The 56350-nt window shown below is 67.7% G+C and carries 64 protein-coding genes and 1 pseudogene; 43 read left to right on the plus strand and 22 right to left on the minus strand.

Translation table 11 applies throughout. The features are described from left to right. Positions 1-553: 553 nt before the first annotated feature. Together ACZ3HL_RS37700 and ACZ3HL_RS37705 are read right to left on the minus strand one after the other, a co-directional pair. On the minus strand, positions 554-784 hold the full coding sequence (locus ACZ3HL_RS37700; protein ID WP_465536264.1) for a DUF397 domain-containing protein: 231 nt from the start codon (positions 782-784) through the stop codon (positions 554-556). 5 nt (positions 785-789) lie between these two features. Then, positions 790-1674: a helix-turn-helix domain-containing protein gene (locus ACZ3HL_RS37705; protein WP_465536266.1), complete on the minus strand. Its 885-nt coding sequence runs from the start codon at positions 1672-1674 to the stop codon at positions 790-792. A 281-nt stretch (positions 1675-1955) separates the two neighbouring features. On the opposite strand from ACZ3HL_RS37705, the gene ACZ3HL_RS37710 reads away from it, so the two are divergent. The 3 genes from ACZ3HL_RS37710 to ACZ3HL_RS37720 are packed head-to-tail and all read left to right on the plus strand — an operon-like array spanning position 1956 to position 3283. Beyond that, positions 1956-2393 (plus strand): hypothetical protein, encoded by a 438-nt coding sequence (locus ACZ3HL_RS37710; protein ID WP_465536268.1) that lies wholly within the window; start codon positions 1956-1958, stop codon positions 2391-2393. Further along, positions 2390-2947: a DUF4254 domain-containing protein gene (locus ACZ3HL_RS37715; RefSeq protein WP_465536270.1), complete on the plus strand. Its 558-nt coding sequence runs from the start codon at positions 2390-2392 to the stop codon at positions 2945-2947. Before ACZ3HL_RS37710 ends, ACZ3HL_RS37715 begins: the two co-directional genes overlap by 4 nt. A 30-nt stretch (positions 2948-2977) precedes the next feature. Continuing rightward, positions 2978-3283 (plus strand): hypothetical protein, encoded by a 306-nt coding sequence (locus tag ACZ3HL_RS37720; RefSeq protein WP_465536272.1) that lies wholly within the window; start codon positions 2978-2980, stop codon positions 3281-3283. 10 nt (positions 3284-3293) lie between these two features. Here the strand turns inward: ACZ3HL_RS37720 and ACZ3HL_RS37725 are convergent, their stop codons facing one another. After that, complete coding sequence (locus tag ACZ3HL_RS37725; RefSeq protein WP_465536274.1) at positions 3294-3497, minus strand: hypothetical protein; 204 nt, start codon at positions 3495-3497, stop codon at positions 3294-3296. A 222-nt stretch (positions 3498-3719) separates the two neighbouring features. Here ACZ3HL_RS37725 and fxlM point away from each other — a divergent pair, with 222 nt between their 5' ends. From fxlM to ACZ3HL_RS37755, 6 genes are all read left to right on the plus strand, one after another. After that, on the plus strand, positions 3720-4967 hold the full coding sequence (gene fxlM / locus ACZ3HL_RS37730; protein WP_465536276.1) for a methyltransferase, FxLD system: 1248 nt from the start codon (positions 3720-3722) through the stop codon (positions 4965-4967). A 43-nt stretch (positions 4968-5010) separates the two neighbouring features. Next, the gene (locus tag ACZ3HL_RS37735; protein ID WP_465536278.1) at positions 5011-5190 is read left to right on the plus strand and encodes an FxLD family lanthipeptide; all 180 of its coding nucleotides are present in this window, start codon (positions 5011-5013) and stop codon (positions 5188-5190) included. A gap of 90 nt (positions 5191-5280) precedes the next feature. Beyond that, complete coding sequence (locus ACZ3HL_RS37740) at positions 5281-8409, plus strand: lantibiotic dehydratase (protein ID WP_465536280.1); 3129 nt, start codon at positions 5281-5283, stop codon at positions 8407-8409. After that, the gene (locus tag ACZ3HL_RS37745; protein WP_465536282.1) at positions 8406-9608 is read left to right on the plus strand and encodes a lanthionine synthetase C family protein; all 1203 of its coding nucleotides are present in this window, start codon (positions 8406-8408) and stop codon (positions 9606-9608) included. Before ACZ3HL_RS37740 ends, ACZ3HL_RS37745 begins: the two co-directional genes overlap by 4 nt. Further along, positions 9590-10570, plus strand: coding sequence for a thiopeptide-type bacteriocin biosynthesis protein (locus ACZ3HL_RS37750; RefSeq protein WP_465536283.1), 981 nt, complete (start codon positions 9590-9592; stop codon positions 10568-10570). Before ACZ3HL_RS37745 ends, ACZ3HL_RS37750 begins: the two co-directional genes overlap by 19 nt. A gap of 146 nt (positions 10571-10716) precedes the next feature. Further along, entirely contained in the window at positions 10717-10953 is a 237-nt protein-coding gene (locus ACZ3HL_RS37755; protein ID WP_465536285.1) for a hypothetical protein, read from the plus strand. Positions 10954-10999: 46 nt separating this feature from the next. Here ACZ3HL_RS37755 and ACZ3HL_RS37760 read toward each other — a convergent pair whose 3' ends face one another. Beyond that, entirely contained in the window at positions 11000-11485 is a 486-nt protein-coding gene (locus ACZ3HL_RS37760) for a hypothetical protein (protein ID WP_465536287.1), read from the minus strand. A gap of 60 nt (positions 11486-11545) precedes the next feature. Next, complete coding sequence (locus ACZ3HL_RS37765; RefSeq protein ID WP_465536289.1) at positions 11546-11977, minus strand: hypothetical protein; 432 nt, start codon at positions 11975-11977, stop codon at positions 11546-11548. A 234-nt stretch (positions 11978-12211) separates the two neighbouring features. On the opposite strand from ACZ3HL_RS37765, the gene ACZ3HL_RS37770 reads away from it, so the two are divergent. Further along, the gene (locus ACZ3HL_RS37770) at positions 12212-12832 is read left to right on the plus strand and encodes a hypothetical protein (RefSeq protein ID WP_465536291.1); all 621 of its coding nucleotides are present in this window, start codon (positions 12212-12214) and stop codon (positions 12830-12832) included. A gap of 18 nt (positions 12833-12850) precedes the next feature. Here ACZ3HL_RS37770 and ACZ3HL_RS37775 read toward each other — a convergent pair whose 3' ends face one another. Then, a complete protein-coding gene (locus tag ACZ3HL_RS37775; protein ID WP_465536293.1) occupies positions 12851-13765 on the minus strand; it encodes a hypothetical protein in 915 nt (304 codons plus the stop codon). A 229-nt stretch (positions 13766-13994) separates the two neighbouring features. Here ACZ3HL_RS37775 and ACZ3HL_RS37780 point away from each other — a divergent pair, with 229 nt between their 5' ends. Together ACZ3HL_RS37780 and ACZ3HL_RS37785 are read left to right on the plus strand one after the other, a co-directional pair. Then, positions 13995-14684, plus strand: a complete 690-nt coding sequence (locus ACZ3HL_RS37780) for a hypothetical protein (protein ID WP_465536295.1) — start codon at positions 13995-13997, stop codon at positions 14682-14684. Between the two features lie 210 nt (positions 14685-14894). Next, a complete protein-coding gene (locus ACZ3HL_RS37785) occupies positions 14895-15032 on the plus strand; it encodes a hypothetical protein (protein ID WP_465536296.1) in 138 nt (45 codons plus the stop codon). Between the two features lie 137 nt (positions 15033-15169). Here the strand turns inward: ACZ3HL_RS37785 and ACZ3HL_RS37790 are convergent, their stop codons facing one another. Beyond that, on the minus strand, positions 15170-16045 hold the full coding sequence (locus ACZ3HL_RS37790; protein ID WP_465536298.1) for an AbiV family abortive infection protein: 876 nt from the start codon (positions 16043-16045) through the stop codon (positions 15170-15172). Positions 16046-16201: 156 nt separating this feature from the next. Here ACZ3HL_RS37790 and ACZ3HL_RS37795 point away from each other — a divergent pair, with 156 nt between their 5' ends. Further along, complete coding sequence (locus ACZ3HL_RS37795) at positions 16202-16567, plus strand: SLOG family protein (RefSeq protein ID WP_465536300.1); 366 nt, start codon at positions 16202-16204, stop codon at positions 16565-16567. A 31-nt stretch (positions 16568-16598) separates the two neighbouring features. Here ACZ3HL_RS37795 and ACZ3HL_RS37800 read toward each other — a convergent pair whose 3' ends face one another. Further along, positions 16599-17768, minus strand: coding sequence for a tyrosine-type recombinase/integrase (locus ACZ3HL_RS37800; RefSeq protein WP_465536302.1), 1170 nt, complete (start codon positions 17766-17768; stop codon positions 16599-16601). Between the two features lie 373 nt (positions 17769-18141). Further along, positions 18142-18357 carry a hypothetical protein gene (locus ACZ3HL_RS37805; RefSeq protein ID WP_465536304.1) on the minus strand — a complete coding sequence of 72 codons (216 nt, stop codon included), beginning with the start codon at positions 18355-18357 and terminating at the stop codon, positions 18142-18144. 604 nt (positions 18358-18961) lie between these two features. Between ACZ3HL_RS37805 and ACZ3HL_RS37810 the strand changes: the two genes are divergently transcribed. From ACZ3HL_RS37810 to ACZ3HL_RS37830, 5 genes are all read left to right on the plus strand, one after another. Continuing rightward, the gene (locus ACZ3HL_RS37810) at positions 18962-19168 is read left to right on the plus strand and encodes a hypothetical protein (protein WP_465536306.1); all 207 of its coding nucleotides are present in this window, start codon (positions 18962-18964) and stop codon (positions 19166-19168) included. Continuing rightward, positions 19165-19566, plus strand: coding sequence for a hypothetical protein (locus tag ACZ3HL_RS37815; RefSeq protein ID WP_465536308.1), 402 nt, complete (start codon positions 19165-19167; stop codon positions 19564-19566). The genes ACZ3HL_RS37810 and ACZ3HL_RS37815 overlap by 4 nt, the downstream gene beginning before the upstream one ends. Positions 19567-19891: 325 nt before the next feature. Beyond that, positions 19892-20059: a hypothetical protein gene (locus tag ACZ3HL_RS37820; RefSeq protein ID WP_465536310.1), complete on the plus strand. Its 168-nt coding sequence runs from the start codon at positions 19892-19894 to the stop codon at positions 20057-20059. A gap of 1 nt (position 20060) precedes the next feature. Continuing rightward, complete coding sequence (locus tag ACZ3HL_RS37825) at positions 20061-20519, plus strand: DUF6247 family protein (protein WP_465536312.1); 459 nt, start codon at positions 20061-20063, stop codon at positions 20517-20519. A gap of 197 nt (positions 20520-20716) precedes the next feature. Then, the gene (locus ACZ3HL_RS37830; protein ID WP_465536313.1) at positions 20717-21106 is read left to right on the plus strand and encodes a hypothetical protein; all 390 of its coding nucleotides are present in this window, start codon (positions 20717-20719) and stop codon (positions 21104-21106) included. A 499-nt stretch (positions 21107-21605) separates the two neighbouring features. Here ACZ3HL_RS37830 and ACZ3HL_RS37835 read toward each other — a convergent pair whose 3' ends face one another. The 6 genes from ACZ3HL_RS37835 to ACZ3HL_RS37860 all read right to left on the minus strand — a co-directional run bounded on the left by ACZ3HL_RS37835 (position 21606) and on the right by ACZ3HL_RS37860 (position 25616). Next, a complete protein-coding gene (locus tag ACZ3HL_RS37835; protein WP_465536315.1) occupies positions 21606-22124 on the minus strand; it encodes an NUDIX domain-containing protein in 519 nt (172 codons plus the stop codon). Between the two features lie 427 nt (positions 22125-22551). Continuing rightward, positions 22552-23079 carry a suppressor of fused domain protein gene (locus ACZ3HL_RS37840; protein ID WP_465536317.1) on the minus strand — a complete coding sequence of 176 codons (528 nt, stop codon included), beginning with the start codon at positions 23077-23079 and terminating at the stop codon, positions 22552-22554. Next, positions 23076-23504 carry an ankyrin repeat domain-containing protein gene (locus tag ACZ3HL_RS37845; RefSeq protein ID WP_465536319.1) on the minus strand — a complete coding sequence of 143 codons (429 nt, stop codon included), beginning with the start codon at positions 23502-23504 and terminating at the stop codon, positions 23076-23078. The genes ACZ3HL_RS37840 and ACZ3HL_RS37845 overlap by 4 nt, the downstream gene beginning before the upstream one ends. Positions 23505-23532: 28 nt before the next feature. Next, a complete protein-coding gene (locus tag ACZ3HL_RS37850; RefSeq protein WP_465536320.1) occupies positions 23533-24840 on the minus strand; it encodes a putative T7SS-secreted protein in 1308 nt (435 codons plus the stop codon). Further along, positions 24837-25157 carry a hypothetical protein gene (locus ACZ3HL_RS37855; protein ID WP_465536322.1) on the minus strand — a complete coding sequence of 107 codons (321 nt, stop codon included), beginning with the start codon at positions 25155-25157 and terminating at the stop codon, positions 24837-24839. Before ACZ3HL_RS37855 ends, ACZ3HL_RS37850 begins: the two co-directional genes overlap by 4 nt. Before the next feature lie 72 nt (positions 25158-25229). Next, entirely contained in the window at positions 25230-25616 is a 387-nt protein-coding gene (locus tag ACZ3HL_RS37860; protein ID WP_465536324.1) for an SseB family protein, read from the minus strand. Positions 25617-26111: 495 nt separating this feature from the next. Here ACZ3HL_RS37860 and ACZ3HL_RS37865 point away from each other — a divergent pair, with 495 nt between their 5' ends. From ACZ3HL_RS37865 to ACZ3HL_RS37875, 3 genes and pseudogenes are all read left to right on the plus strand, one after another. Further along, entirely contained in the window at positions 26112-26444 is a 333-nt protein-coding gene (locus ACZ3HL_RS37865; RefSeq protein ID WP_465536325.1) for a hypothetical protein, read from the plus strand. A gap of 447 nt (positions 26445-26891) precedes the next feature. After that, positions 26892-28187, plus strand: a complete 1296-nt coding sequence (locus ACZ3HL_RS37870) for an IS256 family transposase (protein ID WP_465536327.1) — start codon at positions 26892-26894, stop codon at positions 28185-28187. Then, a pseudogene (locus ACZ3HL_RS37875) lies at positions 28156-28296 on the plus strand (NUDIX hydrolase); the annotation flags it as partial. The gene ACZ3HL_RS37870 and the pseudogene ACZ3HL_RS37875, both read left to right, overlap by 32 nt. Positions 28297-28424: 128 nt before the next feature. Here the strand turns inward: ACZ3HL_RS37875 and ACZ3HL_RS37880 are convergent. Both ACZ3HL_RS37880 and ACZ3HL_RS37885 read right to left on the minus strand, forming a co-directional pair. Beyond that, positions 28425-29303, minus strand: a complete 879-nt coding sequence (locus ACZ3HL_RS37880) for a phosphotransferase (protein ID WP_465536329.1) — start codon at positions 29301-29303, stop codon at positions 28425-28427. Beyond that, complete coding sequence (locus ACZ3HL_RS37885) at positions 29296-30591, minus strand: helix-turn-helix domain-containing protein (RefSeq protein WP_465536330.1); 1296 nt, start codon at positions 30589-30591, stop codon at positions 29296-29298. The genes ACZ3HL_RS37880 and ACZ3HL_RS37885 overlap by 8 nt, the downstream gene beginning before the upstream one ends. A gap of 311 nt (positions 30592-30902) precedes the next feature. Between ACZ3HL_RS37885 and ACZ3HL_RS37890 the strand changes: the two genes are divergently transcribed. The 3 genes from ACZ3HL_RS37890 to ACZ3HL_RS37900 all read left to right on the plus strand — a co-directional run bounded on the left by ACZ3HL_RS37890 (position 30903) and on the right by ACZ3HL_RS37900 (position 33029). Further along, complete coding sequence (locus ACZ3HL_RS37890) at positions 30903-31364, plus strand: hypothetical protein (protein WP_465536332.1); 462 nt, start codon at positions 30903-30905, stop codon at positions 31362-31364. 117 nt (positions 31365-31481) lie between these two features. After that, on the plus strand, positions 31482-31688 hold the full coding sequence (locus ACZ3HL_RS37895; RefSeq protein WP_465536333.1) for a hypothetical protein: 207 nt from the start codon (positions 31482-31484) through the stop codon (positions 31686-31688). Positions 31689-32723: 1035 nt separating this feature from the next. Then, on the plus strand, positions 32724-33029 hold the full coding sequence (locus ACZ3HL_RS37900) for a hypothetical protein (protein WP_465536335.1): 306 nt from the start codon (positions 32724-32726) through the stop codon (positions 33027-33029). 8 nt (positions 33030-33037) lie between these two features. Here ACZ3HL_RS37900 and ACZ3HL_RS37905 read toward each other — a convergent pair whose 3' ends face one another. Genes ACZ3HL_RS37905 through ACZ3HL_RS37920 form a run of 4 tightly spaced genes read right to left on the minus strand, consistent with a single transcriptional unit; the run spans position 33038 to position 36866 of the window. Next, positions 33038-33898, minus strand: a complete 861-nt coding sequence (locus ACZ3HL_RS37905; protein ID WP_465536337.1) for a DNA glycosylase family protein — start codon at positions 33896-33898, stop codon at positions 33038-33040. Beyond that, positions 33895-34479, minus strand: a complete 585-nt coding sequence (locus ACZ3HL_RS37910) for a DUF3558 family protein (protein ID WP_465536338.1) — start codon at positions 34477-34479, stop codon at positions 33895-33897. Before ACZ3HL_RS37910 ends, ACZ3HL_RS37905 begins: the two co-directional genes overlap by 4 nt. A gap of 35 nt (positions 34480-34514) precedes the next feature. Beyond that, positions 34515-35807: a hypothetical protein gene (locus ACZ3HL_RS37915; RefSeq protein ID WP_465536339.1), complete on the minus strand. Its 1293-nt coding sequence runs from the start codon at positions 35805-35807 to the stop codon at positions 34515-34517. Between the two features lie 36 nt (positions 35808-35843). Further along, positions 35844-36866: a hypothetical protein gene (locus tag ACZ3HL_RS37920; protein ID WP_465536341.1), complete on the minus strand. Its 1023-nt coding sequence runs from the start codon at positions 36864-36866 to the stop codon at positions 35844-35846. 904 nt (positions 36867-37770) lie between these two features. Between ACZ3HL_RS37920 and ACZ3HL_RS37925 the strand changes: the two genes are divergently transcribed. Further along, the gene (locus tag ACZ3HL_RS37925; RefSeq protein ID WP_465536343.1) at positions 37771-39015 is read left to right on the plus strand and encodes a helix-turn-helix transcriptional regulator; all 1245 of its coding nucleotides are present in this window, start codon (positions 37771-37773) and stop codon (positions 39013-39015) included. Here ACZ3HL_RS37925 and ACZ3HL_RS37930 read toward each other — a convergent pair whose 3' ends face one another. After that, positions 39016-39657 (minus strand): HAD family hydrolase, encoded by a 642-nt coding sequence (locus tag ACZ3HL_RS37930; RefSeq protein WP_465536345.1) that lies wholly within the window; start codon positions 39655-39657, stop codon positions 39016-39018. It lies immediately after the preceding gene. A gap of 268 nt (positions 39658-39925) precedes the next feature. On the opposite strand from ACZ3HL_RS37930, the gene ACZ3HL_RS37935 reads away from it, so the two are divergent. From ACZ3HL_RS37935 to ACZ3HL_RS38020, 18 genes are all read left to right on the plus strand, one after another. After that, the gene (locus ACZ3HL_RS37935) at positions 39926-41158 is read left to right on the plus strand and encodes a helix-turn-helix transcriptional regulator (RefSeq protein ID WP_465536347.1); all 1233 of its coding nucleotides are present in this window, start codon (positions 39926-39928) and stop codon (positions 41156-41158) included. A gap of 23 nt (positions 41159-41181) precedes the next feature. Next, a complete protein-coding gene (locus ACZ3HL_RS37940; protein WP_465536348.1) occupies positions 41182-42069 on the plus strand; it encodes a phosphotransferase in 888 nt (295 codons plus the stop codon). A 230-nt stretch (positions 42070-42299) separates the two neighbouring features. Further along, a complete protein-coding gene (locus ACZ3HL_RS37945; RefSeq protein ID WP_465536350.1) occupies positions 42300-43217 on the plus strand; it encodes an SAM-dependent methyltransferase in 918 nt (305 codons plus the stop codon). A 123-nt stretch (positions 43218-43340) separates the two neighbouring features. Then, positions 43341-43916: a hypothetical protein gene (locus tag ACZ3HL_RS37950; RefSeq protein WP_465536352.1), complete on the plus strand. Its 576-nt coding sequence runs from the start codon at positions 43341-43343 to the stop codon at positions 43914-43916. A gap of 58 nt (positions 43917-43974) precedes the next feature. Further along, positions 43975-45024 (plus strand): ABC transporter substrate-binding protein, encoded by a 1050-nt coding sequence (locus tag ACZ3HL_RS37955; RefSeq protein ID WP_465536354.1) that lies wholly within the window; start codon positions 43975-43977, stop codon positions 45022-45024. Between the two features lie 147 nt (positions 45025-45171). Next, positions 45172-46014: an SAM-dependent methyltransferase gene (locus ACZ3HL_RS37960; protein WP_465536356.1), complete on the plus strand. Its 843-nt coding sequence runs from the start codon at positions 45172-45174 to the stop codon at positions 46012-46014. Next, positions 45998-46888, plus strand: coding sequence for an SAM-dependent methyltransferase (locus ACZ3HL_RS37965; protein WP_465536357.1), 891 nt, complete (start codon positions 45998-46000; stop codon positions 46886-46888). Before ACZ3HL_RS37960 ends, ACZ3HL_RS37965 begins: the two co-directional genes overlap by 17 nt. Then, positions 46885-47274 carry a hypothetical protein gene (locus ACZ3HL_RS37970; protein ID WP_465536359.1) on the plus strand — a complete coding sequence of 130 codons (390 nt, stop codon included), beginning with the start codon at positions 46885-46887 and terminating at the stop codon, positions 47272-47274. The genes ACZ3HL_RS37965 and ACZ3HL_RS37970 overlap by 4 nt, the downstream gene beginning before the upstream one ends. Before the next feature lie 207 nt (positions 47275-47481). Further along, on the plus strand, positions 47482-48552 hold the full coding sequence (locus ACZ3HL_RS37975) for a S1 family peptidase (protein WP_465536361.1): 1071 nt from the start codon (positions 47482-47484) through the stop codon (positions 48550-48552). A 155-nt stretch (positions 48553-48707) separates the two neighbouring features. Further along, a complete protein-coding gene (locus ACZ3HL_RS37980) occupies positions 48708-49529 on the plus strand; it encodes a trypsin-like serine protease (RefSeq protein WP_465536362.1) in 822 nt (273 codons plus the stop codon). After that, positions 49523-50170: an HAD family hydrolase gene (locus ACZ3HL_RS37985; protein WP_465536364.1), complete on the plus strand. Its 648-nt coding sequence runs from the start codon at positions 49523-49525 to the stop codon at positions 50168-50170. The genes ACZ3HL_RS37980 and ACZ3HL_RS37985 overlap by 7 nt, the downstream gene beginning before the upstream one ends. A gap of 483 nt (positions 50171-50653) precedes the next feature. Next, on the plus strand, positions 50654-51175 hold the full coding sequence (locus ACZ3HL_RS37990) for a hypothetical protein (protein ID WP_465536365.1): 522 nt from the start codon (positions 50654-50656) through the stop codon (positions 51173-51175). Positions 51176-51359: 184 nt separating this feature from the next. Beyond that, complete coding sequence (locus ACZ3HL_RS37995; RefSeq protein WP_465536367.1) at positions 51360-52178, plus strand: trypsin-like serine protease; 819 nt, start codon at positions 51360-51362, stop codon at positions 52176-52178. A gap of 98 nt (positions 52179-52276) precedes the next feature. Then, a complete protein-coding gene (locus ACZ3HL_RS38000; protein ID WP_465536368.1) occupies positions 52277-52849 on the plus strand; it encodes a hypothetical protein in 573 nt (190 codons plus the stop codon). After that, a complete protein-coding gene (locus tag ACZ3HL_RS38005) occupies positions 52846-53925 on the plus strand; it encodes a hypothetical protein (RefSeq protein WP_465536369.1) in 1080 nt (359 codons plus the stop codon). The genes ACZ3HL_RS38000 and ACZ3HL_RS38005 overlap by 4 nt, the downstream gene beginning before the upstream one ends. 251 nt (positions 53926-54176) lie before the next feature. Next, the gene (locus ACZ3HL_RS38010) at positions 54177-54662 is read left to right on the plus strand and encodes a hypothetical protein (RefSeq protein WP_465536370.1); all 486 of its coding nucleotides are present in this window, start codon (positions 54177-54179) and stop codon (positions 54660-54662) included. Positions 54663-54730: 68 nt separating this feature from the next. After that, positions 54731-55045 (plus strand): helix-turn-helix domain-containing protein, encoded by a 315-nt coding sequence (locus tag ACZ3HL_RS38015; RefSeq protein WP_465536372.1) that lies wholly within the window; start codon positions 54731-54733, stop codon positions 55043-55045. A 408-nt stretch (positions 55046-55453) separates the two neighbouring features. Beyond that, positions 55454-55735 carry a hypothetical protein gene (locus tag ACZ3HL_RS38020; RefSeq protein WP_465536374.1) on the plus strand — a complete coding sequence of 94 codons (282 nt, stop codon included), beginning with the start codon at positions 55454-55456 and terminating at the stop codon, positions 55733-55735. The last annotated feature ends 615 nt before the right edge of the window (positions 55736-56350 follow it).

The following is a 56350-nucleotide window of genomic DNA, read 5'->3' on the forward strand; positions in this document are numbered from 1 at the left end:
CCCACCACCTACCCCTACCCCACCCCCCCTTACAATACGCAAAACCCCCACCACCGCACGCCCCCGCGGCCCCCTACTTATGGGGATTGCCCCCCCCCCCCCCCCCCCCCCGGGTACTGGCCACCTACGGGCCGAGGCCGGCGAAGGCGATAGCGGTGGCCCAACTACAACTTCGGCACCGGTGGCGTCATCGCGGCAGGCGAGATCGTCGCGGGCTTGCTCTCGAGCGAAGTGAAGTGCTCGCCCGGCGCTGTCCCGATCGGGCGGGATTGCTACTACGTGATTTTCCATTCCAACATTCAGGCGATCAACAACGCCCTACTCGCCCACCCAATGACCAACTAGCGATCCGACTGCGAGAATGCCGGGACCCTTGCCTTACGCATGGCCTCACCAGCCACGATGTCAGGCGAACCAGCCTTGGCCGGGCTGTGCCGCGGGCGGCGAAGGTGGGGCATGATCGGTGAGGAGCACGGCAGCGCTCGAACGGGGATTGCCCCCGGCCAGTTCAGATGGCCGGGGGCAGTCTTGCAGCTCGTCGGCTGGTGCGCTGTCAGTCCTCGATGTCGAACTCGCCGTTACGGGCGCCGCGCAGAAACGTCTTCCACTCGTGTTCGGTGAAGGCCAGGATCGGGCTGGCGTCGCCGAGTTTGGTGTCGCGCACGCCAATCAGGCCAGGCACGGACCCGACCTCGACGCAGCCGTTTTCTCCGCCCTGGCTAAAGCTGGCCTTGTGCCAGTTGGTCGCGGCGGCGAGGGCGTTAACGGCGTCCTCGTACCTCATGGTGATCACAGTTCCTTTGCTAGCTGGCGGATGAACGCCGGGGAGTCTTCCGGTTTGGTGGCCTGGACCCGCAACCGGGTCAGGGCGTTGCGGTAGCGGGTGATCTCCTCCAGCTCTTCGTAGTAGTAGCCCTTGACGAGGGTCTCCACGTACACGCAGCCGGGGTAGTTCTCCAGTTCCGGGGGCGCGGAAATCAGCGTGAAGGTGCCCTCGGTTCCAGTGTGCGCGCCCGCGTCCAGCGGGACGACCTGCACGTCCACGTTCGGACGCTCGGCGAGTTCGGCGAGGTGGTGCAGCTGGGCGGTGGTGATCTCGCGGCTGCCGACGACGCGGCGCAGCGCGGCTTCGTCGATGACCCGCCACACCTTTGCCGGGTGCTCCCGTTCCAGGACCTCGCGCTGGCGGGCCATGCGCAGGTCGACCAGCTGCCGGATCTCCTGGGTCTGGTTGGCGGGCAGGTCGGGGTAGCCGGCGCGGATGACGCCTTCGGCGTATTCGGGGGTCTGAAACAGGCCCGGCGGGACCAACGCGTCCCAGCCTTCGATCTGCGGAGACGAGGACTCCAGGCCGAGGAACAGGTTGAAGTAGCTGCGCACCGATGGGCCGAAGCCTATCCACCAGTCCTTGCCGCGCTTGGCCCGCTCGCGCAGGTCCTGGAAGAACTCCGCACGCTCGCTCTGGCCGTAGAGCTCCAGCAGCTTGTCCAGCTCCAGCGGTTTCGGCAGCGACCGGCCCGCCTCGATGTGGCCGATGCCCTGAACGCTGCCCTTGGTCGCCCGCGCCGCGTCCTCCCGGCTAATGCGCCGATCCTCGGGCTGGGCTTCGCGCATCCGCCGCATCTCGACGGCGAACCACCACTTGAGCGCGGTCGGGCTCTGCGTTGGCGCCACCGCGGCCTCCTCTCCCAGCTGGGCGTTCGGTGTCAGACAGTGTCCGGTCATAGCCAAGGATCATCCAATCGGAGCACTTACATTTTGAGCATGCTCAGATGTAGCGTGCTCACTATGACCTGGCTCACTGTGAAGCAGGACGTTACTCGGTCGCGGTGGCCTGAGCAGGGACGCCCCACCTCGTCGGACAAGCCCGGAGTCGCCCCGACCGGCGGCGGCCCCGGGCTTGCCCCCGACTGGCCCGGGCCCGCTGCCCCCACCTGCGAAGAAGTGGTCGTGCGATGACCGCGACCCTGTCCGCACCGAGGAAGTCCGTGGCCGAGCTCGTGCACACGGTAACGCGGGTACTCCGTGGCGAGGACCGCTACGGCGCGCTGGTCGCCGAGCTGCAGACCGCACGGCTGGCGCCGGCGGTGTTCGTGCCCGGCATCGAGCACCAGGCCGCTGCCGCGATCATCGCTGCGGGGCTTCCGGGTGTGGCCTACCGACGCCGGACGCTGCAGCGCCGCCTGGACGAGCACCTGTTCCTCAACACCGACGCCCGGACCGGGGTCCGGGTGATGGCCTGCTGGGACGACCAGGCGGCCCGCATTCGGATGCACGTCGCCGAGATCGGCACAGCCCAGCTGTGGGACCGGATCGTCATTCACTTCACCGAGTGGGAGATCAACGGCCGCCCAGTACCCGGCGCGGCCGCCGTGCCGGAGGCGGCGTCGTGACGACCGTGATCATCGATCCGCCGGGCGCTAGGACAGAGACCGTGCCGGTGTCGCTGCCCCGCGCAGCGGCTGTGGTTCGCGCCTTCGGCACCATCCCGCCGGGCGGCTACCGGCATCCGGTCCTGGCTGCCGCCGCGGCGCTGGCAGCCGAACATCGGATGCGCGCTGGAGTTCACCAGATCGTCGGTGATCCCCGGGCCGACGATCCGATGGTCGCCGCGGCCGCGCGGACGGCGCGTTCCCGCGACACCGCCTGTGCGGTGCTGGTCGACCGGATCGACCGCTGGTCCGCCACCGAACTGGCCAAGGGCCGCGCGGGCGTGCTGCACACCGAGTCGCTCGGACAGCTCATCGACCGGATGGTGACGGTTTGGATGCGCGGGCAGCTACTGGCCGACGCCCGCGTCGAGGCAGGCGACCCGCGGGTGCGGGTCGCGTCGGCCCAGCTCGGTGAGCTGGGCCGCGCCTACGACGACCTGGTCACCGATCTGCGGCTGGGACGGCGCCGCCTTCCGGCGCTGCAGATGCCTACCGGGCCGTCTGGAATGGCGTGAACCGCGATGGAGGGGGCGAATATCCGGCCGATGGCGGGGGTGATAGGCGCGGCCGACAGCCCGGCCGGGCGTACCGCCGAGGCGATCAACGATCTGACCCGGCACCTGCCCGAGCCCGGCGCACCGGCGGTCTGCTCGACCTGCCCGGGACGGTTCTGGCCCTGCGACTACTTCCACGACGCGGCTCGTCGCGTGCACACAGCGCGGCTGCGGGTCGGCGACGTCGTCCCGTTGGAGCTGCACTCCCGCTTGTGGCCGCCGCGCGCGAATCCGGCATCGCCCGGGGCGCGTGCGTGGCCGTCCGACGCCCCTGATGAGGAGACCGACCGTGGATGAAGTCCTGAGCTCAGCCCTGCAGAGCACGGTGTTCGGGCGGCTGGATTACCTCGACCGGCTCGCCCACGAGGGCGACGAGCCGGTCGAGGCCGCCCTCGCCGACACCGAGATCACCCGATTGACCGGGGCGTGGCGGAGCCTGCTGGCTGCGCATCAGCCGGACGAACGCGGCCGGTGCCCGCAGTGTTCGGGATGGCGGCGGTCCCGCCGCCATCCTTTGCTCGGTGTGGAGCATCGCCCACCAGCACCTGTTCGCCGCCGACGGCCTTCCCGCCGGCCGCGCTGGCAGGCACGCGGCTGCCACCGGCCGGTCGACCGTCGCGGTGCTGGGGGCTTCCTGACCGGGGGCGCGCCGTGGCCCCCGACGCGGCGTGCCCCTGGTCCACCGAGACACACAGGCCCACAAACTGTCAGACCTCTCTGAAAAGGTAATCTAGTGAACACACTCCGACACGACGACGTCAGCGCCGCCAAGCTTCGCGATGCCTTGGTCGACAAGCTCCTCGCTAACAAGATGATCACCTCGCCGGAGGTGGAGAGGGCTTTCCGCACCGTGCCCCGGCACCTGTTCGTCGCCGAGGGCACACCGTTGGACGTCACCTACAACGTCGATAACTCGGTCGCGATCAAGCGTGACCCGGATGGCGTGATCATCTCCTCTACCAGCGCTGCGTACATCCAGGCCCGGATGATCGAGCAGGCCGGGCTCGGTCCGGGCATGAGTGTGTTGGAGATCGGGTCCGGCGGGTTCAACGCCGCCCTGCTGGCCGAGATCGTCGGCCCGGACGGGCGGGTGGTCAGCGTGGACATCGACTCGGAGGTGACTGACCGCGCCCGCGACCTGCTGGAGCAGACCGGATACGGCAACCGGGTCGACGTGGTGCTCGCCGACGCGGAGAACCCGTTGCCGGGGCTTCACGAGCCGTTCGATGCGATCTTGGTGACGGTCGGGGCGTGGGACCTGGCGCCGGCGTGGTTGGAGCATCTGTCCGAGGGCGGCACGATCGTCGTTCCGTTGCGGATGAACGGAATCACCCGTGTCATCGGCTTCCGCTGCGAGGGCGACCACCTGGTGAGTACCTCGTCCGAGGTGGCCGGATTCGTCCCGATGCAGGGCGAGGGCGCCCGCGACGAACGGGTCTTCCTGCTGCCCGACCGCAACGGTCACCACGTCAAGCTGCGCTTCGAGGGCGAGGTGCCGGCGGAGGTGAACCTGCTGGATGGGGTGCTGGCGACCGAGCGGACCGAAGCCTGGTCCGGCGTCACGATCAAGCACGGCGTGTCCTTCGCCGACCTGCACCTGTGGCTCGCCGTATCCCTGCCCGGCTTCTGCAAGCTGGCCGTAGACGAGGGCACCGACCTGGCCGCCGAACGCAAGGGCTGGTTCCCCTTCGGCGTGGTGCACGGCGACTCGTTCGCCTACCTGGCCGTCCGGCCCATTCCCGAAGGCGGCGGAGCGGAGTTCGGCGCGCGTGCCTACGGAGCACACGGCCACGCCGCCGCCACCGCGATGGTCGACCAGATCCAGGCATGGGACCACCAAGCCCGCGACCGCGAACCCGCCTTCACCTACTGGCCGACCGGCTCCGACCGTCCCGAGTTCGGCGAGGACACGGCCGTGCTGGTCAAGACGCACGGCGTGGCCACGATCTCCTGGCCACCGGCGGCCGACGCCGCTCGGTGACCAGGGAGCCCTGCACAACCCAGAGAAGTGAGGAGAGATCCGAATGTCAGCAGCACTGGCCGTCGAACCCGTCGACGTGGTCGACGATGCGGAGTTCGAGCTGGACATGCGCGTGGTGGAGTCCACCACCAAGCTCGTGATCATGATGTGCGACACGAGCGACGGGTGCGGCAGCACCTGTAGCACCAGCGCGTGCACCACGTTCTCCAACGACCCGCTCTGATCCAACGCTGCCGTCGGCGTCCGAGTCAGCCTTGGGCGCCGACGGCCAGGCGCTGCCCTTGATCGTGACCGGTGAGGAGAGCCAATCGCGATGACCGTGTCCCCGCGCTATGAGCACACCGGCTTTGTCCTGGCCCGCGTCACCACCGATCCCGGCGATCTCGACCCACCGACACAACTGAACCCGGCCGACCCGACCGCGGTGGAACGGGAAGGCCGTGCGTGGCTGGGGAAAGTGTGGGCGCGCCCAGAGGTCCGAGACGCCCTGGCACTGGCCAGCCCCGTCCTCGGCGCTCGCCTCGACCAGATCCTCGCCGACGAGACCGCCTCGCCCACGGCCAAGGAGCTGCGGCGCGCCGTCGTATCCGTGGCGACCTACCTGCTGCGCTGGCAGCGGCGGGCAACACCCTTCGGCTTGTTCGCCGGAGTCACCGCGGCCGGTATCGGACCGGCGGCTGCCGAGGTCGGCACGGGGCATCGGGCCGTGGCACGAGTGGACGGCGAACGGCTGACCACGCTGATCGACCGGCTCGAACGGAACCCCGACCTGCGCCCGAGCCTGACGGTCGTGGTGGACGACGCGCGGTTCGTGCGCGATGGACGCGTGATCGTGCACCGCCGCGCCGAGGTCGGCGCGTCCACTCCCGGGCCGCTGCGGGAGTCCTCGGTGCGGCTCACCCGTCCGGTGCGGTTCGTCTTGGCCGCGGCCGGTTCGCCGATCCGCTTCGACACCCTCGCCGAGCAGATGACCGGCGAGTTCCCGTCCGCGTCCCCCGGCAAGATCGACACACTGCTGGACGGGCTGGTCGACGCCGGTGTGCTGATCACGAGCCTGCGGCCGCCGATGACCAGCGCCGACGCCGTGGCCCACTTGACCCGCGCTCTGCGCGCGGCCGGAGCGGACACCCTCGACGGGGTCGCCGCCGATCTGCGCGAGCTCGACGCGATCAGCGCCGACCTGGCCCGGCACAACCGCACCCGCAATCCGGATGAGGAGAGGGGAATCCGGACGGAGGCCGCCGCCCGGATGACCGGCCTGGTTCCCGGCGCCGGTCCTGCTCTGGCCACCGACGTGCGCATCGACGCGACGATCACCGTCCCGGAGCGAGTTCTCGACGAGGCCGCGCGTGCCGCCACTGTGCTGCTGCGGACCAGCACGCAACCCTTCGGGACGGCCACGTGGCTGGACTATCACGCCCGGTTCCTCGCCCGCTACGGTCCCCGCGCGCTGGTGCCGGTGCGGGACCTGCTCGCTGACTCCGGCCTCGGCTACCCCGCCGGCTACCTCGGTGCGCCCCGCGCCCGGCCCGCGTGGCGGGTGATGACCGACCGCGACGCCGCCCTCCTGGCGTTGATCCAGCAGGCCACCCTGTCCGGAGCACCGGAGATCGAACTGACCGACACCGACGTCGAGGCGCTGACCGTCGGGGAGCACGCCGACGTCGTCCCGCCCAATCGGATCGAACTGGGCGTCGAGGTGCGCGCCGCGTCGACCGCGGCGATCGACCGCGGCGAGTTCCGGCTGCGGGTCACCGCCGCGCCGCCCGCGCACACCAGCATGGCCGGCCGGTTCGCCTACCTTCTGGACGAGGCTAACCACACCCGGCTGGCCGCGACCTACGCCGCCCGACCGGCGGATCAGGACGGGCCCGACGTGGTGGCGGTACAGCTGTCCTTTCCGCCGCGCCGCCCCCACAACGAGAACGTGGTGCGGGTGCCGCCGCTGATCGGCGATGTCGTGTCGCTGTCGGAGCACCCCGATCCGGGGCGCCCCGGCCTGACTGTGGTCGGGGTGGACGGCCTGGCGGTGACCGCCGACGCCGAGCAGATGTACCTGGTGCAGGTCTCCACCGGAAGGCGGGTGATCCCGCGGATTCCGCACGCCCTGGACACCGTCGCGCAGAGCCCGCCGCTGGCCCGGTTCCTCGCCGAGGTCGCCGACGCCCGCAGCGCGGTGTTCCGCGGATTCGATCACGGCGCCGCCCGCGTCCTGCCCTACGTCCCGCGCATCCGCTACCGCCGCACCGTGCTCGCCGCCGCCCGCTGGATCCTCCCCAGCAGCGACCTCGACGTTCGGCCCGGAGCCCACGACGGGCAGGAGGCGTTGCGGGCGTGGCGGCAGCGGTGGCGGGTACCGGCACGAGTGGTCTTGGTCCACGGGGAGCTGCGGTTGCCGCTGGACCTCGACCAGGAGCTCGACCGCGCCCTGCTGCACGCCCGCCTGGACAGAACTGACCGGGTCGAACTGCACGAGGACGGCCCGCACGACGGCCAGGGCTGGATCGGACGGCCGGCGGAGCTGCTGATCCCGATGACCGCGCTCTCCCCGCCCGCACGGCCACTGCCCGCCACTGCGGCGCCCGGAGCCGCCCTGCAGCCCGGTGACTCCGCCGTGGTGCACGCGCAACTAGTGGGCAACCCGGCGCGGTTCGACGAGATCCTCACCGCGCACCTGCCCCGGTTCGTCGCCGCACTTCACGACCCGCGCAACCCGGGCGGCCCGGTCGAGGCGTGGTGGGTGCGGCGGCACCGCGACATGATCCGGCCCGAGACCGATCAGCACCTCGCCGTGTTCCTGCGCCTGACCAGCCCCGAGCAGTACGGACCGGTCGCCGCCCGGCTGGCCGCGTTCGCGGCCGACCTGGACTCCCGCGGGCTTCCCGGCCAGCTCACCCTCGCCCCTGCGCCGCAGCACCACGCCCGCTACGGCGACGGACCCGCACTCACCGCGGCCGAGCAGGTGTTCGCCACCGACACCACGGCCGCCATCGCCCAGCTCGCCGCGGCGCAGGCGGCCGGGATTCCCGCCCAGGCCCTGGCCGCAGCGTCGATGGCACACCTGGCCGCCTCCTTCGCACCCGATTCGCACACCGGGTACCGGGCGCTGCTCGGATGCCTGCCGCAGGAGCACGGGCCGCTGGACCGAGAACTGCGCAGCCATGCTCTCGCGGTGGCCGACCCAGCTGATCAGTACCGCACTGTTCGCGCGCTACCGGGCGGCGACGCGGTCGCCGCCGCGTGGCGTGCCCGCGACACCGCGCTGCGCGCCTACCACGACGCTCTTGCCGAGCAGGAGCGCGAGCCGGGCGTGGTTCTGCGCACGTTGCTGCACGAGCACCACATCCGCGCCGTCGGCGTCGACCCGACGTTCGAGAAGGAGACCGGACGCCTGGCCCGCGCGGTCGCGCTGCGCCTGCTCGCCCTGGCCGGTGCCCGATGACGCCCGACACGACCCCGCACCCGGAGGGCGACGAGGTGACATTGACTCTCGACGAGGTGGCCGGCCAGTCCCTGGCCCGCGGCGCGGTCGGGGACGCGCTGCTGCACGTCGAACTTGCCTGGACCGGCTCCGGCAGCTGGACCACCGCGCAGGACCACATCCGTCGGGTGGTGGCGGGGCCGGTCGACGCCGCCGACCACGCCGGCCTGTACTACGGGGCGCCCGCGGTCGCGTTCCTGCTGCACGCCGCCGCCGACCGCCACCCCCGCTACCGCGCGGCCAGCCAGACAATGGACGAGCACGTGCTGCGCCTGACCCGGCGACGGCTGGCCACCGCCGCCACCCGGATCGACCACGGCCAGGCCGCCGCCTTCGCCGAGTACGACCTGTTCTACGGGCTCACCGGCATCGGCGCGCTGCTGCTGCGCCACCACGCGGACAGCGACGAGCTGGCCGGGATTCTGCAGTACGTCATCACCCTGGTGACCCGGCCGCGCCACGAGGACGGCATCGAGCTGCCGGGCTGGTGGGTGGCGCACGACCCGGACGAGATCCTGCCGACCCCCGGCGGGCACGCGAACTTCGGCATGGCCCACGGCGCGGCCGGGCTGCTGGCCTTCCTCGCCCTGGCCGCCCTGCGCGGTCGTGTAGTCGACGGCCAGCGTGAGGCGATCGCCGTGCTCACCGGCTGGTTCGACCGGTGGCGCCAGGACGGACCGGAGGGGCCGTGGTGGCCGCAGTGGATCACCCGCGAGGAGCTGCGCACAGGCCGACCCGCTCACACCGGCTCTGGTCGGGCCTTCTGGTGTTACGGGACGGTCGGCATCGCCCGCGCTCAGCAACTGGCCGCCCTGTCCACGGGCGATCCGCACCGTCAGGACGCCGCCGAGGACGCCCTGGCCGCGAGCCTGACCGACGCCCAGCTCGACCGGATCACCGAGCCGGGCCTGTGCCACGGCATCGCGGGGGTGTACCAGACCGCCTACCGCGCCTCCCTCAACGCCCGTGGTTCCGCCCTCGCACGACGGCTTCCGGCGTTGGCCGACCGGCTCGCACGGTCGCCCGGTGACGAGGACGGCGACCAGGCGGACGCGAGCGGGCTACTGACCGGACGCGCCGGCGCGGACCTGGCTCTCGAGACCGCGCGGCGCAGCACGCCGCCTCACACGGGATGGGACGCATGCCTGCTGATCACCTGACCACCACTCACCCGACGCCCGCGCCCACCGGTCTCACCGCCGCCGTGCTGGCGGTGCTCGCCGGTGCCGACCCCGACGCCGTCGCTGCTCGCCACGCATTGGGCCCGGCCGACCTCGACGATGCTGTGCGGACCTACCAGACCGCTGGGCTTGCAGCGCTGGAACGAGAGGCCGAGGACGCCTGGTATCAGGTGCGGGTCCAGTTCACCGACTGGTCGGCCGCCGAGACGGTCGGCGTCACGACGCTCGGACCCGCCCTGGACCGGCTCACCACCGAAGGGGCGGTGGCCGGCTGGTGGTTCCTGCGCAAGCACCCTTGCTGGCGGCTACGGCTGCTGCGCGCGGACACCGCGGCCGTCGCCCGCGTGCTCGACGAGCTGACCGGCACCGGCGTCATCGCGCGCTGGTGGCCGACGGTGTACGAGCCGGAGACCGCCGCTTTCGGCGGCCCGGCAGGCATGGACGCCGTCCACGACCTGTTCTGCGCCGACAGCGCCGGCGTGCTCGACTACCTGCGCCAGGACACTCCCGGCCTCGGCCGCCGGGAACTGTCCATCCTGCTGCTGAGCGGGCTCATGCGCGCCGCCGGGCTCGACGGGTTCGAGTGCGGCGACGTGTTCGACCGGGTTGCCCGGCTGCGCCCCGCACCCTCCGACGCCGACACCGCGCGCATCGGCACGTTAGCCGACAACGTGCGCGTCCTCCTATCGATCCCTAACCTGGCCGACAGCCCGCTGTTCGCCCCCGGCGGGCCGGTCGCGCACGCCGCGCCCTGGCTCGCCGCGTTCGGCACCATGGGCCGGCAGCTCGGTCACGACGCCGCGGAAGGACACCTCGACCGCGGCCTCCGGGCAATCCTCACCCACGTGGTGATCTTCCACTGGAACCGGTTCGGTCTCTCGGCCACCAGCCAAGGCATCCTCGCCCGCTCGGCGACCACGGCCCTGCTGCCCCGGAGCTGACTCATAAACCCCACCAGGCTGGCCGCCAGCGTCCGCCGCTTTCCGCTGCCGGGCCGTCCCCCGGCCGTCCTGCCCGTCGCTGCCCGAGCGGGTCCAGGAGATCGTCGACATCGCCAGCCACGTGCTCGCCCAGGGTGGTCGGCGAGGTGATCGAGTCGGAAGACGGCTACGCCGCAAGGGAAGCACTGCGGTACCGCGAGTTCCCGACCGCGGTGACCGACGGGCAACGCGCCGCGCTCACCGACCTGGTGAACACCTCCGGTCTGGGGATCGGAACACTACCGGAACCTCTCCGGCGGAGCCTGCTGGACTCGACACGGGTCGCAGCCCAGGCGCTGAGCCTGTCACTACAGCAACCGGAGCAACCGGCCATGCGAGCGTGATGGGCCGCCGAACGGACCGAGACTTCGGACGGCCGATCAGTCGCGATCAGGCTCCGGCTGTGGCGTCGACTCCGTCGTGCGGGGTCGCGCGGAAATGCGGTACACCAGCTGGCGCGAGCCGGGAGCCGTCAGCGCCCCGATCTCGTACAGGTCGATCGGCAACCCTGCCTCGTAGATCCGGGCCAGCAGTGCCCGGACGTCGCCGAGGACTGACGAGCTCGCTCACGACGTGGGTGCGAAGCCAGTGCCGGTAGCTCACGATCGGGCCAGTGCTGGACTGCTCGATGGTGGTGCGGCTGTCTGGATCAGCGATCCCGCTGGGTGTCGGGGTGACCTGCGAGACGCCCGCGTCGTCGTGGTTCGCCGAATGAGTCGAAAGGCTGAACACGGCGCCATGTTTGTCGGCGACCGTGCACGTCACGTGTGTCTCGTCCGGGAGGCCTTCCCGGTTCGCGTGATCAACGAACTGGTGTAGATCGGCCACGGTGAACGGCTGGCCGGTCACGCGCTGCTGGCTGACGTTATTGGTCACGGTTGGACACGAAACCGATGCGCACCGTCAAAGGAGGCGATGCTGGACGGATCGCTCCCGTCAGGTCAGCGTGTCGGTGGCGGGCTGGAAATGGGAGGAGCGGGGGCTGACACCGGCGAGCCAGCGGGCCAGGTCGTCGTGCTCGTCGGGGAGGCGGTCGATCTTCTGCGCAAGATCGACGTACAGGGTGGTCACGGCGCTACGGCGGTCGTCGCGCACTTCGCGGGCCGCGTGGTAGACGCCGTAGTCGCTGACGTCGAGGGACATGCGCCCGGCTAGGCCGAAGGCGAGCGCAGGCTCGCGGTCGTGGAAGAACAGCACGCACTGCGGCATTCCGCCGCTGATCTGGACGGCGTAACCGTGTACGACGATGTGGTCTTCATCGTCGTTCTCGACGTTCCGCGGAGCCGGAAGCGCTCGCACGGGATGGACGTGGTCGTAGTTCCGGAAATCCAGCGCGAAAAGCTGGCAGCACCACTCGCAGGTCTTCACTGGGGCAGCCTGCCACATCCCCCGCCAGGCAGGCAGAATCGCCGCCGTTGCGGACATCAGGTCCGCGATGGTGGGTGTTCCCGGCGCTCGCGCGTCATCCGCCCGGGCACCGGGGACCCGGTCCTGCGGTGGTGCTGGTTCGGTCCGGCCCGCGCGGTGCTCAGCGCGGCGGTAACCCGTTCGTGCCGGGCGTGGCGACCGCCGGGGCTGTGCTCCTCTGGTCAGGATGGTCGGATGGGCAAGGGAACACGGGTCCGCGCACGACGTTCGGACGGGTCGGTGGCCGAGGCGTACCGCCACGGCGGTGAGGTGCTGTTCGGCGCCTACTTCGAGATCCAGGCCGCGTCGGGCCTGGTGGCGATGCGGTTCGGCACCGCCAGCCGCAGCCGGGGCGTGTGCCTGCCCCCTGACGATGCTCGCGGCTACGCCGACGCGTTCGAGCAGGGTGCCGGCTACGCGCGCCTGGACCGCACCGAAGTGCTGCCCGCCACCGACTACCCGCGTCCGGACGGCGACGAGGACGCCTGGTTCGAGGCGGTCGACGCCTGGGGCCGTCGGCAGCCGGCGTGGCAGGAAGCGACCGCGGGCACCAACGACCCCAGCGGAGTCGGTGTGGCGAACTGCCACGTCGTGCTTTTCGGCATCGCCCCGTCCGGCGAGCCGCTCTACGTCTTCCTCGCCGCCGAGGACGCCGAAGCACTCGCCCCGCTGCTGCGCCACCACGCCGACAAGGCGGCCGAGATGGCGGAGGCCATGCAGCTGGTTGGCTCGATGGCGGCCGGGATGCCGGGCATCTTCCCCGACCGGGACCAGGTTGGGCAGCTGCTGGCCGGAAAACCCTGGCCACCCGCCTGACTGACGGTCTTAGGCCGGTCAGCGCTGGGTTGGGTCGGCGTCCGGACGACCAAGCGCCTGCCGGGCATCCGGGATCATCTGGCGCAGCACGGTTTCCACCTGCTGACAGGTCGTCTCGAAAGTTCGCAGGCCCCGGCCGTAGAAGGTGCCCAGCGACCGCCCGGCGGTGAGGACGACGGCGGCCACGTCGGCGGCAAGTTCGAGGTGCTTGTCCTCGAAGTTCGCGGTCGAGAGGTACATCCCGGTGTTGTCGTCGCGCAGACGCAGCGCGGTCCACGGGGAAACGGCCCAGGAGGCGTGATGGGCGATCCCGCTCCACCACCGGTAGAGCCGTCGGCCGGGGTCGCCGAGGCTGCTGGAGATCGCGCTGGCGGTGTAGAAGGTCTTCACCTGGCCGTCCAGGACCACGCCGAGGTCGTTGTGGCGGCCGTACTCCCGGACTTCGAAGCCTGCGGCTTCGATGGTCTGGCGGACCTCGTCCACCGAACCGGGGCCGCCCGGGGCGGGGCCAAGGTCGCTCTTGCTGCCTTCGTTCGCCGACCAGATCTGGAACTGAGCACAGCGGCGAAGCCGTTCGGTTTTGTCCGGCGCCAGCGACCAACTCGCCAACGCTGCGGCTTCCAGCAGCGAGCGGGCAGCAGGGAAGGAAGACAACCCGGGCCACCCGCGGGGATCAACGCCGGCGGCGGTCATGGCGTACGGCGGATACGCCAATGCCAACAGGCGCAAGTGGTGCGAGACAGAAACGGCCGCGTTGCTCGCGGCAATCGTGGCGATGTTCAGCAGGATGTGGACCTCGTCGGGGTCCGCGTCCGTGGCACCCGTAGCCAGCCACGGTGCCGACTTGTCGCAGTTCTCGTCTCGGAGCAGAACAGACCAGGCGTCCCGCAGCCGTCCGTACGCGTCCGTGAGGAAGTCCAGCGTGGAGGTCATGACGGGGCTCCTTCTCCGGCAGCCGTCGTCCTGGCCCGTCGATCGGCGACCCAGTCGCGAGCAACAGCATCGTCAGTCATGCCACGTATTGAACCCTGAGTAGCCGTCCAACGCCCCCGAGTTCCGGAGCGCCAACTCCTTGCTCCTTTGAAGTAGCAGAAGCTACGGTGGTGCTACTTCAAAGGAGCACGTCGAGCGTTGGCGGTGCTTCTCGACGAAAGGGGTCGACATGGTCGCCCAGTCAGCCAGGTTGACGACCGACACGTGCATGGGGAACGTCATCGAGTTGCTGAAGTTCGCCCAGACCAAATCCGACCCGGAGAAGCGGGCCGAGATCATCACGCGGGCGCAGCACTTCCTGGCGTGGGGTCTGCGTTCGGCGATGGCGGAGTGCCAGGAGGCGGGTGCGGCCTGGCGCACTCTCGGCCCGGCCATCGGCATGCCCCACAACGTGCTCTACCGGCAGTACCGGGCCGGTGGCCCGGTCGTCGCGGCAGAGCCGCGGTACACCCCGGAGATCCAGGTTGCCCGCGGGTTCCGGACCGTCGGCGATGTCGATGACCGCTGGCGGGTGATCAGCGAGGACGACGCGGCGGATCCGAACTTGGAGTCGGCGACGTTCTACTTCGACCCGGTGGTCACCGAGGGCCGCCCGCACCCATTCGCCAAGCAACAGCTCGAGTTCAAGTACGCGACCTGGCCGGCGAAAGCGCTGGAGGCGCTAGGCCGTGGTCGCCCCTACCCGCTCTGGAACCCCGAGCTGGGGCGCCGGCCGATCCACATGACCGAAGCCGTGTTCGACGAGCTGTTCGGCCCGTCCGACGTGTCCGGCCCCGAGCGGGCGCGATGGGAACGAGAAGCTGCTCGCCTCGCGCGGCTGCGCGAGGAGGTCGGCCAGCGCCAGACTTCAGGACACTGAGGCTGCGGAGCCGCGGTGGCTGGCCGCCGACGTGGGAGCAGATCATCAACCCGGGCGACTAAACTCGGGTCGTGACCATCAGAACTCAGCCCTGTTGGTCACGATTTCGTCTCGGCGGCCTCGGAAATACTGTCAAACCACCGCTGTCTCCCGCCAAGACCTGAGGGGCCCCCAAGTTCGGGTGGGCCTCACCGGTTCTAGGAGACCATCGTGTCGGCTGACCTCGTGCCAGTCCTCATCCCGGCGGCAGCGACCGTCATCATCGCTGTGATCACGGCGGTCGAGAAGATCGTCATCGCCTGGATCAGGCGCCGCAAGGACGAGGGCGGTGACAACGAGAACGAGTGAGCTAAGGGAGTTGGCCGGGTTGGGTCTCCCAGCCCGGCCAGCAGATCAGCACGACACGTCAAACCGGTTTGGCTGCGAGAAGGCGGTGATCCGCGGGTGTTCCTCGCCAGGATCGAACGCTGCGATTGACCACCACCTCAGGAGCGATCCTCTGAGGTGCCGTCGTCGCCGAAGTCGCTGGTGAGGCCGATTTCTTCAGCAAGCCGCATCAGCTCGCGCGTTTCGGCTTCGTAGCCGGGTTTCCCGAGGTTCGCGAAGGGGTCGCTCCCAGGCTCGCGGAGACGCAAGCGGTAAGCGTCGTTGTTCAGCGGGGTTGCTTCCGTGCCCCGGCGCATGTTGTCGATCATCTCCGTGACCACCGATTCATCAACGTCGGGTGCTCTGCCGAAGATGTCCCTCATCCGCTCGATCTCCTCCTCGGTGGCCGGCGGAACCGCTGCAGCCATCTCTTCCTGCTGCTTGGCGACGATGTGCTCGCCCAAGCGCAGTTGCCATCCGATTTGGTGGACATGGCCGATCACCTCTCGGAGCGAGTCCTCATCGGACACATCGCCTGGGGTGAGCACGCCTTTCTCTGCGTCGATATCGACGTAGAACCCACGCTGTTTGAGCGTGTTGTGGTTGCGTGCCCACTCGTCGATCTCTCCGAGCCAGGCGCGGTTCTCCTCCGGGTCGGCGGGCTCTGTGCCGAACCAATACGGCTCCTGGACAAGAAAGTCGTGCACCAGCTTCAGCTTCTGATTGTGGTCAGCCCAGAAGGTTCCCAGCGCGGCGTTGACGAACGGCTCGCCTTCCGGCGCGCGGGCCATGTCGACTCGCCGCTGGTGGATGGCGATCGCCTTGCCTGACTCCTCGAGGCCGAGGATGGCCAGCGACCGCGCAAGGCCGACGTGGCCTTGGTCAAGGACCGCGAGCGCCGAAGTGAGCAAACGGTCAGCGTTCGCCAACAACTCGTCCTGCAGACGCACCACCTGCGGCGCAGTCAAGGACGGGAGCGCGTTCTTTCGTGCCATAGCCCTAGTCTGCATGCCGGTGCCGCGCCGAGCCCAGCTCGTCGTCCCGAAGACGGTCGGTCCAGGTCAGCCGGCGCATCGAGCCCGCACTGGCCGTCATCGGGTCATGAGCGTGAAGTAGCTTGGCAGCAACGAATCCGGAAGGTCTTCGAAGACATGGCGTTGCGTATCTTGGTCACCGGTTCTCGGACCTGGGCCGATCGGGCGATGATCCGCGCGGCGCTGGCCGAGGTGTGGAACCCGGACTCGGTGCTGGTGTCGGGCGCGTGCCCGACCGGCGCCGACGCGCTCTGCGAGACGTGTTGGGGCCAGTGGGGCGGGACGATCGAACGTCACCCGGCGGACTGGGATCAGTTCGGCAAGCGAGCAGGGTTCGTGCGAAACGCGGAGATGGTGAAGGCCGGAGCGGACCTGTGCCTGGCCTTCATCCGGGACAACTCGGCCGGCGCGAGCATGACCGCCCAGCTCGCGCAGGACGCCGGAATCGAGACCAGGATCTTCCGCTCCGCGATCACGACGTGACCGCGGAGCGGCGCTGATCACTGCCGCCGATTCACGTTCGCGATGAGCTCACGGTTGGCCGCCCGCGCAGCGCCAAGTTCCGGATCACGCTCCTCCAACGGCCAGTCAGCTCGACAACCTGCTGTTCCAGGACCGTGATCCGCTGCTGCAGCTCGTCGATGTCGCTCGGTGCGCCGAGCCCGGACTCGCGCCAGGCCTGCTCGCCGAGCGCCTCGGAAAGCCGCCGACCCATGTGCGGCGTGATCGCGCGGGCCAGGCCCGCCCGCGTGCACAAACTCTCGAACAGCTCGTTGAGCGCGTCCGGCGTCACCGGCGAGCCCAGCGGCTCGTGGAACAGGTTGACCAGCAGAAAATCGCTGGCCGAGGCCGCCGGGCACTCGGCCCGCTCCAGCACGTAGTGGTCGATCGCCCGCACCACCAGGAAATCCACTGGCATCGCCCGCGTGTAGCGCGACTTCGCCCAGGCGCCGTTGTCGTTCTCGCGGCGCACGACTTGCAGGTGCGCGCCCTCGACGTCGCAGCCCAGCGACGTGCTGTCCGCCAGCAAGTGCAGGTCGGCGCACCGCAGTCCGGTGACCTCGCCGCGGCGGAGACCGACCCTGGCCAGCAACAACACGATCAGCCGGTCCCGCGCCGACAAGCACGCCTGGAACAGCGCGACGACCTCGGCGTCCGTGGCGCGGTCGACCGCGGTCTCCGGCTCCTGCAGCTGGTGCCGGGCCCGCAGTCGATGCGCCAGCCCCGGCGCCTCGCCCTGCGCGGCGAGCGGCAGATCCCGGCTGTCGGCCAGCTCGTAGAGCACGCCGAGAATCCACTGTGGCGCCTCGCCGCTGACCACCGCGAACGACAGGAACCCGCGCGTCGCGACCAGAATCCGGTTGATCCGCCTCGCGCCCCGCGCCGGCTTCGCGCCCGGACCGGGCACCACGACGCCGGCTTCACCGTTTGGAGTGAACTTCAGCCAGGTCATGAACAAGCCCATGTACGGAGCCGCCGTCGTCCAGTCACGACCGGTCCGGCCACACCACCGCAGGTAGAGCGCCACGCCGCCGGCGTAGGACTTCACCGTCGACTCGGCCCGGTCCCGCCCGAACCGCAACTCCCGCAGATACCGATCAGCGATCGGCACCACCACCAGATCCTCGTCGAGAACCGTCCAATACCGGCTGCCCGACGGCATCTGCACCTTGAACGTACGCACGTGCGCCCTCTGCTCCTTCTTGATCAACAACAAGAAGCCGCAGAGCTACATCCCCAGAGAACTGCTGCAGAACCCCCTGATCAACAGATCAGCGCAACGTCACACCAAACCCCCGAGAACCCAAGAGAATGACTCCGGGCGAGAACACCATTGTCCGGGTCGCCTTAGCCACCGATCCCGAAGCCGCAGAACGCGCTGTCAGCGGGCGCGTCGAACTGGCGCTCCCGGACGCCAAATCCGAGAACCCTGACTAGCTGCCCAAGCTGCAGGGACCATGGCCTGTCAGGCCCAAGGTCGTATGGTGACACCGGCTCCCACGTGCCAGCACGCCGACGTCGTGGTGAATCCGCAGTCGCGGGCTGGAACCTGCAGGCTATATCGGCTCGAAGATGACGGTAAGCCCATAGTCGTTCTCATCAGTACGCGCATGGAAGTCGTAGGTCACGGCGCGGATGATCACGTTCTCGTGCTCGGCGAGCCATTCGGCGACCGCAGCGAACAATGCCTGGTCGGTAGACCCGATGAACTCGATCGCTTTGAAGTCGCTGGCGTACAGGTCGGTCGTTATCGCAACCTCGGATGTCATCACCGGAAAAGCATTTCAGGCCAGGCGAGGTCACGATCGAGCGATGGCCCAGGGCTGGCCGCCGTGACTTCGCGTGACTGGTCCTCGGGTAACTCGGCTCGTGGCAGGGAACCCGACCTTCTCGACGAATCCATGCCAGGGCTGCAGGCTCGACGAGGCTGATCAGGTAACCGACCTACCGCCGTAATCGATGGTCGAGCCGCGCGGCGCTGTGCCCATGACAACGAACGTATCGACGGCAACCACGTTGGAACCGCCTCGCCGCGGGTCTTGCCCACTGCATGTGTGCCGCCATGACCGGGTCAACCGGCTGGCGGCGGTCGCTCGAACCAGCCACGACAGGGTGGCCGCACCCGAGGCGGCTCGGTCGAACCCACTGGCGGGATGGGGGGCGCTACCACGTGGGCATCCCGCAGGCTGCACTGGTGACAGCGCAGGGCTCCGTTCACCCGGTCAATTTCCGTTGTGCAGGTGACCCGATCGTGTCCCTGCGTCCTCTGCGACGCTGTGTCTCGTGACGGATGCCAAACCCGCTGAAGATGCACAGTTGTGGACACTCTCGATCCTTCGGCTGTGCGCTGATGTCGATCCGCGGACCCCGGAAGGTATGGAGACGGTCGACGAATTCATCGCGGATGTCCACGACCGTTTCCCCGAAGGGGCGCTCCACCACCTGACAGCCGCACTCGTCTCGGTCTCCCACACGCTCCTGACCGAACTCTCGGCGCTGACCGGCCAGACCTCTCACGGCCTGATCGATCAACTCGCCCTCGCCTACCACCCCGACTTCGACCAGCCGAAGGAGACGTCGTGAATAACATCAGCCGGTTGCCGGACACGCGAACCCCCTGGGACCCGGTCGCGCACGCCGCACCGGGCGCGAGATTCGTGACCCCCGAGCAGTTCCTCGACGGCTTGCCCGACACGGTGCGGATGAGCATGGTGAAGTCCGCCGTCGCCGACGCACTCGCGGCCGCAGCCGACGCCGACGGCGTCCTGCTGAACTTCGACATGACCGAGTTCTACCGCGTCCATGTCGCGAACGTGTTCAACCGGGACCTGGCCGCGGACGAGGAGAAGACCACCCTCGTCTACGACACCTTCACCGCGTGCGCGCTGATGGACTGCCTGAACGACCTGGGCCTCCGGGACGGCCTCTTGGGTCACCGCGGGAACGGCGACAGCGTCGATTACCGACTCACCCTGCCCTGACCTCCGAACCCCTTCCCCAGTGACACGGGGAGCGCTAGCCGTCGGGGTTGTCCCGCAGGTGACCGATCTTGACCTCGAACATCGGTGCGTCGCCCCCCAGTGCCGCACCGAAGCAGTGGAAAGTGCCTTCTCCGGGGTCCCGCCAGTATGAAGTGGACTATGGGAGGGAGCACCAGCAGCTCAGGGGCCATATTGGTGAGGCGTAGCGATCACCACAGGTGTTGCGCAAAGTGATCCAACATGACCAAATCCAAGCCCGTCGGGCGGGGTGATTGGTCGTGCAGTCGGCGCCAAGCAGCACTGTCCCGCGCATTACGATGCAGCTGTGGATCACCGCGAACTCGGTACCTGGTTCGAGGACCAGCTGATGGCAATTTCTCTTGAGAAGCACGCCGATCCAGGGCTCCGCGGGCGTATGGAAGCGGCTGGCGTCAAAACGAACGGCAAGTGCAAAGTCGTGGTGGTTGGTCATTCTCCGGCGCCGGCGGTGTGACGTGGATGGTCTTCTACCGCGCCTGATCTGCAACGGGCTGATCGAGGAGGAGCGCCTCGCGTTCGAGCGGCGCTATCGCCGCGAGATGCAGTTGGCTGCCGAGACGCTGGACCTTACGCCCGTGTGGGATTTGCTGAGCGCATGGCAACGGATCGTCGAGTTGACGGAGCGGGACGGTGCCGAGCAACGGCGGCAAGTTCTGCAACGTGCGGCGGCGATCTGGCGGGATCCGGACAACATCGACCGCCGCCGCGTGCACGACGTCGCGCATCTGCTAGCCGAGAGGATGAACGACACCCAGCTGCGGCAAGTTGAGGAGAACCGCGTGCGGCTGCGTCGCCAGTTCGAGGCCGGGGAGCCGCTGACCGACTCTGCGGGAAACCCGATCGGGCAATCGGAGCCGTATTGTCTGGTGCCGCTCGACGAGCTCGTCTTCAATGAGGGTGACCCGAAAGGCTGAGTTTGCGCCGGGTTGGGTTACTGATGCTGCGTGTCTGCTCGACAACGGTGGCAGTGTCCGGTCGTCTTCGCCCTATGGGTAAAGGAAACAGGCTGAAGAAGCAACGTCGTGAACACGCAGCTCCGGTGATCGTGCAGAGGCCGCTGCCGGTTCAGCGGCGGCTTGAGCACGTAGATTCGTCGGAGGGATCGAACCCCGTGGCTGCACTGCGGGCGCTGTTGGAAGACCGCAGCGGCTGGCTTGAACAGGCACCGGACTGGGTCGTGGCGCAGATGTGGTTTGAGCGACCGTCGTCGCTGATCGGGGGTGATCGGGACGATGCGTACGGCATTTTGCCGACCACTCTGCTCGTCTGTGCGCGAACTGTCGACAGAGAAGGCGTTCTCCGGGATTTCGAGATCCATGTGGAAATGGCCGGGCGTAGTGGAGGCGCATGCGCCGTCCACCAGTCCCCAAAGACCAGGACGTTCACGCTCGATGACGTCGGCTTGGCAGACCTAGCCAAGGAGCTTGACGCTATCGAACAACACACGGCGAGCGCCCCGGACATGCTCGCATGCGCCGACGGCCCTGGTCCTTGCCAGTAGAGCCAGGGCCGCCGCGAGTCACCAGCGCTTGTTCAGCTTCGCGATGAGTTCTCGGTTCGTGGTTCGCGGGGCCGCCAGTTCCTGGTCGCAATCCTCGAGTTGGCCTCGCAGGGCCAACGACCTGTTGCTCAAGGTCGGTGATCCGCTACTGCAACTAGTCGAGGTCGGCGGGAGCGCCGAGCCCGGACTCCCGCCAGGCGTGTGCTCGCCGAGCAGTTCGGAGAGCCTGGCTCGGGGCGTGTCCCCTCGCTGCATCCCCTTTTCCGGGCACTGGCGGCATGCTGGTGCGCCCGGACCACTCTCGGCGAGAGTTCGGCGAAGGCGGGCTGGCGTGCACGTCGCTCACGCCCGGTCATGGACTGGCCCCTGGCAGCGAGGTGGAGGTACTACCAGGGGACCAGATTCTTGGAGATCGTCGACCGGACCGAACCCGTTACGGTTGTACCGTTGACGTCGTTCTGGCGCGGGCTACGTGCGGCGAACCCACTTTCGGCGCAGATCAACACGGTCCATCCGCGGCGAGCGGGTCGAAGCCGTCTTCAAGATAGAACGACGTTCCTGTGCGCTGGGCCTCGATGCAGCACAGGAGGCGACGGGCCAGCTGAGGACGAAGCAGGTCCGCGGCCTCGCCGGGGGTACAGAACTTCGAGGCCTTCACCTCTCGATCCGCCGGCCGTAACGTGGCGATTTGGTCGTCGGATAGGACACCGCCGTCGAACACGTGGTTCGCTAGGGCTGGGCGGCCATCCGGTTGCGGCGGCACCCAGTCTTCGACGAGCAGCCGGCCGATCCACAGCGTGATGCCGAGTTCCTCTTCGACTTCGCGGCGAGCGCACACCCGTGGTGACTCGCCTGCGTTGAGCGCGCCACCCGGGATTTCGTAGGCATCGTCGGTCTGGTAGTTAGTTTCGACGAGCAGCACGCGGCCGGAAGCGTCACGGCACAGGACACCACCGCTACCGATCAGTGCCGGGAGCGTGGCGTAGTACTCCGTCGGCGGCAGCCATCCCTGGTTCATGCCGGGTAACGTTACGGAGCCCGGTACGGCGTGTTTGCCTTACGTTCTCAAAGTTTCATCACTTCTGAGCTGTCAAACCTGACGATCGGCCGACGAGATGTTCGTGCGGCGCATTGCCCGGGCTGCGCCCCTGGTTCCCGCGGCGACTTCTCGGCCAAGCAGATCCAGCATCCCCTGCTCGGCCAGCAAGTCAGGTAGGCGCGCGGCAGCGTAGTGGTCGCCGTTGTCGGCGCGTTGGCGTAGTGACTCTAGTTCGTGCCGAGCCGGGGTTGTCGGTCGGGGTGATGTCGTTCATGTGGTGTTCCTGTCTGGGCTGCGTGGACAGGTGTTCAGGCCTGGTGTCTGGTGTTCGAGTACATGCGCAGTCGTCGCTGGAGGCGTCGGAGTGCCGCCGGCGGGGATTTCCGTAGGCGGGTCCCCAGGGGTTTCAGGTGGTCGAGGTCCGCTGGATGTTCAGCAGGGGCGGGTCGGTGTCCTCGAGGTGGTCGAGCAGCGCGTCGACGCTGGTACGGGTGGATCGGGCGACCTCGCTGCTGGTGAGCGGAATCAAGGTCATCAGCTCGACCAGGACCTTCCGGTCGGCGCCGAAGATCACGTCGAAGTCGTCGAGGTAGGGGTGGCCGCCGACAAGGACGCCGGTGATGTCGGTGTCGGCGAGCAGCGGTCGGTCGTTGCGGATCACCTGGTTGTTGACGACGCCGCGGTGGTGCTCCTGGACGATCTTCAGGGTCGTTTCCACCAGGTAGAGCGCCGCGCCGTCCTGGCCGTGCTCGACGGAGCACACGAGTTCCTGCGGGTACACCGCGGTGATGGGCTGGCTGGACAGGCCGTGGGTCGCGAAGGAGACGAAGTCGGGGCGTTCGTGCCGCCAGATCTCGACACCGTCGACCTCGGTCTCCCGCGTCCCGTGGCCGAGGTAGCGGGTGAGGTGGTCGTCGAGGGCCAGCTCGGTCATGGTTGCAGCAACTCCGTGAGGTCGGCGGGAAATCCGTACTGGCCCTTGGTGATCTCGACCGGGGTGTGGCCGTTGGTCTCGGTCGCGGTCTTGTCCGCGCCATGGTCGAGCAGGAGTTTGATCATCGCGCCGTCGGGCGCTTTGCGCCATCGGATGACCGCGAGGTGCAGCGGCGTGGCACCCGGGGTGTAGACGGCCTGGATGTCCGCGCCGGCGTCGAGCAGCACGCGTGCGGCGTCGACCTTGCCCTCTTGGACCGCGAAGTGCAGGGGTGTGTACTGGCTGCGGTTTTCGGTGAGGTTCACGTCGACGCCGTCGGCCAGGCGACGCTCAATGGCGGCGATGTCGCCTTTCTGTGCCGCGTAATGGAGTTCGTCGCGTCCTTCGCGGTCCGGGTTGATCATCACACCTCGTTTCCGTTGCATCGGATGCTACCTGGCCTGGATCCCCGGTTTACGGTGGTAGTTCGTATTTGTGGCCGTGGTTGGCCTCGGGTGTTTCGAGGCGGTAGCGGCCGGACTCGTTCTGGTCCTCGATGACTTTCTCGCGGGAGTAGCCGCCCACTTCGGCTTCGGCTTTGTAGCGCCACCATTCCGAGCCTGGCTGGTGCCCGAATTCGTATTTTCCCGGCTCGGGGACGGTCATGCCGGCGGGGTCGGGTTTGCCGGTGTCGGGGTCGATTTTGACGAGACTGCCGTCGGGGTTGTGCGCGGCGGGGATCCGTTCGCGAGAGGCCTGGCACACGAAATCGCCGGAGCCGTCCGGCTGCCGCTCGGCGTCCCGGTAGATCTCTCGTTTGGTGGATTGGCGGAGCTTGACCCGGTTCCGCGTCGGTTCGTACACCGGCCGCGGCGCCGGGCCACCGGTGCCGTCGTGGCCGCCGGACGATGGACCGTCGCCATCGTGGTGGCGGCCGAGGCCGTCCTTGATGAGTTTCCCTGCGCCGAAGGTGGCGGCGGCGATGACCATGTCGCCGGTGATCTTCCCCAGTGCCCGGTCGCCGCGGCCGGCGGCCCAGTCGTCCCAGGCGATCATCGATTTCAGCGTGTCGACGGGATGGGTGAGGTTATGGGCCATCGCGGCGACCGTGCCGCCCGGGTCGCTGATCGCTCCCCACAGTCCTTCGAGAACGCCCTGGGCGCTGTCGACCATCCCGCCGTAGAAGTTCGCGTCCGCCTGCTTCCGCGAGTCCTGCGGCGCCAGCACCGCCTCGGCCTTCAGCGCCTCGGCGCACCGGTTCCCTTCCCCCAGCAGCTGCTGGCGTGCCCGGTGGAGCATGTCGCTGGCCGCCTGCCGTGTCGCGCAACCAGGGTCGGTGAAGGGTGGCGGCTGCACGACGGTCGGGTCGCCACGCTCGATATTCGCCCGGTTCTGCGCGTCGGCCTGGGCGCAGGCGCGGCCGTGGGCCTCGACCGCGCGCTGAGTCTCGGCCTCACCCTGCTTCCACTGGGCGATCGCCTCCGTGGCCTGGGCCTGTGCCCATGCCAGGCAGTTGGCGAGGTCGGTCAGCGCGAGCGCGGCGTTGTCCAGCGAGTCGCCCGCGTTGCCCCAGCGCGGCACTTCGGTCTGGTGATCGTCATGGAACTGGTTCGACGCCGGTCCCTGCCATGCCCCCGTGTCGATCCGTTTGAGCGCATCACCCACCTCGAGCGCGTCCCGTGCTCGCTCGTGCAGCACACGGGCGTTCTCGAACACCGCGTCCGGGTCCCCCGGCACCAGCGCTTTCGGATCATCGGTCTGTCCCAGCTCCGCGACCATCATCGGCCGCTCCCGACACGGGGCGGTGCGCTGACCGAGCCGAGGCCGGGGTCGTTTTTCAGGGCGGCGAGGTTGGTGTGCTCGACCGCGCGGTAGGCCTTCGCCGCCGCGCCCAGCAGGCCCCCGAGATCGCGAGCGCGATCCGCCAGCGCGTCCAGCCCGACACTCCACCGCGCGCAGAACTCCGCCAACGCGGCATGAACTCCTTCATGCCCATATAGCGGCGGTTCACCACACAGGCCGCGCAGCTCGAACCCCTCCTGATCGCTCACGACCTCGCCCATGCCTTTCGACGCGCTTTCCAGCGCGTCGAGCTCCACGTGAAAACCCGGACCGTCCACCCCTCGCGTTCCCTCCTGTGATGCCACCGGCTCGCATTGGCCGGACGCGTGTCAGTCCAGTGCTTGCCTAGCCCACAACCGGGCTACGAAATCCGCAGGAGCCACCTTTGATAGCACTGGAAAACGGTGCACGTCGTCGGGATCGACCATTACCGCAACCCCTTCGGGCACTAATTCCATAAAATCGTCGCCCGTCGTGGACAAGTAGTCACATTCCCCTGCGTGGACCGCGAGCCGCTCCGGGGACGAGAACACCACCGTCCACCGTCCCCGGTCGCCCAATTCGGTCACCAGCAACGCCGTCCTCCGCGGACGTTGCGCGAACACCGTCGCGGCCGCGAAGACCTCGAGGAAGTCGGATGGGCCTCGCTGACCGGCCTTGATCTGACGGGCCACGGTCACGAGACGCGACTCAGCTCTCCCCCGGTCACGATCCACGCACGAGACCGTACTAGGAGTGAGTATCTAAGATCAACCCGCCCTGCCGGCTGCTACATTTCGACGAATGGGGGCTGTCTCGACCACAGCGGCCGACAATGGCGGCGCAGCGTACGTCCGGCACGGGACGATGATGCCTAACCGTCGTTACCTTAGTAGTATTGCGTGAAGGGTGACACAATGGCGTTTACGCTGATGCAAACTGCGCTCGTCAGCGCCGGTACAGCGGCAGCGGTGACCATGGCTCGAATATTCTGCCAAGCCGCGCCTCGAAGCCAGGAAAGATCGTGTCGTCGAGTCCATGAGGTTGCGCCGACAAATGGAAGTACGACTCCTCTCGCTTCTCTACGACCTCAAGTACCTGTTCGGTTTGACGATGGCCAACCTAGCGTGGCTGATGGGCGCTCAGAATCTGGATGACATGAGCGAGGAGTGCGGCAGACTCTACGTCGAGTTCGGCAAGTTCAGCGAAATCTCCCCAAATGGCAGACGCAGGTGATCGGCGGGTACTTGATGCAGCCGTCGTCCACCCTCATCGCGCTGCAATACCACGTGTTCATGTACAAGCAGACCGGAATTGTCTACCAGCTGATCAAGGACGACAAGGTGTCCAAAGTCGGCACCGCCGACCATGTCAATATGCTTGTCGAAGACATTTACGAGTGCTTGGCTGGCGCCTACTCAGCCTTGGTTCTTCGACCAGGGCGACCGATACGATACGTCCGACAGATGCGCCGACTTGAAAAGCCCCGCCAACAGCTGGCCGCGAAGTACACACATGCCGACGCCACCGAGACAACCACCTCAACAGGTTCCTCCGGCTCTTAAGGCCACACCCGACCCCACGAATGGCTAAAACGGATCCGTGAAGACATCGTCCAACGCGCCGACATTCGCGATCCTGGCAAACTCGGATGGCCGCACATCCCGGATGACCGAACATCGCTGCCCCAACTACGCACTCGACGCCAGAGGACACAACGGTCGCAGTGCCGATGATGCCGGCGACCGGGCCGGCTCCGCGCTCCCCACGGCCTCCCGCCTAGTCCAACAACCTATTTGCGCGCCGAAGGAATCCCCATGCCGACCCCCACGGAACTCCGTATCGGTGCCCGGGTTCTACTGCTCGACAATCTGCATCGCACCCCTCCTCCTTCACGCCTGCGATCCCGACGATCCCGCTCATCGCTGGGGGGACTCCCGGGACTGTTCCAAGATCAGTGTTTCCGGCCCGACACGCCGGGCTGAGGTCCGGCGGGATGGGCACTGTGAGTGATGACATCGGACCTTGTGAGTCCACGCAAGAGTGAGTCCAAGCCGGCGCGTGAGCTGTCGCCGGAGCAGGCTGCTGCGGCGGCGATGGTGGCTGAGGCGAAGGCGCGGGGGTTGGCGTTGACCGGCCCGGATGGCCTGCTGAAGCTGTTCACCAAGAATGTGCTGGAAACCGCGCTGAACGAGGAGATGACTGAGCACCTCGGGCATGAGAAGAACCAGGCCGAGCCGGGCCGCGAGTCGACGAATGTCCGGAACGGTACTCGGCCTAAAACGGTGGTTTCGGATGCCGCGGGCGAGGTCGGCATCAACGTTCCTCGGGATCGGGAAAGCACGTTCGAGCCGCAGATCGTGAAGAAGCGGCAACGGCGGCTTACCGAGGTGGATGAGATCGTGTTGTCGTTGTATGCGAAGGGAATGACGACCGGGGACATTTCGGCACATTTCGCCGAGATCTACGGATCCTCGGTCAGCAAGGAAACGGTCTCGCGGATCACCGACAAGGTCGTCGCCGAGATGCAGGACTGGGCCGGACGGCCGCTCGACGCGGTATACGTGGCCGTGTTCATCGACGCGATTCACGTCAAGGTCCGCGACGGGCAGGTCGCCAACAGGCCTGTCTACGCCGCTATCGGCGTCACCGTGGACGGGCGGAAGGACGTGCTCGGACTGTGGATGGGCGTCGGCGGTGACGGCGCGAAGTTCTGGATGAGCGTGCTGATCGATCTGAAGAACCGCGGCGTCCGGGACGTGTTCTTCCTCGTCTGCGACGGCCTCAAGGGACTGCCGGAAGTCGTGACGAACGTGTGGCCGCAAACCATCGTCCAAACGTGCATCGTGCATTTGATTCGCAACACCTTCCGGCTCGCTTCTCGTCGGGATTGGGACGAGGTGAAACGAGACATCAAACCCATCTACACGGCCCCCAATCCTGACGTCGCGATGGCCGCACTGGATGAACTCGAAGAGAAATGGGGTGCGAAATATCGAGGGATGATTCGACTGTGGCGTAACGCCTGGGACGAGTTCGTGCCGTTCCTCGACTACGACATCGAGATCAGGCGCATGATCTGCTCCACCAACGCGATCGAATCATTGAACGCCCGCTACCGGCGGGCGATTCGCGCGCGAGGACACTTCCCGACCGAGCAGGCCGCGATGAAGTGCCTGTACCTTGTGACCCGCAGCCTGGACCCGACCGGGGCAGGCCGCGCCCGATGGACGATGCGCTGGAAGCCCGTGATCAACGCCTTCGCCATCACATTCGGTGACCGCTGGCCGGGAGCCGAAACCTACTGATCAACAACGCCGGAAACACCGATCACGGGATAGACCCGGACTCCCCGGCGGTGGGGTCGAGGATGGCGAGACTCTCCACGAGGCCGCCTGTCGTGAAGTCACCGAAGAGTCCGGCATCGTCCTCAGCGGTCGACCGCGTTCGACCGCGTTCGACGTGATGATGATCTTGTCGTCGCCGGTGCCGGCGGCTGGACGCTATGCGGAGGTGACGGTGAGGTCAGCCATGGGTGTCGCCGCTCAGGCGGCGCGCCAGCTGGAGTTGTCGCGGCGGCGCAGTGACGCGATCCGGATGTCGAGTTCGGTCGCTGCGGTGGTGTCGCCGTGCTGGGCCCGTCGGATGAAGGAGCCGAGGGTGTGCATGTCGCGCAGACCGGTGAGGGTGGGCAGGCCGGGCCAGTCGCGGGGGTCGTGGCCGTAGGCGGTGGTGAAGGCGTCGAGTTCGGCGGTGCTGCGGCCGAACCGGATTCCGCCCTGCAGGGTGGGCGCGAGGTCGAGTTCGCGGGGGCCATAGGCGGGTTCGTCCCAGTCGCCGAGCAGGACTGTGTCGCCGTCCCAGAGGGTGTTGCCGGGGTAGGCGTCGCCGTGGAGCATTCCGATGCCGAGCGGGAAGTCCAGTGCGGTGTAGTCGGCGAGCAGGCGGTGACGCTCCTCGATCAGCCACGTCCGGTCGCGTTCCGGCAGCGCGGTCGCTGAGGCGACCAGGTCCGCGAACTGCTGCAGCGGGGCGGCCGCGGGCAGGTCGACGGGTGGCGTGGGCAGAGAGTGCAGGTGCCGGAGCAGGTGCCCGAGATGCCCTGCTCCGGGTGCCGGGCGCTGGGCCTGGTCGTAGTGCTTCCAGAAGGTGACGACCAACTCGCCTGTCTCGATCGGCTGGGTGACGTTGGCCGGTTCCGAACAGGGGAATCCGTGTGCGCGGAGCCAGCGTGTCAGCCGCACGGCGCGGTCGGCGCGGCCGCAGGTGGCGATCGGCGCGACCTTCGCCACGAGGTCCTGGCCCGTGGTGTGCAGGCGGTAGACGGCGGTGGCGTGCCGCCGGAGCGGGATCGCGGTGGCGGCGTCGAGGCCCGCTTCGCGGCAGGCGTGGAGCAGGGCGTCAGTGTCCGGGAGATCAGGCACCGGCTGATGGTAGTGCGCGCGGCACTGATCCTGCGGTGGCGAGGTAGCCCGCGAGACGGTCGTCGAGCTGTGCGGCGTCATGGTGGCCTCGCAAGGTCAGGGTCCGCGTGTCGGCGCGTACGAGCCGGACGGCGTTGTCGATCTGCTCGATGCGCAGCTGAGGGTGCAGGGTGAGGACGGGTTCGACCGCCTCGAGTGCGCCGGTGATGTTGTCCTGGAAGAGGCGGGCGCGGGTCACGTCGAGCCGGGCGAGTGCCTCGTCCCCGTAGGAGCGGTCTTGCGGGGCACCAGTCTCGTAGTCCTCGATCGCCTGCAGCGCGCAGGTCTCGGCGTGTTCGTAGTCGCCGAGGAGAGTGAGAGCACCGCCGCGGTAGTAGGTCAGTTTCGTCTCGGGGAATCCCAGCAGTCCCCCGAACCGCACCACCTCGTCGCCGTCGTCGCCGGCCGCGGGGTTCAGGTCGGCCAGGCGGGCGAGTGCGTCCCGCGCGGCGGGAGCATCGCCGGCGCGGGCCGCTGATCGTGCGGTGATCGCGAGGAGACGGCGGCGCGATTCGAGGCTCGCCGGGTGCTGCAGGCCCGCGTGTGCGCGGCGTGCGGCCTCATCGGGGCGGGAGGACCATTCGAGCATCAGGGCCGCCGATCCGAGGCCCCAGGCGCGCAGCGCGTCGCTGTCGGCCACGGTCGCGAAGGTGCTCGCCGCCCGCAGCTGCCGGAGCGCTGATTTCAGGTCGCCGGAGTTCTGGCTCGCGTGGGCCAGCAACAGGCACAGGACGCCGCTGAGGACCGTGATCTCTTGCGCGTCGCCTGGCCGGTGCGGTGTGCGGGTGATCGCCGCCAGCGTCTTCTGCGCCTCCCGCAGGTCGGCGACCACGTCCGCCAAAGGTGTGTGGACGTAGGCGACAGCGATCCGGCAGAGCTCGTCCCGCAGATACGTCAGTTGCTCGGCGGACGAAGCGAGCCGCATGGCCTCGTCCGCCATCGTCATCGACTGGGCCGCCGCGTCCTGGATCTGGGCGCCGACGTCCGGGCCGTCGGCACTCACCACCGGTGTGTCGGTTCCGCCGGCCACCGTGGACCAGAACCGGGTCTGCACCTCCGAGCTGGCGCGCTCCAGGGCGATCGAGAGCAATTCCTGCGCTTCCAGTCCCGGACTCGCCGGGGAACCCGGCGCGCTCCAATGGCCGACGGTACTGCGGCTGAGGCCGAGCAGATCGGCGAAGTCGGCGAGCTTGAGGTTCAGCGCGGACCTCAACGCCATCGCCGAATGCGCGGTCCAATGGAACACCATTCATGCCCTCCCCTGGTCCGCTCCACTGTGCACAGACCGCCAGTGGAAATGCAACCGCGCTGCACCGGTGCGTGCAGCGTGCTGCACCTGACTGCACCGGCAATGGGTTCCCCGAGGTAATTGCCCGAGGCACGCTCGCAACACGGCACCACCATTAAACCGGTACCGCCCAACACCCACGGCGACGTCGGCGAGCATCACCGCCGATCGAGAAATGTTTGCACCGACTAGAGGAAATCGTGATTCCAGCGGAGACAGATGCCCGCCTCATCGTGGCGATTGTTCACCAGGACTGTGTTCTGCAATGGACAGTGACCCCACCTTTTCGCACCCCGGTGTGGGAACTGCCCTCGCTCGAGCACGTCCCCGAGGAATCGATCGCGAACGCGATCACTTGGCTGCTGTCGGATTGGGGCCTGACCGGGACGGGAATCCGCCACCTCGGCGCCACCAGCCAGAGAACCACCGACGACGCCGACCAGGCCGGGACGCTCGTGATGGTCACGACCACCACTCCCCTCGATCTGCGTCTCCGGGCGCCGGGAGTCCGCGGCGTCCGATGGCGCCACCTGCGCGACAGCCCACCGGATGCCCCCAGCGCCGTCGACCGCATCCTCGCGGCGGTCCCGATTCCCGGCACCGCCCCACACCCACCTGGTCTCGACGACCTCACAACCTCTCGGGCCGCACGCCGCACCCCGACCGTGGGCGCCTCCACAGCCGACAGACCGCCGTCCCGCCCCCTGCCAGGTGCTCCGCGCCGCGCGCCGTGACCACAACGCTGACCGGAACTTCCCCAAGCCCGGCCAGCACCGGCGGCCGCCACCCGTCCGGCGCACACCCCGCCCCGGCGCGGAGCACCCTCCCACCCGACAAGGAGAAGACCGACCATGACACCACCCACCGCCACCCGGCCCACGCCCACTCCCACGCCGATCGTCGCCCGGCCCGGCGACTGTTTCGAAGTCGGTGGCCACTCCTGCACCACCTGGACCTGGAAAGAGACCGCCTACGAGTACGGGCACGGCTTCGTCATGTGGAAGTCGCAGCTCGTCGACGCTCACCGCCCCGCAGCCCCGCAGGACACCAGCCGATGAGCGCCCGCATCAGCATCCGAGCAACCGGCCGCCGGAACCGGGCCGCCACCGCCCGCACCAGTTCCCAGCCTGCCCCGACACCACGCGGCGACACGACGCCCGCGCTCACAACGCACGGACGCCCGAGGCTCCCTGACGCCGGTCCGGCGCTCCCCGGCGCCCGGCTCCGCGCCTAACCCACCGTGCTGTGCACCCGGACACGCCATGCCCCGGCTGCGCCCGCGACCGGCACCACTGGGGTCCAGCCGTCACAGACCCCGAGCGCGAACTCACCCGCTGGACAGTGCGCCTGACACAACGACGGTGCACCTGCCGCCACTGCCCCTGCGGCAAACGCGAACTGACCCTGACCGCACGCCCCCGCTGCCCGGACCCACCCACCACCTACCTGCCGCTGGTCGGCTCGCTGAACCCCGAGGAGACCCCCGCCGTGATGCTGGCGCCCACCGTGCCGAGACACCGGCTTCCCGCGGCCGCGATGCTCAGCGCCGACCGGCGCACCTACCGCCCACCGCCGCTGCAGCTCGCGCGGCGACCAATGCCGTTCTCCGAAACACGGCACGACCGCCGCCCGCTCCCGATACCGGACGTTGCCCTCATGACACGAGTCCTGGACAAGCTCCGTCAACTGCCCACAACCGGACCCAAACACGTGCCTCCAAGCGGGCGGCGGCCGGGAACGCGCTCGTGAACCCCGACCTGCCTCGCCCTGACCGGCCAGGGATCAACCCTCCGAACCGCGACGGGGCCATCGCCGCCACAGGATTGCCGTCAGCGGTCTACTACCCCGCTTCCCGCCGCAGCCTGCGGACCCGGCACTTCCATCCATGACCGCGGGCTCGGTCACAGCCCTTCTGACCACACCGTCTTGCCGGAGCGAACAAACCCACAGCGACGTTCTCGCCCCACCACGACGCAAGCTGACCGGAAGCGACGACCGCCCATCACCGCGCGACGCTCCGGCTGTCGTTTACCCCCTGCCGCCGATTCCAGTGCCAGTACCCGCACGAGCACCACTACGTCTCCGAGGATCCCGTGAACTACGTACTCTCCGCAGCGTTCACCGACAACGTGGCCAAGCGCCTCGACGACTACGACCGCGTCGCCCTCGAGGGCGGCGCCGCGCTGGAACAGGCCGCCGGGCCAGGGATTCCACTCCTGACCGGCGCCCTGCGTGCCGTGCTGGCCCAGCATGAGATCGACACCCGCGGCACCTGCGAGGCCTGTCCGCGGCCACCGTGGCGCCGCCGGATCCGCTGCCGACTCCCGCGCGACCTCAGCGTTCTCCTCGCCGACCCGACGACCCTCGAGCTTCCCGCCGGGCGACACACCCTCCGCTGAACCCGGGCTCACCACAACACGTCTCGGGATCCTCTGCCGAGGACCAGCAGCGTCCAGGCCGATCGCTGGTCACCGGTCATGGCCTGCCACCGGACGCCGAATTCCGCAGCGTCCTCGGGCCAGCACGTCACGGGATCCAGGGCATGGACGCACTTCCGGACCAGGAAGTCGCCGGGCGTGAGGAACCGGAAATCTCCGGACAGGTCCGCGACCGCCGCGCCGGTGATCAGTGACCCGATCCGTGGCACCGGTGCCAGGACAGTGCGGAGACCATCCCACGGCACAGTCCGCCACTGGGGCTCCAGAGCCCGGGTGATCCACGCCGCGGTCCGCAGCCGATCGCGGACCTCGCCCAGACCGTGCACGTCGAGCACGTCCGCCGACAGCTCGAGAACGGTGCGCGGTCCGGGAAACAGCCACTCCCGGCCCAGAGGGCCGTCGTGGCCCTGCCCGAGTGCTTTCGCGGCGTTCCGGTAGAGGGTACGCGCGTGCTCGACTGGCATGGTGCATCGGAAGATCGCGCCGAGCAGCGCCTCCCACAGGTCGCCGGCGCGGATCCGCGCCACCGAACCTGCGGTGAGGAGTTCCTGCCCCAGCCGGGACTCCTGGCCGGTGACGGTGGCGGGGTCGGTGATGTCGACCTCGGGGTCATCACCAGGCTGCCCGGCAACGCGGTGAAGGTCGCACTCGTGGCCGCCGCCCGGGAGCGGCGCGGCGACAGCCAGCCACACCGCTCCCGATCCCCCACGCAGCAGTCGCCGCCAGCGCCCCGCACCGTCCAGCCACCACCCGGGGTGGTCGACCATCATCGACGGCCATCGCCCCATCCGCTCGTGCCACGCACCTTCGGGTGACCACGTCGCCGTCACCGGCCGGCTCCCGTCTTCACCGTGGCGACGACCAGCTCGGCGGCCTTCCCCGCCTCTGTGCACACGTCGCGGCTGTCGCCGGTACGGCCGATCAGCGAGACTTCCACCGCGGCGTCGTCGGCCACGCCGACCACGACCGTGCAATACCGCTGCGGATCCAGGGTCGTGGCCACCGCCGGGAAGCCGCCCACCGTCCGCTCCCGCCACACCCAGCCCTCGTCCGGGCTTGGGGCAGGGTAGACCGCGCTCAAGCCCTGCCGATGGGTCGTCGCGAAGCCCACTCTGACCATCCGCGCGGTCACCGGGTTCTCCCACAGGCAGGTCGGCCCAGCAGGTTCGTTCCGGTCGGGCTTGCCGACGGCGTCGATCCCCAGGACCTGCCTGACCTGACCTGGGGTGAGCGCGGTCGTGCACGGATGACCGGACAGCACCGTGACCGGAAGCGGATCACGCACCGCCGGTGCCCCCGCATACGGCGGGACCCGGGCCGTCAGCCCGAACGTCCGGGTGGTCGTCGGTGCCGGCGGCGGGCTCACCGGGGCCGGACCGCATCCGGCCACGACCGTTGCGAGCAACAGCATCACGCTCAACCCAGCCGCCTGCCTGCCTGGCCTGGTCATGCTGCCGCCTGGACGATGACGTCACCGCTGACCATCAGGTGATCGTTCTGTGTCGCGCCCTTCGCGAGGAGCGGATGGCCGTGGACGGCGTAGGTGTCAGGGTCGAAACGGGCCGGTGACCGCTTCGAGAGAACGATGCGATCGATCCGCAGCGCGGTCTCCGGATCGGTCGTGGTCGGGGTGAAGTCACCGGCGACCTGGCCCGCGTCCCACCACCCATGCTCCAGGAACCGGTCCATCCCGGTGTGCGTGCCCCACGTGCCGTCCGGACGCCGGATGCCTTTCTGGCTGCGCATCCACGGACGACCCACCCGGTCGCACACCGCACCCCAGTTCTCGTACACGATCTCGCCCTCGGCCGAGCTGGTCGTGTTGAAGTCACCGGCGTACAGCGCGTTCTCCGACGCGACCTGACCGTCCTGATCCGCCTGCTCGGTCAGACCGGTCTCGCCCCGGGATCCGTTCCAGTGCACGCACTTCAACCTGAACGGGTGGCCGTTGATGGTGGCGGTGAGGGTGTTGGCCAGCTGGGTCCGCCTGCCACCGAGCCGATACCAGGTGTCCGGCTGGACGACACGGGGGTCGACGAACAATCCAGGGACGTTCACCGATCCCGGAACCTCAGAGATCCAGGCGCGATAGGGCACTTCGCCGAACTTCCGGCCATCGGGCCCCAGGGTCGTCCACAACGAGCCGAGCAGCTTCAGGACTTCCTCGAGCGGATCCGGATCATCGGTTCTGTCGCTGTAGTGCGTGCACTCGGACAAGTACAGTGCGTGCGGCGCTTTCTTCAGCGAGCACAAAGTCGCCGCCAGCTTCTCGTGATCGTGAAACCGAGTCGCACGGTTGTATCCCGCGCGTTTCACGTTCGCTGTCGCGGTCCGTAGCCGTAGCTCGGTGCCCGTCATGCCGTCTCTCCCCTTCTTCGACCGCGCTCGCAGCGCAGCCGTCTCCTGTTCTTTCCATGCCTCGCGCACGTTGCGGGTCAACCACGACCGCACGCGCGCCTCCGGCACACCGACCAGGACCGCGATATCGACCACCGGGATCCCGCGTGCCTGCCACTCCAAGACCGTCCACAAGCGATACGGCGACCGCTCAAAGCGCGGTATCCATCGCACAAACGCGCGGCCGCCCTCCCCCGGACCGAACCAATCGGCGTCCGGCGCGCCGTCGGCGTGTGCCTCGATGACTAGTTCGCCGATCGTCGGCCACCACGCGGACCGGGCGCTCAAGCTGCTGCGCCGCAACGCCATCCGCGCCGCGACCGCATCGAGGCCCGGCGTCACGCCACTCGCCCAGCACCATGCACTTACCTGCGACCGCTATCCACCGGCACGCTCACTGGCGGATGGGGTGATCGCCGCCGGCGCGTACCGCGCGACAACCGGCAGATGATCCGATGCCTTCTTCGCCAACTCGCTGGCGATCACGTCGCACGACACCAACCCGCGCACGACGTTAGGAGTGACGATCACGCTGTCGAACCGGCGCAGCCCGCACGCCTGGTCACCCGGCCAATGCCCCACAGTCGCCGCCCACGGCGCATTGAGCGCCGCGGCCGCGTCCACCAGGCCGCCATCACACAGCACCCGACCCGCCGTCCGGTTCGCCTCCCACCCCCGCGTCCCGTCGGCGTTGATCCACGTTCGGCACTGGTCCACGAACTCGCGATCCCAGTCGACTGTGCGGCACGGTTCGCCATGGCGCACGCGGTATGGGTCGTGGTCGTACTCCGGCCACGACGCCGTGCGCGAGGCCTGTGGAGGCCAGCCCGGCAGATCCGCCGCGACCCCGTTCCGGTCCAGCCCGACCAGTGCCGCCCGCCGGTGAGGCGGCCGATACACCCGCTTCACGACCACCTCGCACTCGTCCGCGCGCTGACGCAGCCCATGCGGCCTCGCATGGAACGACCCATGTGCCACCGGCTCCCGTAACCTGACATCCAGGTCCAGCTGCACATAGCCATGCCACAGCGCCTGACCTGCTACCTCGGCGAACCCGCCCGCCGGGCTCAGCTCGTCCGACCACAACACACCCAGGTGATAACGCTGATTGCCCACCCCGACGGCCGGCCGGTTCCGCTGATACTCACACCGCAAGCCGGTCGCCTCGGCCAGTGTCCGCAGCCGCCACCCCGCACTCCCCGCCTTACTCCGCCCACCGGCTCCCGGCCACCACCGACGACACCACCGCGTGCCGGCTACCCCGGCCGTCCGGCCGTCGGCGATCAGCTCTTGCACGGCGACGACCAGCGCATCACCCGCCTTGGCCGCCTCCGCGCGCTGCTGACGGATCACCTCGTGGACCAGCTCGGCCCGCTCGAGATCGTCGCCGTAGGCGAACAAGTTGTAACTCATGAACCGGACGTGACCGGACCGCACAACACCTCCGCACACACTGAATCCCCTCTACAAGCGCAAGCACCTGCCATCACACGGCGGACAAGCACCGTGACGTCATTCCCGGAACCGGGCTCGATCAGGCTTCCGCTGTGTGACAGCACATCGCCCCTAACACTGATCACCTCAGTAACCGGCGCCCGCGCCACCAAGTCCGCCAAGTGTCTGGCCGCGGTGCGGTGGGAACGGGCCTGCTTGTACCCCTCTGGATCCCGCAGAAAACCAAGCAGCGGACGATCTGCTCGGACCGAAGACCACCAGATTCGCGGCCCCGTATTCGTAGAGTCTGTGGTGGGAATGACAGGTAGCCAAGCCGTAGCAGTGTCACCGATCATGTGAAGACACATTGGACAGTCAATTGCTGACAGAGTCACTACGTACGGGTCCGCACCCTGACTCCCTCGGTACACGCGTTCGGCACGGTACGAAGCACGCACACATAACGGGAGCAGGATCCCATGGTCTAGCTGAGTTCCGAGATCGAGAACGTGCACGACTCCAGATGACCGCGACCTCAATCGCGGGTTCGTGTCATGCCCTTCGCCACGGAATCCGAGCTCGACTGGTGGTGCTCGTAGAAGCGGAAACAGGGAAGCCCCATCATCACCAAGCAAGGCCGACGTCCAGCATCCCATCAGCTTGTGGTGCCACGCTGCTCCGCCAGCATCGCTGTGTCCAATACCTCGCGACCATGGGTTCCTTTTCAAGTGCGACGTCTGCTTCCGTTAGATCCTTCTCCTCTCGTTCCGTCAACACCAGGCAATCCGACCGGGCATCTACCGGCAATCAACCGGCAATTGGTAGCCTCGACCTGCAACGATGCAGACATGCGGACGAGGGGAGGCCGACTGTGGGAGAGCGACGGGAAGACCTGATCGCCGCACGCGTAGCGGCTGGTCACACCCAAGAAAGTCTCGCAGAGGCCATCGACGTCTACCCCAAGTCTGTCCGCAACTGGGAACACGGCAAATCCACACCCACCCGCGACAACCAGCTACGCCTAGCAGCCGCCCTCAACCACACACACCAAGAAATCCGCCTGATGCTCAGCCCCACAGCACCAGCCATACCTGTCCACAGTTGGCAAGCCGGGGCGCCGGAGAGCTCGGCCGTAGCGGGTGCCGTTCACTCGCAGATTCCGTATTTGCGTCGGGCACTTGACACCCGCGATGTGCCACCAGATGGCCAAACTCGAACTCTGCGCGATCTCCGACCGATAATTCAGTCAGTCGTCGAGCGGCGTTTGCAATCCGACTATGCGACCCTATCAGCTCAACTACCCGAAATTCTTAACGAACTACACCGAGCGATCATTTTGGCAGCACCCAGCACCAGGCACGGGTACGCCCGCCTTCTCGCATTCACCTATCGAGCAGCTGATGCTATCGCCGACAAGTTCGGCTATTACGATCTGTCGGCGCGAATCATTCAGTCACTTAGAGAATTCTCACTCCTGTCGGAAGACAGCCTTCTTGTCGGGACAAGTTCGTATGTCCGAGGCGAGGTCTTCTTCGCATCCGAAGACCTCGAGAGTGGAAGGCGCATCCTTGAGGCCGCAGCGAATGACATCCGCTTTGGAGAGTCAGAAACGGCAGCCGCCACCTACGGCGCACTCCACATGCGTGCCGCAGTCATGGCCGCACGGGCGGGGAACGGCCTTCAAGCGCGGGACCACATCGAGGAAGCTCAGCAGGTGGCCCGCCTGGTAAATGAAGGCATTCACCTCGGTACGGCATTTGGCGCGGCGTCCGTGCGTATCCATCGGCTGTCGCTCGCCGTCGAGATCGGCGACGCAGGTCAGGCGCTTCGTCTCGCGGGAGGCTGGTCTCCTCCCATGGCCATGCCAGCGGAGCGTCGCTCACACTTCTACATCGACCTAGGGCGCGCCTTCCACCTTGCCGGCCAGCCTGAGCGGGCGCTGAGCGCTTTCCAGAAGGCCTTGACGATCGCTCCTGAACACGTTCGCGAACATCCACAAGTCTTCGAGATTATCGAGCACCTCGAACCGGTTACTCATGGCGGCCTGCGGGATGCCGTTAGAGACTTCTCGGCCAACCTGGTCAAACCGCAGGGCAATAGCTCATCCGGAATGTAGTCAGGAAGCGAGCAACTCAGGAAGTTCGGCGAGCGAATCGATCACCCAGTCGGCGTTCTCGCGCACGATCGGGTCATCCGCCCACAGGTACCCCAATGGGCCGCGACGGATCAGCACAGGTCGCAACCCGGCCGCATGGGCAGGCACTACGTCGTTGTCCCGATGATCACCGACGTAGACGATCTCATGCGGTTCTCCTGGGGCGAACTCCTTGACCCGCTGAAAGAACCCGGGGTCCGGCTTCGCTAGGTTCCATTCGCCGGAGGTGGCGACCGCGTCAACTGGCAGTCCGAGCTGCCGAAGGAGCCTGGCCGCCACAACTGTCTGATTCCCCGCAATCCCGAGCCAGTAGCCCGCTTCCTGCAGAGCCTCCAGCGCGGAACGCGCGTCGGGATACAGATCTGATTCTTCGATCCGCTCGCCGACCCCAGCCTCCTCTCGCAACTGGCGCTCGACGGCCAGGTCAAAACCCGGACGAATGAGCTGAAACGCCTCAGAGTTATTATGGCCGGCAGCCGTGACCGCACCGACAAGACCGGACAACGTGTTCAACGGAACGCCGAGCCAATCAGCCCACGCGCCCCACTCCCGGTCATCCTTGAGCAGAGTCTCACCAACGTCGAAAACGACTGAACGGATCACGCTTCTCCTGCACGTCGTCCACCCACGGCCTGTCAACACCATAAGCCTGCCATGACCCCACCCCGCCACAACAACAATGACTGCATTGACCAGCCGCTCGTTCGATGTGCGCCGGCCGTCCCCCGAGGTCGACAGGCTGACAACCCCGCCCACCTGCAACCCAGCGGCCCCGAAAGCGCACTCGGACCGGGCATCTACCGGCAATCAACCGGCAATTGGTAGCCTCGACCTGCAACGATGCAGACATGCGGACGAGGGGAGGCCGACTGTGGGAGAGCGACGGGAAGACCTGATCGCCGCACGCGTAGCGGCTGGTCACACCCAAGAAAGTCTCGCAGAGGCCATCGACGTCTACCCCAAGTCTGTCCGCAACTGGGAACACGGCAAATCCACACCCACCCGCGACAACCAGCTACGCCTAGCAGCCGCCCTCAACCACACACACCAAGAAATCCGCCTGATGCTCAGCCCCACAGCACCAGCCCAGATCGGGCTGCCTGAGGTCCCTGAGTTTGAAGCGCTCGCGATGTTCCCGACCTTGGACGCGCCACCTGCGGAGTTTCTGGCTCGGACGACGGTGGCCACCCCGGTCCCGAAGCGGATCGGACGCGCGGATGTCGACCAGGTTCGGGCGATCACCTGGGCAATCGCGATGTCAGAAAACAAGTTCGGCGGCGGACCGGCGTGCGAGGCGGCCGCAGCTCAGTTGCGGTGGACGCAGCGATTGCTAAATTCCATTGGAACGAATGAAGTCCGCCGCGACATGTACGCGGCGGTAGCGAATCTGAGTTCTGTCGTCGCCCACACGGCGTTTGACATCGCGGATTACACAGCGGCTGACCGTTTCTTCCAGTTCGGCTTGTGGGCAGCTACTGAGGGTAAGGCGTGGCCTTTGCGGGCCAACATTCTGAGCGAGATCGCACGTAAGCAGATATACCTGGGCGAGTACGAGGACGCCCTGACCTCGATTGAGTACGCCCAGGTTCGATCAGACCGGCTTGCGAAAACTGGCCAGGCTATGCTGTGGGCTGTGCGCGCCAGGTTGCTCGCTTTGAATGGCAGGAGCGAGGAAACGGCGGCTGATGTCGACCGAGCCGATGACTGTTTTGCCGCGCGGACTCCTGATGAGGATCCGCCCTGGTTGTGCTATTACGACGAGGCGGAGCATCTTGGCTCCACCGGTAAGGCCTTGCTGATCCAAGCGCAACAGAAAAAACGTCCAGAGATCGCAGCCGGGCGACTGCAGTCAGCTATTCGCCTGCACGGCGACGCCTATCCGCGCTCGCGAACATTCTCCCGTATTCGGTTGGCCACGCTCCTGATGACTTCAGGAGATCCCGTCGAAGCCGCGGCGATCGGGACTACGGCCGTCGAGGAGGCGAAGCAGATCAGTTCAAGGCGAGTCCTCGAAGAGCTGACTCAGCTGGCGAGCGTTGCGACTGCACATGCCGCCCACGAGGAGGTCGCCACACTGCGCAGCACCATCGCTTCTCTCGCCTAGCGGATCCCTGGGACTATGACTTGGTGACATCTACCTCGGAATCTGCCCTCCGCGTCCTGATCCAAGCTGCCGCGATCGTTGACCTGGACGCCGAGCGCGCTTCGCTGATTCGAGACGGCAACAACGTCATGTACGCGCTGCCCGGTGGGATCGTTGCTCGGATCGGCTCACCCGGCAGCAGTCGTTACGCCCAGCGAGAGGTCGCCGTGTCGCGCTGGCTGAACAGTGAGGGCGTTTCCGCCACCCGGGCAATCGAGACACTTCCGCAGGACCTGTGCGTGGAGGACCGCCCGGTTACCTGGTGGAAGCTTCTTCCCTCGCATCGGCCGGCCACTCCGGCGGAGCTCGGCGGACTCCTTTGGCGACTGCACCAACTCGTCCCGCCGCAACATCTGAAGCTGCCCAGCCACGACCCCTTTGCCGACATTGGCAGCCGCGTTCACGAAGCGATCTGGCTCGATTCCGACGACCGCATCTGGCTCACGGATCACGAAGCATCCCTCCGCGAGTCGTACGCCGCGCTCCCGAACTCAGCTGGCCACGATGTCATCCACGGAGACGCGTGGCAGGGCAACGTCGCCGTGCTGGATGACGGCCATGCAGTCCTCCTCGACCTCGAAGCCGTCAGCCTCGGCCGCCACCAGTGGGATCTGGTGCAAATCGCCGTCGACTACACCGACTTCGACCGACTTACCAAGGACGCGTACGACGGCTTTGTAGCGGCATATGGCGGCTTCGACCTGATCCACACAAGCGAGTTTCGTGTCCTCGCCGACATTCAGGAACTACGGTGGTTGGCCTTCGCGTTGAGTAAGGCATCCTCGGATGCACGGGCCGTTCGGGAATGTCGGCATCGCCTCGCTTGCCTTCGGGGCCAGCTACCACGCCCCTGGACCTGGAACGCAATGTAGCTCGCATTCTCATGGCAGGCGTCTTTCGTAACGCGCAGCATACCGATGGACTACCTCTGTCACCCAATCAGACCAGAAGTTCGGTTACTAACCGTCATTTAAGCAGGTGACAGGCACGCCTTGCCGGTGGATTGCCGGTCGATTGCCGATGAGATTACCCATTAGATTGCCTGGCTTCTTCACCTCGGCGTCATCAAGATCACCCCATCACATTCGAGGGGTTGATGTCCGTGGCTTTCGATGTCGCCACCAAGGGGTTGATGCCGTCAGAGCTGACGGCGCTTCACCATGGTCCCAGTCGTGTGCGGTTGATCGACGCGCTGGTGGGTGGAAAGGACCACTACGAGGAGGACCGGCAGGCTGCAAGTGCGGTCAGCGCGGCGCTGCCGGACGGTGCTGCTACGGCGAGGCGCCTGTTTGAGGAGGACCGCCGGTTTCAGGTGCGGGTCTGCGAGATGCTGCTCCGGCGCACGCAGGTCAGAACCTTCGTCGTCTGCGGAGCTGACCAGTGGGCAGTGGACGGGGATCCGCTGCACGAGCGCATTCACCGGACGAACCTCGATGCTGTCGTTCTTTATGTTGAAGCGGAACCGGTCATCTTCCGCCACGCACTCTCCCAGCACGACACTGCCATGAACTCGGCCAATGCCGTTGTCCGGGTCGTTGAGGCCGATATCTACGATCCCGACCTCCTCCACCGGCTGTATGAAGAAGAGCATGTTCCTCTCGACCGTGAGTGCCCGGTGGCCCTCCTACAGTGCGGGACCTTGCCGTTCGTGCCTCACGGCACGAGGTGGACCGCGCAGGACATCACAGCCGGTTTGATCGACACGCTTCCGGACGGGTCGTTTCTGGCACTGACGCACCTGTGCGCACCGGAAGACCCTGATGGCGCTGAGGCGGCGCTGCAGGCGGGTAAACAGCTTGAGGCGCGAGGTTTTGGGACTCGCCCTTTCCTTCCGCAGAAGAACATCGAGGCACTGTTCGCCGATCTCCCGCTGGTTGTTCCTCACGCGCTGACGAACGACCGCGTACCTGTGCCGTGCCCGGAGTGGTATCCGCCCGGCCCGTTCCGCCAGCGGGTCGCCACCGATCGGTTCAACCTCGCCGGCGTCGCACACAAGGGACGGGCCTGGCCGAACGTGTAGTCACCCACATTTCGAAGAGAGCCGCCCCGGCCGGCTCTCGGCCTGTACGGGAGGAACACTGTGCCCACAACGAATTCCACGGCGCTTCTAGCGTACGAGGGTCCGACGTCGCTGCCCGCGCTGGTGCTGTCCGCCGTCGGCGAGGACCGCCGCGATCACGTGTTCACGCGTCAGTCTCATCGGGACAGACATGCGGTCGCGGTCGCGCTGGCCGCCGACCTCTTCCTCGAGCGCGCGGTGAAGATCCAAGGTGGGCGGCTGGCCGTCGCCGACGCTGCGGCGGTCACCCGGCTGGCCGGGCCGTGCGGCCTAACGGTCCGCGCGACCCTGTCGAGAGATCTGCCGGTCGACGACATACTCGCCGCACTCGAGGGCCCGGCGTACACGGTGGCCTGGACAGCACTGCAGCGCGCGAACTCGGCCCGCAAGTACCCGTTCCGGGGCTGGGTTCTGACAAACCCTGAGGCCACCTTCCTGTGGCATCGCATGCTCGCATCGGCGCACCAGGACCGGGATACAGCAGATAGCCGCGCCGCGGTGCTCTGGATGATCCTCTCCGAAGCCGGACTCCACCGCGATCAGCTGCGTTCACCGAGTCTGCAGCCGCGCAGCGGCTGCCCTGACGCCCTCCGCGGCCTGCTGCTGACCACATACGAGCATCACCGCCGAACTCCATTCAGACAGCGTCAGCAGCACTGACCGTGCCACTACGGCCCAAAGTTGTTGTTTCCCGCCGGCTCGCGTCCGGCGTCCACCCTTGCCTCTCCCCATTCCCCGTTGCGTCGTTATCGGAGACACCATGATGAGATCGTCTCGCTTGACCACTAAACGCTGTTCCAGCGTTCTCAGTGTCGTCCTCGCCGCCACGCTTCTGCTCGTTACCTCAGCCTGCGGGCTTCTCGGCGGCGACACCGACGAGTCGTCTGGTCCGCGGCCGAAGGTGGCGGCGACCTTGATGACGATCCTGGACTCCGCTCCCCTGCGGTGGGCGATCGATCAGGGATACTTCCGCGCCGCCGGAATCGACGTGACCCCGGTCCCTGCCGAGAGCGGGCAGGTCGGCATCACCAAGTTGCAGGCCGGGGACGCTGATATCGCCTACGCCGGTGATGTCGCGATCATCTCGGCCGTCGCCACGGGCGGCCTGGACCTGCGGGTCATCGCCCAGGCCGCGATGGCGGGCCCCGAAACCATGTGGATCATGGTCCGCAACGACGGCTCGGTCTCCACGGTGGCGGACTTGGCCGGGAAACGGATCGCGCACAATGGCGTGAACGGTGTGAGCCACATGCTCACACGCGCCGTGATGGCCACCCACAAGGTCGACGACACGACCGTGCAGTGGACGCGAGCGAACTTCCCCGACATGCCGGGGCTGCTCGCCCGCAACGAGATCGACGCCGCGCTACTGCCCGAGCCGTACATCATGCCGGCGAGCAAGCTGCAGTTGAAGCCGCTGATCGATCCGATCAAGGGCGGGGGCTTCGAGCAGTCGATCCCGACCGGCAGCTACGTGGTCACTGCTGCCTGGGCGCAACAGCACCCGGCGGAGATCGCGGCGTTTCAGCAGGCAATGCGCCGCTCCGCGGCCGAGGTGACGTCGAAACCCGAGATCGTGCAGCAGCTCGCCGTGCGGGAGATGAAGGTCGACGCGGGCGACGCGCAGTTGATGAAACTTCCAATCTTCCCGCTCAAGCCATCCGCGGTGCAGCTGCAGCGCTGGGCGGACCTGATGCACGACTTCGGCGTGATCAAGCAGCCGGTCCGGATGTCCGAGCTGGTCATCGCTCCCCCACCGGACCAGTAGGCCCTTTCTCCGTCCGCCGACCCTGGCACGTACCGCACGAGTGCGGCACCACCACTTCCACGATCACGAAAGCACACAACGATGCGTCAGCACCCACGCCGACCCGGCACTGCAGCGGTGTCCATCCCTGATTGTCCACAGTGGATCGTGACACGGGCCGGGGCCCGGGCCGCGCTGGGCGGCCGCAGGGACGACCCGGGGGCCCTGTCGGCGGCGTGGCGTATCCGCGTCTGCATGCCCGCCTTCCCCGCGACGATCACGGCCGAGCACGAGTTCCGGGACCGTGTCCTCGCCCAGGCGGTCAGGGACGGGTTCTGGCAGTACGTCGTTGTCGACCCTGACCTCCCACCGTGGAAGCCCGTACACGAGGTGCTGTCGGACGGTTCGGGCTGTCGCGTGCTGTACCTGCTCGACGACACCGAATCCGCGGTGCGGTCCTGGATGGTCGCGACCTACCGCGACAACCCGGACGTCAGCTGGATGTCCTCCGATCCCGGGCTCGGCGCCTGCCTGCGCACGGCCGCCGCGAACGGCGAGATCAGCCTCGACGCACCGATCTGCGTTGTGCTGTCCTCCGCGCTCCAGCACACCTGGGATCCGCAGGCACTGCTCGCTGACCTGTGGGACGTGCTGCCCTCGGAAAGCCGGGTGTCGGTCACCCACGTAGCCCCACAGCACCCGGCCACGACCCCGGATTCGGGACGATCGTCGGTGGAGGCCGCGTTCACGAGCTCCCTGCCATCACCGCTGATCCTGCGCCCCATCTCTGACGTGCTGAACATGTTCACCGATCCGCACGAATGGGACCTCCTCCGGTGCAGCGGCGTGGAGATCCAGGCCCCGCCGGACACCGCAACGTCACGGTCCAGCCCGGACACAGCGTCGGAGCTGATCACGGTGATCGCACGCCGCCCGCCCCGCACGAGACCACGTCCGTCTGCCAGCACCGTCGATCACGCGAGGAACCCCGGCCATGACCTCGACGCCTGACCCGTACTTCCTGACCCCGCACGGCACCGTCCCCGATCAGCAGGCCGAAGCCGACCACCCGACCATCGGCCGTATCAACGGCTTCCTCCTCGACGAGACCTTCGGTGTTCGATCCGATGGAGTCTTCGCCGCGGACCGCGAACTGGCAAAGCGGACCGACGCCGACGTGCCCGGCTACCGCTGGTGTGTGCTGGCGCAGCAGCGCTTCCTCTACGACGTCATCACGTTCGCGGCCGAGCGAGCGATCAGCCAGTTCGTGGTCCTGCGCGCCCCGCTGCCCCTCGGCCCGGAGAGGAAAACTCCGTACACCCTGGCCAAGGCCCACGTCGGTACACCCAGCATGGTGCTGGTGGCCCGCGAAACGGTGCTGTTCGGCCAGCAGGAGACAGCCCTGGCCGTGCTCGAGGTGGAACGGGCCGCGGCGGTCACGGCCGCAGTCCACGAGGTCCAGTTGCCGCTGCATCAGGTGCATGAGCGTGGCGGCTGGTCGCTGGACCTCACGACACCGGTGTGTCTCACCCTGGTCGCAGATCCGGCGCACTGGCCTGGTGACGTCACCGCCCTGATGCGCGCCTACCACCAGGAGCTCCCTCCCGGCAGCGTGATCGGCGTAAGCGCCCTCGGCACCGCGCCCCCGGAGAGCGCGGCCGCCGCCGCGCTCGATGACCTGGCCAGGCATTTCGCGTTGACACCCGAGCCGCAATTGACGCCACGATCCCAGGCCGAGGTCGAAAGCTGGTTCGACGACACCGGCTGGACGCTCGAACCCCCCGGCGTCGCGCCGGTATCGCATTGGTGCGGCCCACAACCCGCCGACATCACGGGTCCGGAACTTCCAGTGTGGGGCGCGATCGCGACGAGGGACGCGTCGTGACGACATCGACCCTGACCGTTCAGGACACCGCTCACACCCAGTCAGCACATGCCGCCTGGATCGCGGATCTCGTCGACCACGCCGCGATCGACGTGGCCCGGCGCGGGCTGATCAAGGTCACCGACGCCGACCCGCTGGATCGCGAGGACGCCGGAGAATGGCTCACCAGCCTGCTCGATCGCTGGATCGAGCACCGCCACTCCGCATCGGAGCATCTGTTCGTCGACGTGACCACCCACCGCGCGGTCCGGCTCGTCCTTGTCCGGCGTGATACCGGCGAGTCGATGATCTACATGGCGCAATCCCCGGGCACCGGCACCGACGCGGATCTCTACCAGCAGCTCGTCGGCGCGGCCCGATCCGCCCCAGGCCCCGGCGACAGCTGAGTCCACCACCCGGCACGACCGGTCGCCCCGTGCGGAGCCTCGTGTCGTCCGGAAAGGACTGTCCACCGTGGCCGCGCCAGGTGCGGCGAGCGCCGCCCAATGGCCGACTTCGCCGCACGCCGCCACCGCGGCCATCCGGTGGCCCACAGTCGCGCTCCCCGCACACCTGCAGAGAGCGTCAGGAAGCACCATCAGAGAAGGGAAACAGTGACAGCATCAAGTTCGAGAACCCGCCGCCGTGGCGGGTTGCGCGTCGCCGTGGTCGCCCTGGCGGCGTTGTTCGCCACCGGCCTCGGTGCCGCGCCGGTCGCTGCCGCCGACGGCGGGAACCACGGTGCGGCCACGGCCGTGCCCGCCAGCACCACCAGCCCGGCCGCCATCGACAGCGGAGGCGACGATGTGTCGCCGATGATCGTCGGCGGCGAACTGGCCCCGCAGGCGTATGCCGGTGCCGGGTCGATCCAGCTGCTGAAGAACGGAGTGAAGGACTGGCACACCTGCAACGGTGCGCTGATCCACCCGTCGTTCGTGCTCACGGTTTCGCATTGCCTGTCCATCATGGATCCGGCGCCGCAACGCGCGGACCGGGTGGGTGAACTGGCGTGGCGTGCGTTCCAGCAAGCGCCGCCCCAGCGGCGGGTCGGGGTGGGGACGCAGGCGGAACCGCAGGATCCGTCCCAGTACACGCTGCGGATCGGCTCGACCGACCGGCATTCCGGTGGCGCCGTCCGCCGCGTCGCGTCGATCTCGCTTCCGCAGGGCTGGGAGTGGGGTATGCCGGACGCGGGCGGCTACATCTGGGATATCGCGCTGATCCAGCTGGATCACCCGGTCCCGGGATGGATGGTCAAGCCGGCGAAGCTCGGCGTCCCGCTCGCCGGGAAACCGGCCCGGATCATCGGGTGGGGCATGACCGACCCGGACCCGTCTCACTGGGGTGCCCCGGCACCCCAGTGGCTGCGGCAGCTCGACGTCCCGATCGCCCCGGACGGCGACTGCGCCGAATCGGGGATCGGCCGTGGCGAGACCTGCCTGGGCACCTCCCCGGGCGGCGGCACCGCGTGTGCCGGCGATTCCGGCGGCGGCGCCCTGCAGCGGCACGGGAGGGACTGGGTCCTGATCGGACTCGGGTCGCGGTCGCACACACAGTCCTGCGTCAGCTCCACGATCTACACCAAGGTCGCCGAGCCGCGGTTCCTGGTCTGGATGATCCGCACCATGTACCAGCGTGACCCGAACACGCAGGTCACGCAGGCGGACCTGACCCTGGCGGGATAGGTCCACAGCGGATCGGTGACCGTCCAGCTCCGGCGGTCACCGATCCGCTCTGACCCCGTGAGCCCCCGAAAGCTCGCCACGACCGCACGATTTCCCTGCCGCCGCCGAAGATCAAGCCCGAAGTCCGACACCGGACACGTCATCAAGGAATTGTCATGTTCAAGATCCTCCGCAAAGCCATCCCCGGCGGCGACAGCGCCCGCTTCTACCGGGCCTCCCTCGACGAGCTCGCCGCCCAGCCCACCCTCCGCCCCACCGACGTGGGCGTTCCCTGGTCGGTCGCGTTCTACTACGACGCACCCACCAGGCCAGAGCGCATGAACCGTCTCGCCGGAGGTGGTGTGCTGATCTCCGATCGCTGGGTTCTGACCTGCGCGCACATCTTCAGCGACGATCGGCGCAAACGGGACGAGCCGCCGCTGGCCGAGAAGGACTTCTCCGCCCGCATTGGCGGACGAAAGCTGCACGCCGGAACCGTGCGCCGCATCAACACGCCCGTCCCCGGCCCGTTCTACCCCCGGCGTCCGGGCCGTCTTCCCGGTCCCCCCGGCGACATCTGCCTCGTCGAACTCGTCGATCCAGTCGACATGCCCTCTCTTCGACTCGCGACGACCCCCGCCCAAGTGGGCCAGAACGTGAAGAGCTTCGGCTGGCCGGGCGGCAACGACGGCCCCGGCGTGCTCCACGAGCTCCACTCGACCATCGTCGATCCCCGCAGCGGCATGAACCAACTCATCGGTCACGGCGAGCTCTGTGCCGCGATCCCGGAAGATCATGTGCTCGGCCCCGGGTTCTCCGGGTACCCCGTCGTCACGCTGCCGGACACCACGGACGACAGCGCGCCCGAGGTAGTCGGTCTCATCAGCCACGGCCCGGTCGAGCAACTTCCCTACGCGGTACCGATGATCCTCACCGACATCACCGCGCACCTGGCCTGGATCACCGCCACCACCTCCGGCGTGGTGTCCCCGTGCTGATCACCGTCGACGTCGGGCACACACTCGGTGAGTTCGACCGGCCCGGCACCGCCGACCTACTCCGCGAGATCGCCGAGGCGCCCGCGTACGCCGCCGAGGTCGACCGGACCCTCCTGCACGTCACCCCCGAGCTAACTCGCGGGATCGCCCGGCACGTGCGCGAACTTCTGCTCATCCCCGAGCACGCCTGGCCCGAAGCCTGGCACACCGGAGGTTTCACGCCCTACCCGGGCACGCTCGCCGCCCTGTCCCGGCTGGCCGCGATCGCGCCCGTGGTCGCGCTGACGAACGTGTCCTGTATCGCCGGGCCACGGCGGCTCGACGACCTCCAACTCCACTGTGGACAGTATCTGGACGGAGTGTTCGCCAGCTACCAGCTCGGCTCCCGCAAACCCCAACCCCACGGCTGGAACACCATCGCCGCCACGCACGGCATCAGTGTCCGCGAGATCGTACATATCGGTGATCGCGTCGACGACGACATCCGCGGCGCGCTCGCCGCCGGCTGCGCCGCCGCGATCCTGGTCACCACCCGGGAAACCCTGCCTGCCGATCTGCGTCAGGATCCCCGCGCCACGTCGGTCCCCGACCTCGGCGGCGCCGCGACCGCGATCGCCGCGATGGCGGGTGAGGCCGCGTGAGCACCGGGCACCGGTCTGCTCGCCCCGGACACCTTCCGGCCATCGTGGCCATGACCCTACCGGTCGTGATCTTCCTCCGCCGCCGACTGCGAACACCTCGCGGCCACAGCCGGATCCGCGACGTCGCGCAGCCGGCATCCCACCGACCGCGACGTGCACGACAACGTCTCATCCGGCCGACACCACCATGCCCGAACTCCCCCTCTTGTGGCACCAACTCCGCTTCTGCGGCAAGGATAGGAGCACAGCGTGAACGATCCCAGCCCACATGCCCCATGCCCGGATGCCACCGGCGACAGCAGGCTGTCGCGGGCGAGGCAGTACGGGAGAGTCCGTTTGTGGCCGCCCGCCGCCGACCGGGACCGGCCGGTGATCCGACGCCTCGCCCGGCCCACCGACCGGGCCACGCGCGTACGCAACCACCGAACATTCCCCCGGCGCCGCTCTGCTCGCCAGCACCCAGGCCGCGGCACCAGCCATCGCGTGACGCGCGTGATCACGGCCGTGATCTGGGGCGTCGTCCTCGCCACTAACGTCGGGCTGGCGACCTGGAGCGGTACGTACTACCTGCCGATGCCCTGGTGGCCTGTCGTGGTCCTGGCGGCAGGTCTCGCCGCGGCCGCAATGGTGTGGGCGTTCGGGGACCTCGCACTGTTCCGCAACCCGTTGCTGTGCCTGAGTACGTGCGTGTTCCTGGTGTCCGTCACCGTCGCGCTGAACCTCGTAGGGCGGCCGGCGGATGTCGGGTTCGCCTCCGACGCCTGGGCCGGGGTGCGGGACTACCGACGCGGCTGCCTGGCCGGCACCGAATACGCCGATCGGTCCGCCACGCTCAGCGTCACCACCGATGTCGTCACCATCGTGGGGTCGCAGGGCGGGCAGTTGAGGTTCACCAGAACCGCGGACGGCTGGCCGTCCCTGGCCCGCGCCGAGATCGCGGGACGCGGTGTCGTCCCGCGCGACCGTGCCACGCGTCTCGCCCTGGCTGCCGCCGGCTGCGACTAACCCCGCATCGCCGCCGCTCCGACTCGGGCGAAGGCTGCCCTTCCCTGCCTGTCGCCCCTGTGGACATCCAACCCGCACAACAGATGCTGCAAGTCAGTCCCAGAGCCCAGCTCCGCCACTCGAATACCGCTGCACCACAACCACCACATCGCATTTCGAACACGACCCACGACAGGAAACTCCCGTGCCACACACAGAGCTCAACCCCGAATTCGCCGAACCTCTGCGCTACTACAAGGAAGATCTCGAGAAGCTCACGTGCGAACCACAAGCTCAAGAGACCACCGACGAGACTCCGTGGATCGCGAGCTTCATGTACAACTGCGACGTCACGAAGATGCTGGTCGACGAATACCGCAGTGCCGCCGTCGTAATCGATCCACACTGGCTGCTCACCTGCGGTCATGTTTTCGGTGACATCTGGCGCCCGGAGAACGCGCCCACATTCGAGGACCTGGACCTCTACGTCCGGATCGGAGGACAGCAACTGGGCACCGGAACGGTGCACCGATTCGACAAGGTCGTCACCAACCGATTCCGTATGAAGAACCGGTCGGTCCTCTGGGGTCCGGTCAATGACCTGGCCCTGGTACACCTCACTGAACCCGTCGACGCGGAGCCAGCCGTACTCCCGGACATCCACGACTTCCACGGTCTCCGCGTCGGCCAGCGCATCACCGCATACGGCTGGCCAGATGGACGTAAGGGAACCGGGCAGCTCATGCGAGTGGACACCGAAGTCATCCGGCCGGAGTCCTGCATCGGCATGGCGCCCGGCCCCGGTGACGCCTGTGTCGCGAACATCGCGAACGCCCCGATGCGCCCGGGCTACTCCGGCGGCCCTGTGTTCCTGCTTCCCGTGGACGGCACGAACGTCACGCCCATCCTCACCGGTGTGGTCAGCCGTGGAATCCACGGTGAGCCCGAGATCTTCCCCGGAGTCGTCACTGACCTGACCACTCACCTTCCGTTCATCCGCGCCACCATCGCCGGTAGTGACTAGCCGCACCCGGTCACGCACACCGGCCACTGCTCGCGCGGACCTGATCCCGCCACGTCCCAGCAACACCTTCACCCCTTTCCGAGACACCGCCGAAAGACATGACTCTCCTCGACAACGCACGTACCCGGCTCCACGCCGCCATCGGCCGGAACCTCACCACCCGCCACAACGAACTGCCACCGCCGGACGACGGAACCGTGGCCCCACTGGTCGCCTACCTCCAGCGGCGTGGCTGGACCATCGTCGACCGCGACACCCACACCACCGCGGTCCTCACCTATCCAGGCAGTTTCCAGGGCGCACTCGATACCCATGATCGCCGCGAGGTCGCCTTGGACGACAACCTGCAAGAACTCGAGGTGGAACTCGATCGCCGCGGACCGCAGTGGATCGCCCATTTCTCCTCGTGCGGGGCTCTGATCGGCTGCGACCGGCACCGCAGCATCCCCGTGCGCATGGGCCTCCACGGTCTCCCGTTCACCACGGTGCTCGGCGACCTAGAACTCCAGGCACGCCGCCTCCGCCCCCATGACATCGCGCACTGCCTGCTCTTCGGCGCATGCAGCAGCCGGGACGTGCCCAGTCAGCCTTGTGTCCTCCCGCGCGTAAGGCCGAACGAACCGGCCTCACTGCACGTCCTGCCGCACCACAGGAATGAGGCGCAGAGGTGAGCGTTGAGTGGGATCTGACCTACCTCAACTTCGACCACGGAGGCGCAGAACACGACCAGTCCGCCGTCTACGACATGGACCGGCTGGTCGAACGGCTGGGCGCCGATGGCCGAACCCCCGATGCCGGGATCATCGGCGAAGCGAACTTCTGGCGCTACTTCGGCGGCAACGGAACCGGACAGGCCGAACTCGCGCTCAATTCAATCTTCCGCGACCGCAGCTACGTGATCCTCCCCGGCTCACTCCCCCGCGAGTGGGGCGAGATCGCCCCCGCGCTGCTGTACGACGCCAACCAGGTCCACAAACACCGCTGGGACAGCGGGCACGAACCCGGCTTCCTCGAACGCAACCGCAACCGCGCCCTCCTGTCCCCACGGGACAGTCCCGACCACAACCTCATCCTCTTCGGCTTCCACGGGCATCCCGACGGCGACGAGCGACTCCACGACGTGAAGCGCTTCCGCCCCTACGGTGCATCGACCGAGCCACCGACCATCGTCCTCGGCGACTGGTTCGGCCACCCCTCCGGACCGAAATTCGAACCCCCGACCTACGCCGAACACTTCGCCGAACTCTGCCAGTACGCGCCGCGAATGCTGTTCCCGGACGGGATTCCAGTGCCAGGGGACTTCCCGTTCGACACCCAGGCCCTGGACTACCTGTGCGGCCGATGGCGACGCGGCCGACGCGACTGGCGGCGCGCGTGGCTGACACGGAAACCAGGCGGCCGCGTCGGCGGTGTCGGGTTCAGCCACATGGCCGAACTCGCCGGCAACTACACCCCGACGAACTTCCCCGCACCGAACGGACGGCCCACCACCCAGATCGACGCGGCCGTCCTCAACCCCCGTGCGGCGGCCATGCTCGTGCCCGGCAGCGTCCTCGTCCACGAACCCGCCGAGCAGATCAACAGCCACAAACGGATCAGCCTGAAAGTGGCGTTTCCCTCCGCAACAGAAGGCCCCGAAAAGACCATGAAGTGCCCGGACGAAACTATGGCCAGGATGCTGCGGGAGCGGATCCACCAAGCGCTGCGCGCAGGAAGTGACGTTGTGGTGGTGCGAGAAACACCATGAACGATTCCAGCCCATTCCCCATCCCCGCCGAATCCAGACAGGCAAGTTCGCCGCAACACAAGAAGCGCCGCCTACGGCCTCCCGCTGCTGACATGCGTCAGCCGCTGTTCCGTCGCTCCGCGCGCTTGCTTCGCCGAGCTGACCACGCCGCGGATCACGACGTATTGGCCCCTCGCAGCCCCGCCACCGCTCACCGGGACAGCGACGACGTCGCAGCACTGCGCGCGGTCACCTCGGCGTGTTGGGGAGTCATGCTCGCCGCCGGCGGCGGGCTGGCGACCTGGAGCGGCACGTTCTACCTGCCCATGCCCTGGTGGCTTGCCACGGTCCTGGTGGTGGGCGTCGCCGGAGCCGCCGTCGGGTGGGCGCTGGAGAGCCTGAGTGCGGTACGCCGCGCCGTACCGCGGGCGTGGACGGCCACCATCCTGGTGCTCGTGACCCTGGGCCTGGTCACCGCAGGCCTGCCCGAAGACACCGGTTTCCCGCCGGACACGTGGGCCGGGGTCCGGGACTACCGCGGCAAGTGCCTCACCGGCACCGAATTCACCGATGCGGGCGCCCAGCTCAGCATCACCGCCGACGTCGTGACGCTTATCGGCTCCCGCAGCGGCACGCTGCGGTTCACCAGAACAGACGACAGGTGGCCGTCCCCAGGCCGCGCCGAGATCGGGGGCAGCGGCGTCGTACCGCACGACCTTGCGACGCGTCGTGCACTCGCCGCCGTCGGCTGCAGCTAATAGTTCCGCCCGGCGCCGCTGCCTGTCACCACCACAAGATGAGACACGAAAGGCTTGGTGAAGTTGCCATGACAGAGGATTCAGCAACACCGCGGAGAGTCACTTTCGCGGACCTCGAGACCGAGGTGTCGGTGCCGCTCGGTGAGCTTGTGACCCGAGTTCGACGTGAACGCCGCCTCTCACAGCGAGAGGTACAACGACGCGCGGGCATGAAAGATGCAACTCTTTCCAAAATCGAAAAGGGCATCAACGGCATCAGCAACGTCTCCATCATCATACGGCTTGCCGACGCTCTGGAAATGCCGCGCGAGCAGTTGTTTGAATGGTCCGTTCGCTACATCGAGAACAAGCATCGGCATTCCGGCGACCGCGCCAGCGATTAGCCAGCCCAAACACAGCGGTCCAGGCCACGACCGAGGACCGCGGCACACTGCAGCTCACCGGCCTCGACAGTGCCAACTACGCACTCGTCACGAACTCGCGGCACTTCGCGGCCAGGTCGCCCAGCCGACCCCTTCCACGACGCACAGCACCGACAGGAGACCGAATGCACGGCGCCTCCGAACTCCGCGCACGGTCGTCGGGCCTTTCGGGCCATGCGTCGCGAGCCCTGTCGCCGCACAGCTCCGACCGGCCGGCTTCGCGAATGCTGTCACTGGTGCGCAAGTCTCCGGATGCGCTCACCAGTAGAGCACCCCAGTCCGGGTCGACGTGCCGGAACAGGTTCGCAGTCGGCGGCTCGCCAAGGGCGACTCACTGTCACTCACGGAATCGCGCGACGGGTAGCTCCCATGTCCCTTCGTGACGCGATCATCGCGGTAGCAGCGATTTCCCTGGCCGCTGCAGCGGTCGCCGTCCTCGTCGTCGGCGGAGTCCTCGTCTGGTACATCGCCGACGCCGAACGCCGCTCCACCCGCGAGTTCACCCCGATCCACCGCTCGCGGCCGCCACTGAAGCCCGGGCAGCTGGACACGGACCCGGACGGACCCGCCGGTCGCCCGTTCAGGCCGATCTATCGGCGCAGCACACCGTCCACTCCGAACCCCGGTGTCCGGAGTCATATGCACGAATGACCGAAGTCGTCCGCACTGACGCTCGGCGCTGGTAAGCCTCGAGGGAATCGCGGCTTCCCCTGTTCCGCGGCGGGTGACGCCCCTCGTCAGCCGCTGAGCGCATCCCTGTCTGGGGCTCGACGCGGGTCGGCTCAGGCACATGATTGCGGTCACGCAGGAACTTCAGTGCCGCCACCGGGTCTCGCAGCAGTTCGCTGTGCTTCTCTAGCGCGGCGGCCTGCATTTCGCCGATGGTCCATACGACGAGATCGGCACCTGTCTTGATCATGACGATCGATCCCGGGCGGACGACAGCGTTCTCCTACTACTCCACGAGCGCATATAACGCTGCCACGGCCTCGGCCTTTCCCTTGTCGATCATCGTTCGCGGCTGTCGTCTGCCTGTCCGGGCCGCGCCCGCGCGAGACGAGCCACACTTTGGCTCACGAATCGGTCGCCTTTCGGACGACGTTCTACCCCAACGTGCCGGACATAACATCAGCCGTCACCCCCTGCTGTTGCTTCCCCGCAGCCACCACGGGTTCGTTTCCGCTGGTCGCAAGGCTCTTCCCAGCGACTCACCTTCGGGACTTGGAGGTGGCGGCTCCCCGGATGAGCGGCGACTCACCCATATGG

The sequence above is a fragment of the Amycolatopsis sp. NPDC000009 genome, assembly GCF_055563465.1.

What these genes read in the sequence shown, in the direction of transcription:
- ACZ3HL_RS37700 (WP_465536264.1), bottom strand. Translation starts at nt 784, where the DNA reads ATGAGGTACGAGGACGCCGTTAACGCCCTCGCCGCCGCGACCAACTGG.
- ACZ3HL_RS37710 (WP_465536268.1), top strand. Translation starts at nt 1,956, where the DNA reads ATGACCGCGACCCTGTCCGCACCGAGGAAGTCCGTGGCCGAGCTCGTG.
- ACZ3HL_RS37720 (WP_465536272.1), top strand. Translation starts at nt 2,978, where the DNA reads ATGGCGGGGGTGATAGGCGCGGCCGACAGCCCGGCCGGGCGTACCGCC.
- ACZ3HL_RS37725 (WP_465536274.1), bottom strand. Translation starts at nt 3,497, where the DNA reads ATGGCGGCGGGACCGCCGCCATCCCGAACACTGCGGGCACCGGCCGCG.
- ACZ3HL_RS37735 (WP_465536278.1), top strand. Translation starts at nt 5,011, where the DNA reads ATGTCAGCAGCACTGGCCGTCGAACCCGTCGACGTGGTCGACGATGCG.
- ACZ3HL_RS37740 (WP_465536280.1), top strand. Translation starts at nt 5,281, where the DNA reads ATGACCGTGTCCCCGCGCTATGAGCACACCGGCTTTGTCCTGGCCCGC.
- ACZ3HL_RS37745 (WP_465536282.1), top strand. Translation starts at nt 8,406, where the DNA reads ATGACGCCCGACACGACCCCGCACCCGGAGGGCGACGAGGTGACATTG.
- ACZ3HL_RS37750 (WP_465536283.1), top strand. Translation starts at nt 9,590, where the DNA reads ATGCCTGCTGATCACCTGACCACCACTCACCCGACGCCCGCGCCCACC.
- ACZ3HL_RS37770 (WP_465536291.1), top strand. Translation starts at nt 12,212, where the DNA reads ATGGGCAAGGGAACACGGGTCCGCGCACGACGTTCGGACGGGTCGGTG.
- ACZ3HL_RS37775 (WP_465536293.1), bottom strand. Translation starts at nt 13,765, where the DNA reads ATGACCTCCACGCTGGACTTCCTCACGGACGCGTACGGACGGCTGCGG.
- ACZ3HL_RS37780 (WP_465536295.1), top strand. Translation starts at nt 13,995, where the DNA reads ATGGTCGCCCAGTCAGCCAGGTTGACGACCGACACGTGCATGGGGAAC.
- ACZ3HL_RS37790 (WP_465536298.1), bottom strand. Translation starts at nt 16,045, where the DNA reads ATGGCACGAAAGAACGCGCTCCCGTCCTTGACTGCGCCGCAGGTGGTG.
- ACZ3HL_RS37795 (WP_465536300.1), top strand. Translation starts at nt 16,202, where the DNA reads ATGGCGTTGCGTATCTTGGTCACCGGTTCTCGGACCTGGGCCGATCGG.
- ACZ3HL_RS37810 (WP_465536306.1), top strand. Translation starts at nt 18,962, where the DNA reads ATGGAGACGGTCGACGAATTCATCGCGGATGTCCACGACCGTTTCCCC.
- ACZ3HL_RS37835 (WP_465536315.1), bottom strand. Translation starts at nt 22,124, where the DNA reads ATGAACCAGGGATGGCTGCCGCCGACGGAGTACTACGCCACGCTCCCG.
- ACZ3HL_RS37840 (WP_465536317.1), bottom strand. Translation starts at nt 23,079, where the DNA reads ATGACCGAGCTGGCCCTCGACGACCACCTCACCCGCTACCTCGGCCAC.
- ACZ3HL_RS37845 (WP_465536319.1), bottom strand. Translation starts at nt 23,504, where the DNA reads ATGCAACGGAAACGAGGTGTGATGATCAACCCGGACCGCGAAGGACGC.
- ACZ3HL_RS37850 (WP_465536320.1), bottom strand. Translation starts at nt 24,840, where the DNA reads ATGATGGTCGCGGAGCTGGGACAGACCGATGATCCGAAAGCGCTGGTG.
- ACZ3HL_RS37870 (WP_465536327.1), top strand. Translation starts at nt 26,892, where the DNA reads ATGACATCGGACCTTGTGAGTCCACGCAAGAGTGAGTCCAAGCCGGCG.
- ACZ3HL_RS37885 (WP_465536330.1), bottom strand. Translation starts at nt 30,591, where the DNA reads ATGGTGTTCCATTGGACCGCGCATTCGGCGATGGCGTTGAGGTCCGCG.
- ACZ3HL_RS37895 (WP_465536333.1), top strand. Translation starts at nt 31,482, where the DNA reads ATGACACCACCCACCGCCACCCGGCCCACGCCCACTCCCACGCCGATC.
- ACZ3HL_RS37910 (WP_465536338.1), bottom strand. Translation starts at nt 34,479, where the DNA reads ATGCTGTTGCTCGCAACGGTCGTGGCCGGATGCGGTCCGGCCCCGGTG.
- ACZ3HL_RS37965 (WP_465536357.1), top strand. Translation starts at nt 45,998, where the DNA reads ATGACCTCGACGCCTGACCCGTACTTCCTGACCCCGCACGGCACCGTC.
- ACZ3HL_RS37980 (WP_465536362.1), top strand. Translation starts at nt 48,708, where the DNA reads ATGTTCAAGATCCTCCGCAAAGCCATCCCCGGCGGCGACAGCGCCCGC.
- ACZ3HL_RS38000 (WP_465536368.1), top strand. Translation starts at nt 52,277, where the DNA reads ATGACTCTCCTCGACAACGCACGTACCCGGCTCCACGCCGCCATCGGC.
- ACZ3HL_RS38010 (WP_465536370.1), top strand. Translation starts at nt 54,177, where the DNA reads ATGCTCGCCGCCGGCGGCGGGCTGGCGACCTGGAGCGGCACGTTCTAC.
- ACZ3HL_RS38015 (WP_465536372.1), top strand. Translation starts at nt 54,731, where the DNA reads ATGACAGAGGATTCAGCAACACCGCGGAGAGTCACTTTCGCGGACCTC.
- ACZ3HL_RS38020 (WP_465536374.1), top strand. Translation starts at nt 55,454, where the DNA reads ATGTCCCTTCGTGACGCGATCATCGCGGTAGCAGCGATTTCCCTGGCC.